The sequence below is a fragment of the Thiohalophilus thiocyanatoxydans genome (assembly GCF_004366735.1).
Classification (GTDB): Bacteria; Pseudomonadota; Gammaproteobacteria; order UBA6429; family Thiohalophilaceae; genus Thiohalophilus; species Thiohalophilus thiocyanatoxydans.
This window is the reverse complement of sequence record NZ_SOQX01000008.1, coordinates 56524-114194: the sequence shown is the minus strand read 5'-3', so window position 1 is coordinate 114194 and position 57671 is coordinate 56524. Positions and strand designations below refer to the sequence as shown.

The window sequence follows — 57671 nt, the reverse complement described above, 5'->3', positions numbered from 1 at the left end:
CGCCACCAGCGCCCCGACAAAGGCGCTGCCGGTCAGCAAGTTCCCGCTCACCCCGGCCAGCATGGCGAGCAGGGCGGCCACCGAGGCGCCGCCGGAGATGCCCAGTATATAAGGATCGGCCAGCGGATTGCGCACCAGCACCTGCATCAGGCAGCCGGCCACCGCCAGCAGGGCGCCGGTGGTCAGGGCGGCCAGGCTGCGCGGCAGGCGCAGCTCGCGCACCAGTTGCGTGGCCGTGCTCCCGTCCGGGGCCCATAACGCGGCCCAGACCTGCCCTACGTCCAGCGCCATGCTGCCGTGGGTCAGGGAGATGGCCAGACTGACCAGGCTCAACAGCAGCAGGGACAGCAGCAGGAATCCCGGGGTGCGCGTCATGATCCGGATGACTCGCGCAGGCTGATGATGGGCCAGCCGCGCGCGGCGGCATGGTCGGCCAGGGTCTCGTCGGGGTCCACCGCCACCGGGCGGGTCACCCGCTCCAGCAGCGGCAGATCGTTGCGCGAGTCGCTGTAAAACCAGCTGTCGGCCAGGTTCTGGCCGGTCTGTTTGAGCCACTGCTCCAGCCGCTCGACCTTGCCCTCGCGAAAACAGGGGATGCCGCTGACCCGGCCGGTGTAACGCCCGGCGATCTGCTCCGGATCGGTGGCCAGCAGGTCATCGACCCCCAACTCTTCGGCGATGGGGGCGGTGATAAACCGGTTGGTGGCGGTGATGATCAGCAGAAAATCACCCTCTGCCCGGTGTCGGGCGAGCAGCTCCCGCGCGGGCGCGGTGATACGCGGGCGGATCGCCTGTTCCATGAAGCGGCGGTGCAGCTCGGCCAGCTCCGGCGGCGGGATTTCGCTGAGCGGTTTGAGGCTGAAGGCGAGAAACTCCTGGATATCGAGCTGACCGCGGCGGTACTCCTCGTAGAAGCGGTGGTTCTCCCGCTCGTAGCTATCGCCGTCGACCCGGCCCTGTGCCACCAGAAACCGGCCCCACAGATAGTCGCTGTCGCCGTCGAGCAGGGTATTGTCCAGGTCAAAGATTGCCAGCGCCACGCGGGTTGCCTCCATGATTCGGGGTTGCACAAAAGGGGGCATGATAACCCAAACCGCCCCCGGCGCGACGAGCAACCGCGTGCCTCTGTTCGGGAAGCTGGCTGCCCCGGGCCTCTATGAGCCGTCACTGAATTACTCAATACCTTGAAAAATAGAGCATTTCAGGCCCGGTACGGCCGGGGTTTGCGGTTACCCGGGGGCTGTGAAAGAATCTTGAGTAGTGCCGCAAGAGGGAGCTGCAAGTGATTGATTCAGAAGGATACAGAGCCAACGTGGGTATCATTTTGTGTAATCCCGACGGGCAACTGTTCTGGGCCCGGCGTATTGGCCAGCAGGCCTGGCAGTTCCCTCAGGGCGGCATCCGTTCCCGCGAAAGCCCCGAACAGGCGCTGTATCGGGAGCTGGGCGAGGAGATCGGACTCGATTACGAGGATGTGGAACTCATCGGGGCGACCCGCGAGTGGTTGCGCTATCGGCTGCCGTCCCACCTGGTTCGTTACCACCGGGAGCCGGTCTGTATCGGCCAGAAACAGCGCTGGTTTTTGTTGCGCCTGCTGGGCGATGAAAGCAAGGTCAATCTGATGGCCAGCGGCACCCCCGAGTTCGACCGCTGGCGCTGGATCGCCCCGAATGAGCCGGTGCGCAAGGTGGTGCGGTTCAAGCGTCAGGTTTACCGCTGCGCGCTGGAGGAACTGGAGCCGTTATTGAAAAAAGTAACCGGCAAACTTGCCGCCGGGCGACTCGCCTGACACCGGAAATCGGTCGTCATGTGGTACCCTTCCTGAGACAGGTACAGACCTGATTCACTGTATGGAACCTTATGCTTGATACCTTACGTCGATTAATCGAAGAGGTGAACCTGGCGCGTAATCTCGAGCAGGCGCTGGGGATCATCGTGCGCCGGGTCAAACAGGCCATGCAGGTGGATGTCTGTTCGGTCTATCTGACCGATCAGGACACTGAATACTATGTTCTGAAAGCGACCGACGGCCTCAACCAGAGCAGTGTCGGCAAGGTGCGCCTCGGTCAGGAACGCGGCCTGGTCGGGCTGGTGGCCAAGCGCGCCGAACCGGTCAACCTGGATAATGCCCCCGAACATCACCGTTTCTGCTATTTCCCGGAATCCGGCGAGGAGCCTTATCACGCCTTTCTTGGCGTGCCGATCATTCATCATCGCAAGGTGGTCGGGGTGCTGGTGGTCCAGCAGCACGGCTCCGAGAAGTTCGACGAAGACAGTGTTACCTTTTTGATCACCATCGCCGCGCAACTGGCCGGCGCCATCGCCCATGCCGAGGCCAGTGGCGAGGTGGACATTGTCGGTCAGATCTCCACCCCGTCGCATGACAGCCGGCCGATCAGCGGTCAGCCGGGCGCGCCCGGGGTGGCCATTGGCACCGCCAAGGTGGTCTACACCCTGGCCGATATCAACGCGGTGCCGGATCGGCGGACCAGTAATCCCGATGCGGAGATCATGGCGTTCAACGCGGCGTTGAGTGCGGTGAAAAAAGATATCAAATCCCTGTCGAAGCAGTTTGTCGACCGGTTGCCGCCCGAGGATCATGCCCTGTTCGATGTCTATATGCTGATGCTCGACAGCGACAGTCTGGCGGGCCAGACCCGGGAGCGCATCGAGGCCGGCAACTGGGCGCAGGGGGCGCTGCGTCAGACCATACACGATCACGAACGCATCTTCCGCGAGATGGAAGACAGCTACATGCGCGAGCGGGTCGACGATGTGCGCGATCTGGGTCAACGCATTCTGTCGCACCTGCAACAGGATTCTCAGCGCCCGCTGGAGTATCCCGAGCAAACCGTCCTGGTGGGCGAGGAGATCAGCGCCGCCATGCTGGCGGAGGTCCCGCCGGAGAAACTGGCCGGGGTGATCTCGGTACGCGGCTCGCGCACGTCTCACGTGGCCATCCTCGCCCGCGCCCTGGGCGTGCCGGCGGTCATGGGCGCCACCGATCTGCCGGTGTCGCGCATGGACGGCGCCGAGGTGATCGCCGACGGCTACAGTGGCCGGGTCTATGTCACACCGGCCCAGCCCATTCTCGAGGAATACCGGCGGCTGATCGATCAGGAGGTGGAGCTTACCGAGGAGCTCAAGGCCCTGCGCGAGCTGCCGTCGGAGACCCTGGACGGCGAGCATATTCCCCTGTATGCCAACACCGGGTTGATCTCGGATTTGACCCCCACCCGGGAAAGTGGCGCCGAGGGGATCGGGCTGTACCGCACCGAGTTTCCCTTCATGATCCGCCAGCGCTTTCCCGGCGAGGATGAGCAGCGCGCCAACTACCGGCAGGTGCTGGAAGCCTTTGCGCCGCGGCCGGTGGTGTTGCGTACCCTGGATGTGGGGGGCGACAAGGCGTTGCCCTATTTCCCCATCGAGGAAGAGAACCCGTTTCTGGGCTGGCGCGGTATCCGGATCACCCTGGATCATCCGGAAATCTTTCTGGTGCAGATCCGCGCCATGCTGTTGGCCAGCGCCGGACTGGACAATCTGAATATCCTGTTGCCGATGATCAGCGATGTCAGCGAACTGATCGACAGCCTGAGTCTGATTCACCAGGCCTACGAAGAGTTGCTGGAAGAGGGGCAGGACATTCGCATGCCCAAGATCGGCGTGATGATCGAGGTCCCCTCGGCGGTGTACCAGGCGGGCAACCTGGCCAAGCGGGTCGATTTCCTCTCGATTGGCACCAACGACCTGACCCAGTACCTGCTGGCGGTGGATCGCAACAACTCCCGCGTCGCCGAGCTGTACGATTCGCTCCATCCGGCGGTGATCCGCGCCATTTTGCAGGTGGTGGACAGTGCGCGGGTTCACGACAAACCGGTCAGTGTTTGTGGTGAAATGGCCGGTGATCCGGCGGCAGCGATCCTGTTGCTGGGGATGGGCATCCACAGTCTCAGTATGAGCGTCTCCAGCCTGTTGCGGGTCAAATGGGTGATTCGCAATCTTAGCCGGGAACGGGCATTGGCGATTCTCAGTGAGGTGCTGGTGATGGAAGACGTGCGTGAAATTCGCCGCTACCTCAATACCCAGCTGGAAGAGGCCGGCATGGGCGGGCTGATCCGTGCGGGGAAATAATATTTATCTCTTGCAGAGGCATTTATGCCCGTTTTGTGGCTACCAGGCTCGCCAAGGATAAAATACCGTATTTTTCTCTGCGCCTCTGCGAGAGTTAATTAACACTTAACAGGCGATAAATAAGATGCAACAACAACCCCGAATTCTCGGCGGTGATCGTCATCTGAATCTGCACGAACTGATCCATGCGCTGGTGGAAGACGGCCGGCTGGATAAAAAGAACTCGGACGAGTTTCTGATCCCCGCCCGAACCGGCCGCCTGGAAATTCATCCGCTGGTGATCATCTCACAGCAGGAATGGGATGATCTGGCCCGGCCGGGCAAGAAGCTGACCCTCGAAGCATTGACCCAATGGCTGGCCGAACGCGCCGGTCTGCCCTATTTTCGCATCGATCCGCTCAAGGTGGATGTGACCGCGGTGACCGCCGTCACCTCTTCGGCCTACGCCGGCAAGCATCGCATCCTGCCGGTCAAGGTGGATCAACACAAAGTGGTGATCGCCACCGCCGAGCCGGATATCCGCAGCTGGGAGAAGGAGCTGGCGCACATCACCGGGCTGCAGATCGAACGGGTGATTGCCAATCCGCTGGATATCGCCCGCTATCTCAATGAATTCTACTCGGTCAGTCATTCGATCCGGCGCGCCACCTCCGACAAGGACGACGGGCAGATTCCCGGCATCACCAATCTCGAACAACTGGTGGAGCTGGGCAAGACCGGGAGTCTGGATGCCAATGACAAGGACGTGGTGCAGATCGTCGACTGGTTGCTGCAATACGCCTTCGATCAACGCGCCAGTGACATCCACATGGAGCCCCGGCGTGAGAAGGGCTATATCCGCTTTCGCATCGATGGGGTGATGCATCAGGTCTATGACATGCCGACCCCGGTGATGACCGCGCTCTCCAGCCGCATCAAGGTGCTGGGACGCATGGATGTAGTGGAAAAACGCCGCCCACAGGACGGACGTATCAAAACCCTGTTACCCGAAGGCGGCGAGATCGAATTGCGGTTGTCGACCATGCCGACCGCCTTTGGCGAAAAACTGGTGTTGCGTATCTTCAACCCCGACGTGCTGGTCAAGGATTTTACCGCGCTGGGTTTTTCCGCCAAAGACATCACCGGCTGGAACCAGATGGTCAACCAGCCCAACGGGATCATCCTGGTCACCGGGCCGACCGGTTCGGGGAAAACCACCACGCTTTACTCCACGCTCAAGCAACTGGCCCAGCCCGAGGTCAATGTCTGCACGGTGGAAGATCCCATCGAAATGGTCGAGCCGGCCTTCAACCAGATGCAGGTGCAGCATAACATCGGGCTCGATTTTGCCAGCGGGGTACGCACGCTGTTGCGTCAGGATCCGGACATCATCATGGTCGGCGAGATTCGTGACAAGGAAACCGCCGAGATGGCGATCCAGGCGGCGTTAACCGGCCATCTGGTACTCTCCACCCTGCACACCAATGACGCCTCCTCGGCGGTGACCCGACTGCGCGAGATCGGGGTGCCGGCCTATCTGATCAATGCCACCTTGCTGGGGGTACTGGCGCAACGGTTGGTGCGCACGCTCTGCCCCCATTGTAAACAACCCGCCGAGGTCGATCCGGATCTGTGGCAGGCCCTCACCCGGCCGTGGAAGCTGAGCGGTGAACCGACGTTTTACGCTCCGGTGGGTTGTGATGAATGCCGTAATACCGGCTATATGGGCCGGATCGGACTTTATGAAATGTTGCGCATGACACCGGCAATCCGCAGTCAGCTCGGCCCCGACAGCGACGCCGCCGAAATCCGGCGCATCGCTGTGAACGAGGGGATGGTCCAGCTGCGCATCTCCGGCGCACACAAAATCGCCCAGGGGCTGACGACCATGGAGGAGGTGCTCAACGTCGTGCCGCCGGACAGTGAAATCTGACAGAACAAAGGGCCCAGTGACGAGGTACATCAATTCTTGTGAATATGTGAATCGACAGGGTGTCTCTCCGTTGGCCAGTCTTAAACCGGCAAACGCATTTCCTCGGCCCTCGTTACTCGTCCCTCGTAACTCACGCCTGATACCGGGGCGAATTACGCCCCGGTATCAGGCGTGATGGAGTTTTAACGAATACCGTTTTATCTGCTTGAGCAGCTCGGCATGATGAAAAGGCTGGACGATATAATCATTGGCGCCGGCTTGCAGACCGTTGCTGACATCTTCCATGGTATAGTGTTCGGCCAGTAACAGTACCGGCGTATCACGCCAGGCGGGGATGTGCCGTAGTGTATCCATGAACCGGCATTGGCCGTCACTGCAAAAGGCGACATCGAGAAAGATCATGCTGGTCGGCGGGATCTTCGCCAGCAGCTGCGAGGCGATTTCACAATCGGTGGTGCTGATGACGCTATAGCCTTCACGGCTTAGCAGGTAGTCCAGAAGATAAGCGGTATGCTCGTCTTTTTCCAGGATAAGCAGTGTACCCTGATGATTGGTTTGTGCTCGACTCATTTTACAAATATCCCGCTGCCTGAACGCACAGTAGCTAACTTCGGATTAACCACGGGGTATACATCGGCAGTAGGCATAATGCACTTGAATTCGAAACCACATGAATGTGACCCATGCACGGTTACGACAAAACCGAATGCAAGTGATTGATTATAAAGTGGTAAAAAGATGGATACTCTGACACACGGCCTGAGCAGCGTCCTGCTGGCCCGGGCCACCGCACCCGAATCCCGGGATGCCCCGGACAGCCGGATCCTTTCCCTGCGCACCCGCCTGACGGCGGGGTTTCTCGCCGGCATTTTCCCGGACAGCGATTTCGTGCTGCGGTTAATCGACGGGCCGTTGGCCTACCTGAAATATCACCGCGGCGTGACTCACTCTGTATTGATGCTGCCGCTCTGGGCCTGGTTGTTGTCGCTGCTGTTCATGCTGTTATGGCGCGGCCGCTATCACTGGAAGGCCTTCTATGCCGTCTGTGTCATGAGCCTGGGGATTCATATCTTCGGTGATGTGATCACCTCTTTTGGGACCATGATCCTCTCGCCATTCAGTTATGCCAAATTTTCCCTGCCATCCACCTTTATTATCGACTTCTGGTTCACCGGCATCATTGGGCTGGCGTTGATCGCCGCCTGGATATGGCGCCGGCAAGGGCAACAGGTGGCGCTGGCCGGACTGGCCACCCTGGCACTCTATGTTGCGCTTCAACATTTACAGGCCTGGGAGGCGCGCGATCTCGGCCAGGAGTATGCCCGACACCAGGGCCTGGAGCAGGCCGAGGTGCACGCCTTGCCGCAACCGTTGTCACCGTTTAACTGGAAAATCGTCATCGAACAGGCACAGCAGTATCACGTCACCTATGTCAACCTGCAGCGTAAACAGGTGGTGCCCGAACCGGATGAACAGGCCGGCATGTTCGCCCGCATCAACGCGATTTACCGTCCGCAGGATAACCTCGCCTGGCAGACCTTACCCCGTTACGGCGAGGGAATCGGACAGGCGCTGGCGCGGGACGTCTGGCAGCAGGAGGTGCTGAAGGATATTCGTGATTTTATGCTGTTCCCGGCGCTGTATCGTATTGAGCAGCGCGAGCAGGGGCTGTGTGCCTGGTATGAGGATCACCGCTTTATTCTCGGTGACGCACGCAATGTGCCGTTTCGCTTCGGTGCCTGTCGCAACGGGGACAGTGATTGGCAACTGTATCGTTATCAAGGCGATCGCATAATTCCGCTATCGCCCTGATGATTTATTTGAATAAGGCGAGGATTTCGCTGGCGCTATTGCGCTTTTTCCCGTTACAGCTGATATAGCGCTGGACTTTGAAACGTTTGTTTTTATCGGCCTGCCGGTAGATTTTTCGGGTATAGGCGGTGTTGTGGTTGGAGATCAATACCGGAATGTCTTTTCGGGCACAGCTTTGGGCGAGATCGGCCAGGTGTTGCTGGTCGTCGAGACTGAAACCGCCGGCGCTGTAGGTGGTGAAGTTGGCGGAGGTCGATAGCGGCACGTAGGGGGGATCGCAATAGATGACGTCGCCGCGCCGGGCCTGCTGCATGGCCTGTTCGAAATCACTGACTCTGAAGGTTGCCCGCTGTGCCTTGTAATGAAATGCAAGCATCTCCTTTTCCGGAAAGTAGGGGCGCTTGTAACGGCCGAAAGGCACATTGAAGCCGCCGCCGGCGTTGTAGCGGCACAAGCCGTTGTAGCCGTGGCGATTCAGGTAGATAAACAGGGCGGCGCGTTGATGCGGATCGTCACACGCATTGAACTGTTCGCGTAACCGGTAGTAACGTTTTTCCTGGTTATTGCGCGTCACGAAGTATTGCGCGCAATAGTCGATGAACGCCGGCCCGTCCTGCTTGAGCAGGTTATACAGGCTGATCAGATCGGCATTGCGATCGCTGAGCAGATAGTGATCGTAATCGCTGTTGAGAAACAGCGCGGCCGAGCCGGCAAACGGCTCAATCAGGCGTTTGCCTTCGGGCAGCATGGGCAGGATATGTTCCAGAATCCGGTACTTGTTGCCGGCCCACTTGAGAAACGGCCGCTGCCGCGCCGGTTCCGGCCGGCGCGGGGGTTTTCTCAGGGGAGCCATGGCGGCGGAACTGACGGCCATCAGTCGAGATCCTTGATGAATACCTTGGACTGGCGCTGGTAGTTGTAGAGTTGCTGGCGCTTGACCGGCAGGCTCTTGAGTTCCCCCGGTTTGAAGCCCCGTTCACGGAACCAGTGGGCGGTGCGGGTGGTGAGCACCAGCATTTGCCGGATGCCGAGCTGGCGGCCGGTCTTTTCCAGGTATTGCAACAGCGCGTCACCGCGGCCCTGATCGCGGTAATCGGGATGCACCGCCAGACAGGCCAGTTCGCCCACCTGTTCATCGATGAACGGGTAGAGCGCGGCGCAGCCGATGATCGTGCCGTCGCGCTCGACCACGGTGAAGTGTTCGATCTCGGTCTCCAGCCGTTCCCGTGAGCGGCGCACCAGGATGTCGTCGGCTTCCAGCGGTTTGATCAGTTCGAGAATCCCCCCGATATCATCGATACTGGCGCGGCGCAGATCCTCGTACGGATCGTTACTGAGCAGGGTGCCGCAGCCGTCGCGGGTGAACAGCTCCAGCAGCAGCGCGCCGTCGATGTGCCGATTGATGATATGCGCGCGGTTGACGTCGTGGCGACAGGCATGGACGGCGCTGCGCAGCGCCTGCTGCTGTTCCGTATTCAGCTTGTTGTTGCTCTGCAGCAGTGCCTCGGCCTTGTCGGGCGTCAGTTCCCGTAGCAACCGTTTGCGGTTGTCGGTAATCCCCTTGTCGTCGATCAGCAGGATCAGTTTATCGGCCTGCAGCTGACTGGCAGCGGCGGTGGCCACATCCTCCGCGCTGAGGTTGAAGATTTCCCCGGTCGGGGAATAGCCGATGGGCGAGAGCAGGACCAGATCGCCGTTATCCAGGTGACCGGCAATGGCGTCCCGATCGATCCGGCGCACTTCACCGGTATGGCCATAATCCACGCCCTCACGCACACCCAGCGGCTGGGCGGTGACAAAATTGCCCGACACCAGCCGGATCCGCGCGCCGGCCATGGGTGAGTTGGCCAGGCCCATGGAGAGCAGCGCCTCGATATCGACCCGCACGCTGCCGGCCGCCTCCTTGACGCAGTCGAGCGCGCCGCTATCGGTGACCCGCAGGCCGTTGACATAGACCAGCTCGGCATCGCGGCCTGTCAGGCAGGTTTCGATCTGGGGGCGGGTGCCGTGCACCAGCACCAGCTTGACCCCGAGGCTGTTGAGCAGGGCCAGATCGTGCACCAGCGGCGCAAACTGCGCATCGGTCAGCATCTCGCCGCCGAAGGCGATGACAAACACCTTACCGCGAAAGGCATTGATATAGGGCGAGGAGTCGCGAAACCAGCGGACAAAGTCTGTGTCAGTGGGGGGTGCTTTGGGAGCCATCTGCCGTGTCGAGTCAGGAGTTATTATCTGACCCTAGTATGACATATCGAACCATAAGCAGGTACTGGGGCCTGGCACTTTGAAGGTCCGAGGGACGAGTGACGAGGTACGAGGAAGTTCAAAAACCGAAGGAGGGCAGAGGAGCGGCTGCGCAGCGAAGAGACTTGCGTTAGCGCAGGGACATGTCGCAGCGGAGGCACCCTGCAGCGGGGGGACGAGTGACAAGGTACCAGTTAACTCGAGACAGATATCGCCAGCGTGCCGGCGTTGTCCCTCGTCCCTCGGACCTGTTTTTACCAGGAGCTCTGTTTTTTCCAGCGAATGCGCGGGATGAGCAGGCCGAGCAGCAGGCCGCCGAGCAGGACGCCGGCGCCGGCGATGAACCATTCACGTTCGGCGCGATCCTTGAGTACCTGGTTTTCCTGGTTGAGGATCTGCAGCTCTTTTTCCAGGGCGATGTTCTGCTGTTGCAGCTCACGGTTTTCCTGGTCCAGCACGATCGGTTTTTCGGCGACTTCAGTGAGATGCGCCAGCCGCTCTTCGGCTTCTTCGGTCTTGCCGAGCAGTTCGTCCCGTTCGCTGGCCAGTTGGGCGCGTTCTTCCTGGACTTCACTGAGGGTGCTGCGCAGTTTCTCGTTTTCTTCCTGCAAATTCTCCAGTTTACGGGTGGCTTCCTCCAGCTGCATGGCCGCAGTGGGGTTATTGATCAGATACTGGCTGCGCACCCAGCCTTCGGTGCCGTCGCTGGTGCGTACCCGACTGTACCCCTCCTCGGTGCTCTCCAGCACCTCCAGTCGGGTGCCGGTCGGCAGGGTCTTGAGTACCTGATACGAGTTGCCCTGGCCGTTGCGCAGGGTAATGAGCAGTTCATCCGACACATACTGGTATTCGGCGGCCTGTACGGCGGAAGCGGAGATGGCGAACAGCGCCAGGGTGATGAACAGGTATCTCATGGTCAATTTCGGTCCTGCGGTGGTGTTTGTACACTATATATATTATACCGGCAAAATCCGGCCCGGATGGCGATTGTATAGTCTAGCGCGATTCACCCGGTGCGTGCCAAATCACATTTTGCTGACGGTGGGCGCTAATCCCGTTTTCTGGCATCCGCCGGGGCGTTGTCATATGGTTGTCATATTCTTCGGCTGTAATGCCGGCGTGAATGAGGCAGAGGCAAACCGTTATTATCATCCGGATGGCATAATCCCATGAGTCAGGCTATTACGCTCCTGGTGGTCGAGGACGAAGCGGCCATCCGTGAAATGCTCGAATTTACTCTGGTGCGGGCCGGTTTTCGGGTGATCGAGGCCGCTGATGCCCGCGAGGCGGGCGAGCGCCTGGCCGGGGAAAAGCCCGATCTGGTGCTGCTGGACTGGATGCTGCCCGGTATCAGCGGGGTCGAATTTGCCAAACGGTTGCGCCGGGATGAGGCGACCCGGGATCTGCCGGTGATTATGCTCACCGCCCGGGATGAAGAGGAGAGCAAACTGCGCGGGTACGAAGCAGGGATTGACGATTATGTGACCAAGCCGTTCTCCAATCAGGAGCTGATCGCCCGAATTCGCGCAGTGTTGCGTCGCAGCCGTGGCCCGGAGTCGTCGGAGATCATCGAGATCGCCGGATTGAGCCTGGATAGCGCGGGGCACCGGGTCAGTATCCAGGGCCAGCCGGTCAATCTGGGGCCGACCGAGTTCCGTCTGCTGCATTTTTTCATGACTCACGCAGAACGGGTCTACAGTCGGGATCAGTTGCTGGATCAGGTCTGGGGTGACCAGGTCTATATCGAGGATCGCACCGTGGATGTGCACATCCGGCGACTGCGCAAGGCACTTGCGCCCTATGGCTTCGATCGCCATGTGCAGACCGTACGTGGCGCCGGTTACCGGTTTTCCAAACAGGTCTGAGGCATGCCCTATAACTGGACCAATGAGTTGTGGCGGATTCTGGCCAGTCTGGTTCTGGCATTATTGATTGGCTGGATGGTCGGTCAGATTACTCTGGCGTTGTTGCTGGTCATAACAGTGTGGTTTGCCAGCTATTTCATTCGTCTGGTCAGGCTGGATCGCTGGTTGCGTTTCGATCGCAAACAGGAGCCTCCCCATTCAACCGGTTTGTGGGGCGAGACATTTACCGGTATTTATCGTCTTCAGCAACGGGCCCGCAAACGCAACAAACGGCTGATCAAGACCCTCAACCGGTTTCGTGAAACTACCGCCGCCTTGCCCGATGGCGTGGTGCTGCTACGCGAAGAGGGGGAGATCGAGTGGTGGAACGCCGAAGCCACACGGCTGCTGCAGCTCAAGTATCCCCAGGATGTCGGTTTGCGACTGGCGAATCTGCTGCGCCATCCGGCCATGGCGGCGTTCTGGCAAGACGACGCACAGGATGAGCCGATCACGATCAACTCCCCTTACAACGACGCGATCCGGATCAGCCTTCGCCGGGTGGAGTACGGAAATAACCAGACGCTGGTGATCATTCGCGATGTGACGCTGATCGAGCAGCTACAGCAGATGCGGCGGGACTTTGTCGCCAATATCTCCCATGAATTGCGCACCCCGCTGACCGTGTTGAGCGGCTACCTCGAAAGCCTGGTTGAGGACGAAACTGTCGACCAGCAATTGCACCACACCCTTGAAGTGATGCAACAGCAGACCCGGCGTATGCAACAGCTGACCGAGGACCTGATGTTGTTGTCCCGTTTTGAGCACAGTCGCGAGCCCGGTGAAAAGGTGGTTGTCAACGTGCCGCAAATGTTGAGCCGTCTCAAGGAGCAGGCCCGGATTCTCGGCGGTGAGCGGGAGCATACCATTTTGCTGGAAGCGGATCCGACACTGTACCTGTGGGGCGAACCGCGGGAACTGGACAGTATATTCACCAACCTGGTGGTCAATGCCGTGAATTATACCCCCGGTAGCGGCGCAATCCGGATTCGCTGGCATGAAGATGACACAGGTGCGCATTTCGAGGTCAATGACACCGGCATCGGCATCGCCCCGCGCCACATTCCACGGCTGACCGAGCGCTTCTATCGGGTCGATGTCGACCGTTCACGCCATAGCGGCGGCTCCGGACTGGGACTGGCGATCGTCAAACACGCCATGCAACGCAACAGGGGCAGCCTGCGCATCGACAGCGAAGTGGGGCAGGGCAGTACCTTTATCTGCGATTTCCCACCCGAACTTGTTCGTCATCCTGACGAACAGGGCCGAGGTACGAGGGACGAGGGACGAGGAGGGAAGACAGCCTCCTGATGAGCCATGGGATGGTTTTCCTCGTCACTCGTACCTCGTCACTCGTCCCTGTCCTCCGGGCGGAGCCCGGAGGACCTGTCATCTTCTGGTCACATTTAGTTCATAACCTTGTCACAACAGATTCATACAGTATCCCGAACAAAACACACTTCTCGTGAGGAGAGCATCCATGTTTCATAAAAAATCGCTTCTGACATCGCTATTGGCACTGAGTTTTGTCTCGGGTCAGGCATTTGCCGAAGCTAAAGTTGATCCCGCTTTGCAGGATTATCAGCGCGCCAGTGGCGTCTCCGGTAATCTGAGCAGCGTGGGTTCCGATACCCTGGCCAACCTGATGACCTTCTGGGCCGAAGAGTTCAAGCGTCAGTATCCGAATGTGAACATTCAGATTCAGGCCGCCGGCTCTTCCACCGCGCCGCCGGCGTTGACCGAAGGCACTTCCAACCTGGGGCCGATGAGCCGCAAGATGAAGTCCAAGGAGATCGAGTCGTTCGAAAAGCGACACGGTTACAAGCCGACCGCGATTCCGGTCGCCATCGACGCCCTGGCGGTTTTCGTCCACAAGGATAACCCGATCGAAGGGCTGACGATTCCGCAGGTGGATGCGATTTTCTCCTCCAACCGCAAGTGCGGCTATGATAAGGATATCACCACCTGGGGGGATCTGGGACTGAGCGGCGCCTGGGCCAACCGCAAGATCCAGATCTACGGGCGTAACTCGGTTTCCGGGACCTACGGCTACTTCAAGAAAAACGCCCTGTGCAAAGGCGACTTCAAGAGCTCCGTGAACGAACAGCCCGGTTCCGCTTCCGTGGTGCAGTCGGTCTCCACATCCCTGAACGGCATCGGTTATTCGGGTATCGGTTACAAGACTTCCGGTGTCAAGACGGTCGCTCTGGCCAAAAAAGAAGGTGATACCTTTATTGAGGCGGATACCGAAAATGCACTGAGTGGCAAGTTCCCGCTGGCCCGGTTCCTCTACGTCTATGTGAACAAGCATCCCAACAAGCCCCTGCCACCACTGGAGCGCGAGTTTATCCGGATGGTGATGTCCAAAATCGGTCAGGAAGTGGTGGTCAAGGACGGCTATATCCCGCTGCCGGCCAAAGTTGCGGAAAAGGAGCTGGCCAAACTGAAATAAGCTAAAGACGCACCGCTCGTGTCTAGCAAGCCCCGCCTCTGGCGGGGCTTTTTTATGTCGGCAACAGCCTGGCTGAGAATGTCTCTCGCAGAGCCGCCAGGCCGCCGGAAAATCAACGGGTTATCCCTTTGCGATCCGGCGGCCCTGCGAGGGGTATTTTGTGGATTGCTGAATAAAAAACAGCCATCGCCCCGCTCGTAGTGCAACAGCCGCAAACGCCGGTATTTTTGTCACATTTTTGTCATCTCGGATCTTTATGCTGTCGGCTTCCAGTAAACAGGGAACAAGCGAGCCTGTCATGACCCGGATCGACCACAGCAATCTGCTTATGCGCTGGCGTATGCTCAAGGACACCCTGGCCCGCCACGGCGTGGCGGTGGGCGGTCTGGGGGTGATTGTGGCGATTACCCTGATCCTGGTCTATCTGCTGTGGGTGGTGTTGCCGATGTTCCAGTCGGCCTCGATCGACAAGGTTACCGATTACAGCGTGCCCGGTAGCGACGAGCGAACGCTGCATCTGGCGATGGAGGAGCAGGCCCTGGTCGGTCTGCGCCTGACCGATGCGGGGCGGGTGATTTTCTTCAATACCTGGGACGGGTCGATTCGCAAGATCGTCCCGCTGCCGATTCCCGACGATGCGCAAATCACCAGCTGGGCGGCGGGTACCCCGGCGCGCCGGATCCTCGCCGTGGGCCTGTCCAACGGCCAGGTGCTGGTCTTTCAGCACGATTACCAGATCGATTTCGGCGAAGCGCGGGTCGAAGGCGGTAAACCGGTGCGTGAGATTACCCCCCAAATTAAGTATCCGCTGGGTGAATCCCTGTTGCAGCTGGATGAACAGCAGCGATCCGTTACCCGTCTGGCGGTCCAGTCCGGGGAAGAGGCGACGACCATCGTGGGACTGGCGGGGGAGCAGCAGATTCAACTGCTGAATATCCGTCGCGAGGAATCGTTTCTGGGGGACGATGTGACCCTGGAAGAGACCCGGGCCGAGATTCCCCGAACGTCCCGCGGGGCGATTTCGCATCTGTTGCTCGGCAAGGAGCAACGCAATCTTTATGTGCTCAGCGGCAGGGATGAACTGAGCCATTACGATCTGTTTGATAAAGAAACTCCCTCCTTGCAGCAACATCTGGCGTTGTTTGGCGGCGATCAGCGGGTGACCAGCCTGGAATTTCTGACCGGCGATATCTCGCTGCTGGCCGGCTCCGATCAGGGCCGGGTGGCACAGCTGTTCGCCGTGCCCGAACAACGCGACAGCAGCAAGCGGGAATTGCGCCAGATCCGCGCCTTCGATGATCTGAACGGCGCGGTTCAGGATATTGCCCCCGAATACAGTCGCAAGGGGTTTCTGGCCGTTGACGGGGAGGGACAGCTGGGGATTTTCCACACCACCGCCCATCGCACGCTGCTGACCGAGTCGATTGCCGATACCTTGCAGCAGGTGGCGATCTCGCCACGTGCCAGGGCGGCCTTGCTGCAGGCGGATGACCGGCTGTATTTCTACCATATTGAGAACGAACACCCGGAAATCTCCTGGTCCTCGCTGTGGGGCAAGGTCTGGTACGAAAGTTATGACGAGCCCGAGTATGTCTGGCAATCCTCCTCGTCCAGTAACGATCACGAGCCCAAACTCTCACTGGTACCGATCTCCTTTGGCACGCTCAAGGCGGCGTTTTACGCCATGCTGTTTGCGATTCCGCTGTCCATCATGGGTGCGATCTATACCGCTCATTTCATGGCCCCGCGCATGCGCCAGACGGTCAAACCCAGCATCGAGATCATGGAGGCCCTGCCGACGGTCATTATCGGTTTCCTGGCCGGCCTGTGGCTGGCGCCGTTTCTGGAGCGACATCTGCCGGGGATATTCTCGTTATTGATCATCATGCCCTTCGGGTTGCTGCTGGTCGCCTACGGGTTTCATCGCCTGCCGGATCGGATTCGCCATGCCCTTCCCGAAGGGTGGGAAGCCGCCTGGTTGATTCCGATCGTTCTGTTACTTGGCTATGCCTCTTTCAGCGCCAGTCCCTGGATGGAGGCTACTTTCTTCGGCGGGGATGTGCGTATCTGGATGAGCGAGGAACTGGGTATCAGTTATGACCAGCGCAACTCGCTGGTCATCGGCCTGGCCATGGGCTTCGCGGTCATTCCCACCATTTTTTCCATCGCCGAGGATGCGATCTTCGCCGTGCCCAAACACCTGGTCCAGGGCTCGCTGGCCATGGGCGCGACACCCTGGCAGACCATGATGCGGGTTGTCCTGTTGACCGCCAGCCCGGGGATTTTTTCGGGGGTGATGATCGGTCTGGGTCGCGCGGTGGGCGAGACCATGATCGTTCTGATGGCGACCGGGAATACGCCGGTGATGGACATGAATATCTTCGAGGGTATGCGCACCCTGTCGGCTAATATCGCCGTGGAAATGCCCGAGTCGGAAGTCGACAGTACGCACTACCGGGTACTGTTCCTGGCGGCGCTGGTGCTGTTTGCCTTTACCTTCCTGGTGAATACCGCCGCGGAAATTGTCCGACAACGTTTGCGCAAGCGTTACAGCAGTCTGTAACCCGAAGGGTAATCTGAGGAAATTCGATGAATAACTGGTTCAAATCGGGACAACCCTGGATCTGGCTCAATGCCGGTGCGGTGAGTATCAGTCTGATCATGGTGTTCGGACTGATATTGCTCATCGGCGTGCGGGGACTGAGTTACTTCTGGCCCAGCAATGTGATCGATGCCCGCTATGTACTGCCTTCGGGCGAGACCACGCGCCTGGTCGGCGAGATCGACTCGGTCGAAAGCATTCCGCGGGTTCAGGCCGAAAGCAGCGGCTATGAATTCGATTTCGAGAGCGAGAAACTCACCCGCTATCTGATCAAGACCGGTAATCGTGATGTGACCGGTGCGGATTTCCAGGTGGTCTTCGCCGATTTTGTCCAGGATATCAAGTATCCCGAAAACCTGCTGGTCATCGAACGTCATGAATGGGGAAATTTTTACGGTTTCCTGCGCCAGGTCAAAGAGAACGGCCAGGTTGTGGCAGAGGGTGAGAATGCCCGTCAGGAACTGGAAGCGCGTCTTGATCGGGCTACTGAACTGCACGATCGCATCATGGACATCCAGAAAGGCGAGATCGGTTCGATCAACTACCAGCTGGAGCGCCTGCGTCTGGAAGAGCGCGCGCTGGAACTCGACGATGAACTGACGCCGCAGAGGCAACAGGAACTTGCCAGCCAGCGTGAGGCACTGAATGCCGAGTACGAAACGTTGCGCGAAACAATGAATGAACTGTACGGCAAGATTCGTCGTGACAGTATAGTGGCCGAGACCATGAGTGGTCGCCAGATCGACATACCCATGGCAAAAATGGTACGGATCTATTACCCCAACAGCATGGGGGTCCCGGGCAAGATCGGTTTCTATTTCGCCAAGGTCTGGGAGTTCGTCAGCGGCGAGCCCCGTGAAGCCAATACCGAGGGCGGGATCTTCCCGGCCATCTTCGGCACCGTGATGATGGTGTTGATTATGTCGGTACTGGTCACCCCGTTTGGGGTGATTGCCGCCATCTATTTGCGCGAGTACGCGAAACAGGGACTGATCATCCGCACCATCCGTGTTGCGGTGAATAACCTCGCCGGGGTGCCGTCGATCGTTTACGGGGTGTTTGGTCTTGGCTTCTTTGTCTATTTTCTGGGCGGCAATATCGATCAGCTGTTTTTCCCCGAGGCCCTGCCGGCGCCCACCTTCGGGACACCGGGCATTCTCTGGTCGTCATTGACCCTGGCATTGCTGACCCTGCCGGTGGTGATCGTCTCCACCGAGGAAGGTCTGAGCCGGATTCCCCGCTCGATTCGCGAAGGCAGTCTGGCCCTGGGCGCGACCAAGGCGGAGACCTTGTGGCGCACCGTGATTCCGATGGCCTCGCCGGCGATGATGACCGGCCTGATTCTGGCCGTCGCGCGGGCCGCGGGTGAGGTCGCGCCGTTGATGCTGGTCGGGGTTGTCAAGCTGGCGCCTTCGCTGCCGCTGGACGGCAATTTCCCCTACCTGCACATGGAACGCAAGTTCATGCATCTGGGCTTCCACATCTATGATGTCGGTTTCCAGAGCCCCAACGTCGAGGCGGCACGGCCGCTGGTCTATGCCACGTCCTTATTGTTGATCGTGGTGATTATCGCACTGAATCTGAGTGCAATTTACATCCGTAACCGTCTGCGCGAGAAATACCAGGCCCTTGAAGGCGGTTAAAAACAGGTAGAAGATAAGTTTATGAACACGAAAAATATGACACACGGTATCAATCTGGAGAACCTGGATCGTTCACAGGAAGCTTCGCACATTGAAGACGAACGCCTGGCGATTCGTGTCGAGAACCTGAATCTCCATTATGGTCCAACCCAGGCACTGTTTAATATCAGCATGGGCATTCCCGAGCACAAGGTAACCGCCTTTATCGGACCCAGCGGTTGTGGTAAGTCGACGTTACTGCGTTGCTTCAACCGGATGAATGATCTGGTGGACAGCTGCCGGGTGAGCGGCAAGATTACGCTGGACGGCGAGAATATCTACAGCAAGAAGATCAATGTAGCCGAACTGCGCCGCAAGATCGGGATGGTCTTTCAGAAACCGAACCCGTTTCCCAAGAGCATCTATGAGAACGTGGCCTACGGATTACGTATCCAGGGTGTCAAGGACAAGCGGCGCCTGGACGAGAGCGTGGAGAAAGCTCTCAAGGGTGCCGCCCTGTGGGACGAGGTAAAAGACCGACTGCAGGAGAATGCCCTGGGACTGTCCGGCGGTCAGCAGCAACGTCTGGTGATCGCTCGGGCCATCGCCATCGAGCCGGAAGTACTGTTGCTGGACGAACCGGCCTCGGCGCTGGATCCGATCTCCACCCTCAAGATCGAAGAGCTGATTTATGAGCTGAAAAAACAGTATACGATTGTCATTGTCACCCATAATATGCAGCAGGCCGCGAGGGTGTCGGATTATACGGCATTTTTGTATCTTGGTGAGGTGGTGGAATTTCAGGATACCAATACCCTGTTTACCAATCCGGGCGAGAAGAAAACCGAGGACTATATTACCGGCCGTTATGGTTAACGAATCGAGATTGACAGATAGCTTGCAGAAACAAATGACTTTTTCAGGACAAATATCATGGATAAACTAGGCGATCACATTTCCCACCAGTTTGATGAGGAGCTGGAAGAGATACGCAATCGCGTTATGCAAATGGGCGGCATTGTCGAGCAGCAATTGAGTGACGCCATCAAGGCGCTGACCGATCGGGACGAGGCTCTGGCCGAGATCGTGGTGACCAGCGACTACAAGGTCAATGCCCTGGAAGTGCAAATCGACGAGGAGTGCACTCAGATTATCGCCAAGCGCCAGCCGGCGGCCAGTGACTTACGGCTGGTGATCGCGGTGATCAAAACCATTACCGACCTGGAAAGGATTGGTGACGAGGCCGAACGGATCGGTCGCATGGCCATGCATTTTGCCGAAGCGAAAAGCGATAACAAGATGATTACCGGGATTATTCACCTGGGTGAACGGGTACATCACATGTTGCACGATTCGCTGGATGCGTTTGCCCGCATGGATGTCGAGCGTGCGATTGAAGTGGCACACCAGGATCTGAAAATCGACAAGCAGTACGAGAGCATTTTGCGCGAGCTGATGACCTACATGATGGAGGATCCCCGCTCCATACCGGAAGTGGTTAATATGATGTGGTCAGCCCGGGCGCTGGAGCGTATCGGCGATCGCGCCCGCAATATCTGCGAGTATGTGATTTATCTGGTCAAGGGCAAGGACGTACGCCACATCAGCCTGGAACAGGTCGAGCGGGATACGAGAAAGGAATAAGTTAGCAGTTAGCAGATGGCAGGAGTAGGCCGGACAAAGCACCCTGCGGGCATAAACTCCGCGGTGTCCGGCGAACTGCGGGCAATGCCCGATACCGCTAGCGCTTTATCGGGCCTACGAGCTGAAGTAGGGTGCGTCCCACGCACTGCCTCGCCACTCGGCCCTCGTAACTCGTCCCTGTTTTTATAGCGGAAACACCACCATGTGATCCAGCGCCAGATCGACCGTGACATTATCCCCGACGGCAAAGTCATGGTGGCTGGGGAACAGCGAGAGCACCTCGGTTTCGTCTTCCAGCTTCAGGGTATAGAGAATCTCGGCGCCCTTGAAGGCCCGCTGCTGTACGCTGGCCTGTAATGGCCCGTCCGGATCGTAGACGATATCGTCGGGGCGCAGCAGCAACTCCACCTCCGATCCGGGCTCCCATTCATAGGCGCGGTCGCCGCTAATGGTTCCCAGCGGCGTTTTGACGGTGTCCGGGCTGAGCAGGGTGCCGCGCACGAAGACTCCCTGGCCGATAAAGTCGGCCACGAAACGGTTGGCCGGCGAGTGATACAGGTTATAGGCCGTGTCACGCTGCAGGATATGGCCCTCGCTCATGACCCCGATCTGATCGCCCATGGCAAAGGCTTCGTGCTGATCGTGGGTCACCAGAATGCCGGTGATGCCCTGTTGCTTGAGAATCCCGCGGACCTCGTTGCTCAGGCGCTCGCGCATTTCAATATCCAGGTTGGAAAACGGCTCATCCAGCAGAATGAGTTCAGGCCGGGGTGCCAGTGCCCGGGCCAGCGCCACCCGTTGCTGTTGTCCACCGGACAGCTCATGGATATAGCGATCGCCCATGCCGTTGAGGCCGACGATTTCCAGCATTTCATTGGCAATTCGTTTGCATTCGGCCTTGCCCAGATGGCGCAGTCCAAAGGTGATGTTGCCGCACACGTCCATATGCGGGAACAGGGCGTAATCCTGGAATACCATGCCGATACGGCGTTTTTCAGGCGACAGGGTGTAGCCCGGATAGGAAATCCGCTGATCGCGCAGGCGGATTTCCCCGGCGTTCACGGGCTGGAAACCGGCGATGGCGCGTAACACCGTGGTCTTGCCGCAGCCGCTGGGCCCCAGCAGACAGACCAGATCCCCCTGGTTGACGTGTAGATTCAGGTTTTCGACCGCGATAACACCGCGATGCCGGCATTCAATCTGTTTCAGTTCGAGCAGGGGATGTTCCACGTAACACCATGATATTCAATCAGTTCAGACCTGAATCATATCAGATTCGGCGCGAAGCGTAAGCCTCTGTCTGCGCATGTGGCGCCTCTGCCCGCCAATCGTCACAAAAACTTCACCGACTTTTAACATCACTGTAAGACACCACCCACAAACTTCTCCCCGTTCATTTGCACACAACAGGTGTTGTGTTGTCACCACAAACTATTTGGGGAAGAGATATGAAAAAGAAACTGATTGCGCTTGCAATAGCAGGCTCTCTGGCGACACCCATGTTGGCTCACGCCGCACCGACGGTTTACGGCAAACTGCATTTGTCTTATGGCAGCGTGGAAGAAGAGTCCGGCGGTGTGACCACTACGGACAACTGGCAGCTGCGTAGTCACGCCTCCCGCGTCGGGGTCAAAGGCGATCATGATATGGGTAACGATCTGCAAGCCATCTACAAGTTTGAATGGCAGGTGGATTACGAACAGGGGGTCGATGCCGGACTGGACCGCCGTAACATGTATGCCGGTCTGAAAGGTGACTGGGGCGAGGTGCGCTTCGGCCGTCATGATACACCGCTGAAAATGGCTCAGGGCAAGTTTGATCTGTTTGGTGATACCGACGCGGATCTGAAAAACGCCGGCGATCAGGACGGTGAAAACCGCCTGGATAACGTACTGGCCTATCTGGGCAAGTCAGGCAACATCCAATACGCCATTGCCCTGATTCCGGGAGAAGGTGACGGTAGCACGACAGGCGATGGTCCGGCCGATACTATCTCCGCTTCAATTGCCTATGAAGACGGTCCGTTGTATGTCGCGCTGGCTCAGGACTCGCATGATGATACAGCCGGTCAAAGTGAAAACAGCATGACCCGCCTGATCGGTACCTACAAGATGGGTGGCTCACAACTTGGTCTGATGTACCAGACCGGGGTTGAAGGGGCGACAACTGCCGGCCAGGAAGAAGACTGGCTGGGTGTCAGCTTCAAGACCCGTATGGGCGCCAGAAACAGCTTCAAGGCGCAGTACATCATGGTGGAAGACAATGAAACTTCTCAGCGCGAAGGCACCCTGATGGCTGTCGGTGTTGATCACAAGTTTAACAAGCAAGCCACTGGCTATCTGATGTACTCCAGCCTGGAAGAAGAACTGGCTGGCGCCACCGACGTGGAAAACAACTTCCTCGGTGCCGGGCTGGTCCTGAAATTCTAAAGCGGATTCAACAGAATAAAAGAGCAAGGACAATCGGCAACAGGGAGGCTGTCGTCGCACTGAGAGTTGTTATGTGTACCCAAGTACCCTGACGTGTGAGAGCGTCAGGGTTTTTTTATGTCATCCGCTAATACACGCGAATTAACACGAATTCAATTCTCGGTATTCGCGTTTATTGGCGAGTCCAGACCGTTTGGGGAACACTTATCGCAGCTGCGGTTCCAGTTCGGTCGGCACGGCCAGCAGATGTTCGAGCAGGGCCTTCTGGCTGTGCAGGCGGTTTTCCGCCTCTTCCCAGACCACGCTGTTCGGGGCGTCGATGATCTCGGTTGTGACTTCCTCGCCGCGGTGCGCGGGCAGGCAGTGCATGAAAAGCGCATCCTTGTTGGCCAGTGACATCAGTTCGGTATTGACCTGAAACGCGGCGAATTGTTGCATGCGCAGTTCCTGTTCCTCTTCCTGGCCCATGCTGGCCCACACATCGGTGGTGATCAGATCGGCGCCGCGCGCGGCGGTCTCGGGATCATTGCTCAGGGTGATTCGATCGCCCGCGGCGGCGACGATTTCCGGCTCCGGCTCGTAACCGGGCGGGGTGGCGATCTGCAGCTGAAAATCGAACTGGCGTGCGGCATTGATATAGGAGTGGCACATATTGTTGCCGTCCCCGATCCAGGCCACGGTCTTGCCTTTGATGGCGCCGCGATGCTCGCGGAAGGTCTGCATGTCCGCCAGCAACTGACAGGGGTGATAGAGATCGGTCAGGGCGTTGATCACCGGTACCCGCGAATACTCGGCGAAGCGTTGCACGGTGTCATGGGCAAAGGTGCGAATCAGGATGATATCCACCATGCGCGACAGCACCCGGGCGCTGTCCTGTACCGGCTCGCCACGGCCGAGCTGGGTATCCCGGGGCGACAAAAAGATCGCGTGTCCGCCAAACTGGACCATGCCGGTTTCAAAGGAGACACGGGTGCGGGTGGAGGATTTGTCAAAAATCATCCCCAGTACCTTGTTCTTCAGCGGTTCATAGATCGCGCCGCGCTGCTGCATCTGTTTGAGTTCGATGGCCCGGTCGATCAATTGATCGAGAACGTGGGCCTCGAAATCCAGCAGCGTCAGAAAATGTTTTACCATGTTCAAAATCCTCTTGGAGAACCTCAGGCAAGAAAGGTCTGAATCAGTTCGCTAACCCCGCTGACAACCTGGTCGGCCTGTTCATCGCTGAGAATCAACGGCGGTAGCAGGCGGACCGTGTTACCGGCGGTGACATTGATCAGCAGTCCCTTGTCGAGCGCCCGGGTCATCAGTTCGCCGCAGGGCCGATCCAGTTCTACTGCGAGCATCAGTCCCTTGCCCCGGCATTCGACCACCCCGTCGGTATTCGCCAGGTTGTGGTAGAGGCCGTTGAGCATGTGCTGGCCCAGCCAGCCGGCACGGGCGGCCAGTTGTTCCTGTTCCAGGGTGTCGATCACCGCCAGGGCGGCGGCGCAGACCAGCGGATTGCCGCCGTAGGTGCTGCCGTGCTGACCGGGCTGGAACAGCCCGGCCGCCTGGCCGCGCGCCAGGCAGGCGCCGATGGGCACGCCGTTGCCCAGCCCCTTGGCCAGGGTGACGATATCCGGCTGGATGTCGCTGTGCTCAAAGGCGAACCAGCGGCCGGTGCGGCCCATGCCGGTCTGGATCTCGTCGACGATCAGCAACCACTCCTGTTCGTCGCACAACCGGCGCAATTGTGGCAGGTAGTCGTCGGCGGGAATCCGGATGCCGCCTTCGCCGGTGATCGGCTCGACCATTACCGCAACGATGTCATCCCGCAGGGCGGCCAGCTGTTCGATCGCGTCCACATCGTCATAGGCGACATGCACAAAACCGGGCAGCAGCGGCTCGAAGCCGGCCTGGATTTTCGGGTTGCCGGTGGCGCTCAGGGTGGCCAGGGTGCGGCCGTGAAAGCTGCCGTCCATGACCACGATGGTCGGATTGGCGATCTGTTTTTGCCGCCCGTGCAGGCGCGCCAGCTTGATCGCCGTCTCGTTGGCCTCGGCGCCGGAATTGCAGAAAAAGGCGTTGTCCATCCCGGCCAGATCGGTCAGCCGCGCGGCCAGCTGCTCCTGTTTGGCGATGTGGTACCAGTTGGAGGTATGCACCAGGGTGCGCGCCTGCCCGGCGACGGCCTCGGCGACCGCCGGATGGGCGTGGCCCAGGCCGCAGACCGCCACCCCGCTCAGGGCGTCGAGATAGCGCTTGTCGTCGCTGTCCCACAGCCAGGGGCCCTCGCCGCGAACAAAGGTCACGGGCAGCGGCGCATAATTGTGCATCAGATGATCGGCCATTTTTCAGGTTCCGCTAATTTACCGGTTCAGGAAAATAAAACGGCAGCCCTGCTCGGACTGCCGGAAAACCGTCAATTTTAGCCCCCCACGGCCCGAAGTCAACAAAACCTGTTGACTTCGGGAGGGCCGAGGGACGAGGGACGAGTGACGAGGCGGGGTTGTCGGGGCCGGGATTAAATAAAAACGGCCCGATTGTCGGAGACAATCGGGCCGTTTTGTTTGGCTGACACGTTCTGTCAGGAAACAGGGGAAGAGTTGGCGGGGTCGCGGGGTTTGTTTTCCTCGTCCCTCGTAACTCGTCCCTCGTCCCTGTGTTTTTAGAACGGCATCCCGTGCATATGCCCTGTCATGCCGAGGATCATCGGAATGGAGAGCAGGGTGTTGGTGCGCGAGGCCATCAGGGCGATGGTCTTGGCCTTGGCTTTTTCGGCGTCGGAGGCTTCGACCAGACCGAGGACCTTCTTCTGGTTCGGCCAGATCAGGACCCAGACGTTGAACAGCATAATGGTGCCCAGCCAGGCGCCCATGCCGATAACCTGGTAACCCTGCTGGAAGGTAAACGCGGCAACAAAGCCGGAACCGTCTCCAGTATGCATGGCTTCCAGCGCCAGGGCACCGGTGATCCAGGTGGCCACGGCGGCCCAGCGGAACCAGAGCAGGGCACGGGGGGCAACGTACTTGCCGATGGCCGCCGGTCCGGGGCCGTCAGAGTCCGCGGTGGCAACAGCCTGGGCGGGAACCTGAACGAAGTTGAAGTAATAAAGCAGACCAATCCAGGTGATCCCCACGAGCACGTGGACCCAGACCCAGAATTCCAATGGATTGACGGCACCGCCGCGACCCATCACAAAGATGATGATGATCGACAGGATGATGCCCGAGACGATTGTTCCGGTAATCGACTTGAGTGGATTCATAGCGGTTTATTCCCCTCTGATATTGATGAGTTTGTTAGATTGTTCTGCGGAGCTTATTTTGAGTATTTTACTATAGTATTCTCCCGGCGGTCACCCCTGTTTCGCCGGCTTCGCTTCAGAAGCCGCGGCGGGTGCTACAATCGCCAACTGCAAAACAGATTAGTGTGTTTCATGGATGCTGTCGACCTGAGTATTTTTTCCAGCCGGCTGGATGCGGTGTGCGACGAAATGGGCGCCGTGCTGCAGCGTGCCGCTTTCTCGCCCAACATTCGCGATCGGCTCGATTTCTCCTGTGCCATTTTCGATGCGCAGGGTCGGCTCTGCGCCCAGGCCGCGCACATTCCGGTCCATCTGGGCAGCATGGCTTATGCCATGCGGGACATCGTTCGTCACATTGATTGGCAAGCGGGGGACATGGTGATCGTCAACGATCCCTATCTGGGCGGCACCCATCTGCCCGACGTGACGGTGATCGCGCCGTTGTTTGTGGCCGGCGAATGTCTCGGCTATGTGGCCAATCGCGCTCATCACGCGGATATCGGTGCCGAGTCCCCCGGGTCCATGCCCCTCTCCTCCACCCTGGAAGAGGAAGGGCTGGTGCTGCCGCCCACCAAACTGGTGGTAGCCGGGGAACTGGACAGCGCCCTGCTCGAGCAAATCGTCGGCCAGGTCCGCAGCGATGCCACCGGACGCGGAGACTTTGCCGCGCAGATGAGCGCCAATCGTGCCGGCCTCGGCCGCCTGGCGGAACTGATCGCGCCGCTGGGCAAGGCGGCCTTCGTCAGCGCGCTGGCACAACTCAATGACTATGCCGAGCGCCTCGCCCGCACCGCCCTGACAGCGATTCCCGACGGGGACTACGCTTTTGTCGATTACCTGGATGATGACGGCCTGGGCCATACCGATCTGGCGATCGCGGTGAAGCTGCGGGTGCGTGCGGGCGAGGTGAGCGTGGATTTTGAGGGCACCGCGCCGCAGACCCCCGGCAATGTGAACTGCCCGCTGTCGGTGGCGGCCGCCGCGGTCTATTACGTCTTCCGCTGTTTGATGCCGCCGCAGACCCCGGCCAGTGCCGGCAGTTTCCGGCCCCTTACCCTGCAGGCGCCCGAAGGCTGCCTGGTCAATGCCCAGCGCCCGGCGGCGGTGGCCGCCGGTAACGTGGAGACCAGCAGCCGCATCGTCGATGCGGTCATGGGTGCGCTGGCACAAGCCATTCCCGGGCGCATCCCCGCCGCCAGTCACGGCAGCATGAACAACCTGGCCATGGGCCATGCCGGGGGGGCCGGCGTTCCGGCATGGGACTATTACGAGACCATCGGTGGCGGCATGGGCGCCGGCCACGCTGGCGGCGGGCTCGATGGGGTGCAGACCCACATGACCAACACCCGCAACACCCCGCTGGAAGTGCTCGAAGCCAACTACCCGGTGCGCCTGCGCCGTTACGCCCTGCGCAGCGGCTCCGGCGGCGCGGGGCAACGGCGCGGCGGCGACGGCCTGATCCGCGAATTCGAATTCCTCGCCCCCGCCTCGGTCACCCTGTTAACCGAACGGCGCACCCACGCCCCCTGGGGACTCGAAGGCGGCGAAGCGGGGCAGCCGGGCATCAACCGCCTCAACGGCGAACCGTTACCCGGCAAGATCCGTCTCAATGTGAATGTCGGTGATGTGTTGAGCATCGAAACGCCGGGTGGAGGTGGTTTTGGCAACGGAGGGCCGAGGGACGAGTGACGAGGGACGAGGAAAAGCAGTAACGATAAAGACGGAAGAAACAATCAGACTGTTGTGGTATTTCTCCGAATATTTATGACAAAGTAATTTAATTCAAATTTTGAAGGATGAGTGATGGGTTTCCTCGTCACTCGTCCCTCGTAACTCGGACCTGTATTTTGAGGGACGAGGAAAAGCATTAACCACGAAGACGCGAAGACACGAAGGAAAACAAATCGTTTTCTACATCCACGAGCTTTGGATTTTCTGCTCATATATGAGCAGCAGAGACAGGCTGCTATTCTCGAAGATAGCATTTGCAAAGCGTCTTTGATAAAAAGATATTGATTTTAATTGAGGGTCGGGAATGTGGTGTTTCCTCGTCCCTCATCCCTCGTAACTGGGCCCTGTTTTTTTGAGTGACGAGGAAAACATTAACCACGAAGACTCGAAGGCACGAAGGAAAACAAATCGTTTTCTACATCCACGAGCTTTGGATTTTCTGCTCATATATGAGCAGCAGATACAGGCTGCTATTCTGGCAGATGGTCTTTGGAAGTTGTCTCTGATACAAAGATATTAAATTTAATAGGGACGGGAACGTGGTGTTTCCTCGTCACTCGTCCCTCGTAACTCGGACCTGTTTTTACATGTGTGGCATCTGCGGCGAATTAAGGCTCGACGGTAAACAAGCGGAACGGGATTCGGTCAAGCGGATGCTGCCGGCCCTGGCGCGGCGCGGGCCGGATTTTGAGGACAGCTGGTCGAAGGATCAAATCGCGCTGGGACACCGGCGGCTGGCGATCATCGATCTTTCCGAACGCGCCAATCAGCCGCTGGTGGATCGTGAGCTGGGTCTGGTGCTGGTGTTCAACGGCGCCATCTACAACTATCGCGAACTGCGCGCCGATTTTATCAAGCAAGGTTATTCATTTGTGTCCGAGGGCGACTCGGAAGTCATTCTCAAGGCGTATCACAAATGGGGCGAACGCTGTCCCGAGTATCTGCACGGCATGTTCGCCTTTGCTATATGGGATATGAATAACCAGTCGCTGTTCCTGGCCCGGGATCGGATGGGCATCAAGCCGCTCTATTATTCGCTGGACAACAACCGCCTGCTGTTTGCCTCCAATCTGCAGGCGGTGCTGGCGGCCGGCGGGGTGGATACCGACGTGGACCCGGTGGCCCTGCATCACCAGTTCACCCTGCACGGTGTGGTGCCGGCGCCGCATACTATTTTAAAGGGTGTGCGCAAGCTGGTGCCCGGCACCAGTCTGACTTTCACGGTCGATGGTCAGTGTCGCGAACGCCGTTACTGGCATTTAAAAGCTCAACGCCCGGCGCAGCCGAAAAGCGAAGCCGAATGGACCGAGGCGATTCACGATGCCCTGCGCGATGCCGTGCGTAAGCGCTTGGATGTGGCCGATGTGCCGGTGGGGGTGCTGCTCTCCGGCGGACTGGATTCCAGTTTGCTGGTGGCCTTACTGGATGAGGCGGGCGTCAGGGATCTGCGTACCTTCTCGATCGGCTTCGAGGATCAGCCCGAGGAGAAGGGCAGCGAGTTTGAATACTCGGATCAGGTGGTGGAACGCTACCGGACCCGGCACCAGAAATACCACATTCCCAACGAAGAGGTGCTGCCGCGCCTGCCCGAGGCGGTGGCGCAAATGGCCGAGCCGATGTTCGGTCAGGATGCGGTGGCCTTCTACCTGCTCGGCGAGCGGGTCTCGCAGGAGGTCAAGGTGGTGCAGAGCGGCCAGGGCGCCGACGAGGTGTTCGCCGGCTACTTCTGGTTTTCGCAGATGCAGCAGGATACCGAGGGCACGGACGTGGAACGCTTCGCCCGCTATTACTTCGATCGGCCGCACAGCGAGTTCAACGAGATGGTTACCGCCCCTTATCGCGGCGAGGATGTGACCCGCGAGGCCATCGCCGGCCTGCTGGGCGAGCCGGACGCCGACGAATTCATCGACCGGGTGCTGCGCATGGATGTCACCACCCTGATCGTCGACGATCCGGTCAAACGGGTGGACAACATGACCATGGCCTGGGGGCTGGAGGCGCGGGTGCCGTTTCTGGATCATCAGCTGGTGGAGCTGGCCGCGCAAATGCCGCCCGAGCTCAAGCTGGGCAACGGCTCCGGTGGCGAGGGGCCCAAGCACATCCTCAAGCGGGTCGCCCGCGGGCTGGTGCCGGACGCGGTGATCGACCGGCCCAAGGGCTATTTTCCGATGCCGGCGCTCAAATACGTGCGCGGCGAATTCCTTGATTTTATGCGGGATCTGGTCAATTCCGACGCCTGCCGGCAGCGGGGGATCTACGACCGCAACTATGTGGACAAGCTGCTGGCCGCGCCGGATCAGTACTTTACCGCCCTGCAGGGGAGCAAACTCTGGCACATGGCCCTGCTGGAACTGTGGTTTCAGACTCACGTAGACCCCTTGAAAAGTACCTGATCCGACAGCATCTGAGAATACACAGGCCGCCTTTTATACCAGAGTATTTTGCTATGGTATTTTTCCGGCAAAGCGGGTATATTAGGCCTTACTGATTTTAGTGGCGCGCTCCAGTGGCGTTGCCGACCACAAACACCATATATCGAGGTGCGAGTAATGGATGCATTGGAACGAATCGACGACATCGTCAAAAAGAACCCGGTTGTGATCTTTATGAAAGGCACACCCACCATGCCCCAGTGCGGCTTCTCCAGCCGGGCAGCGCAGGCGCTGATGGAATGCGGCAAGGAATTCGCCCACGTCAACGTGCTGACCGATCCGGAAATCATGGAAAACCTGCCCAAGTACCAGAACTGGCCGACCTTCCCGCAGATCTACATCAACGGCGAACTGGTCGGCGGCTGCGACATCACCCTGGAAATGTACCAGAAGGGTGACCTGCAGAAAGCGGTGGGTGAAGCCGTCCAGTAACGGCAAGCCTCTTTCGCACGACCCAAAACCCGGCCCAGGCCGGGTTTTTTGTTTCATTTTTCGATGCTCTGGGAAATAACGCGGAGGTCGCGGAGGCGCAGAGGCGCGGAGAAAAGAATTGAGTTAATTGTTTGGTAAAGATTTAGTAGAAGCCTTGAGCTATCCTGTTCTAATGGTCGGATGATGAATAATCATGATAAGTACTCTGCGTCTCCGCGCCTCCGCGTCCTCCGCGTTTATTTAGATAATCTATCTATTATTTTTCAGCCTGATTTCAGCTTGACCTCCTAGACTGTGTCCCCAGAGTCAGGAGGTGGTTATGATGAATACAGAGAAAGAAGTCCGTGTCTGGGACATTTTTGTACGGTTTTTTCACTGGGCGCTGGTGTTGAGCTTTATGCTCGCCTATCTCAGCAGCGAGGATGAATGGCTGGGGGTGCATTCCTTTGCCGGCTATACCGTCCTGCTACTGATCAGCTTGCGCCTGATCTGGGGCCTGATCGGCACGCGCCATGCCCGCTTCAGTGATTTTGTCAAACGCCCCGCCGAGATCAAGCAGTATCTTAAAGAGGTGTTGCTGTTGCGACCCAAACGTTATCTGGGCCACAACCCGGCCGGCGGCGCGATGATTGTGCTGATGCTGATCACCTTGCTGGTGACGACATTGAGCGGGATGGCAACCTATGCCGTGGAAGAGGGCGCCGGGCCGCTGGCCGGCTGGATCGCGCACGAATCCGAGAGCTGGGAAGTGGTTGAAGAGGTGCATGAGTTTTTTTCCAACTTTACCCTGTTGCTGGCGTTGATCCATGTTGCTGGCGTGCTGGTGGAAAGTCTGCTGCATCGGGAGAACCTGGTGCGGTCGATGTTTACCGGCAAAAAATCATTACATACCGATCAATAGAGAAGGAGAGAAATAATGCGTAATAAATCCGTACTGTTCAGTCTGTTGGCGGCCGGGGGTATCGGCATCCTCGCCAGTCAGGGCATCGATGTGATGGACTCCGCCCGGGCGGATGATAAACTGGATTACAAGGAGGCCCGGGAACTGCGTCAGCAGGGGAAAATCCTCTCCCTGCAGGAAATCCTGAAGCGGGTTGAAAAGGACTATCCCGGCCAGGTCATCGAAACCGAGCTGGAGCGTGAACACGGCAGCTATGTCTATGAGCTGGAGATTCTGAGTGACAATGACCGGGTCATTGAACTGGAAGTGGATGCTGCCAGCGGCGAGATTCTGAAAACCGAGGAAGAGGAGTGAGACTTGCGACTGCTACTGGTCGAGGACGAAACGGAACTGGCCGAGTCGCTCAAGGCGAAGCTGATCGATGCCGGTTATGTCGTCGACCTGGCCCATGACGGGATAGAGGGTGAGTACCTGGGAGGGGAATTTGATTACGATGTGGCGATTCTCGATCTGGGACTGCCGGAACGCGCCGGTCTCGAGGTGTTGAAAAACTGGCGCGAGACCGGCATCACCACACCGGTGTTGATCCTGACCGCACGGGACAGCTGGCAGGACAAAGTCACCGGTCTGCAGGCCGGCGGCGATGATTACCTGGCCAAGCCGTTTCATAGCGAAGAGTTACTGGCCCGGGTTCAGGCGCTGATTCGCCGGCGCTATCAACCGGCGGGCGCACGCCTGCAGGGCGGAGAGTGGGTGCTGGATGAAGAGACCCGGACCGTCAGTAATGGCGAGCAAAGCTTTCAGTTGACCGGCACCGAATACCGGTTGCTGCGTTACTTTATGTTGAACCCGGGCAAGGTGCTGTCCAAGACCCGGCTTACCGAACACGTGTATGAAATGGACGCCGATCGGGACAGCAACGTCATCGAGGTCTATGTCCGGCGCCTGCGTGAACGATTGGGCAAGGAGATTATTCGCACGCAGCGCGGACAGGGCTATATCTTCGAGCCATGATATTTCGTTCCCTGCGTGCCAATCTCAACCTGGGGCTGCTGTTGACGGTGGCGATACTGGCGATCGCCCTGTGGGGCCTGATCGGTATTGCCGTCAAAGAAATCATCAGCGACTACATCGAAACCCGTCTGGAACATGATGCCGAGACGGTGCTGGTGGCGGCTCACATCGACGGCGACGGTCAGGTCAGCCTGGACCAGCAGAAAATCCAGAATATCTATCATCGGCCCTTTTCCGGCCATTACTTTGTGATTCATAACGGTGAACAGACACTCGCGTCCCGCTCCCTGTGGGATGAAACGCTGAGCGTTTCAGACACACCCGAAGCGGGCGACGTTACGCTGAGTCATCAGCCCGGCCCGCGCCGGCAGTTGCTGCTGGTTCGCCAGCAACATTATGAGAAACAGGGGCGGCAACTCTTGATCATTACCGCCGAGGACGTGTCGTCGATCAATGCCCAGATCACCCGGTTTCACTGGCAGTTCGGTTTACTGGTACTGGCGGTACTGGTGATTCTGCTGCTGTCGCAGACAGCTATTATTCATCTGGCCATGCGGCCGGTACGCCAGGCGCAACAGGCGATCAAAAAGCTGGAATCCGGCGAGGCCAGTGAACTGCCGGAAAACGTCCCGGCAGAGGTGCTGCCCCTGGTCAAAGAGATCAATCGCTTGTTACGCCAGCAGCAACAGCGCCTGTTGCGTTCCCGCCATGCCATGGGGGATGTGGCGCATGCCATCAAGACGCCGCTGGCCCTGATCCTCCAGTGGTACGAATCCCTCGACGAGGCGGAACAACAGCATCATGCCCCGGTTTTGCATCAGATCCGCAAGATCCAGCAACGGATTGATGACGAGCTGAAACGTGCCCGCCTCTCCGGCGATCGGCGCAGTCAGCGGCGCTTTGATCTGGATGACGATCTGCCCCCTCTGCTGGACACCCTCAAACGGCTCTATCAGGACAAAACGCTGCAAGTCGATGTGCACAGCACCATCGAGCCCCGCTTGCCGCTGGAACAGGAAGACGGCACCGAACTGCTGGGCAACCTGCTGGATAACGCATGGAAATGGGCCGCTAGCCGTATCCATCTCGGTTTTGACAGACAGGACGCGATGTTGTGCATCACCCTTGAAGACGACGGCCCCGGCATCGAACCGCAACACGCCACCACCCTGCTGCAACGCGGGCAACGCCAGGACGAATCCATCAGCGGCCACGGCATCGGCCTGTCCATCGTCAAACAGATCGTCGAAAGCTACCACGGCACGCTGCAACTGGATCGCAGCCCGGCACTCGGTGGGTTGCGGGTTGCGATCAACCTGCCTCTTTTCGGGGCCTCTGATTAATAACGCGGAGGACGCGGAGGCGCGGAGCCGCAGAGGAATACAATTTTAATATGCCGGATCATTTATGGAATTTGTCTTGATGATTTGCGTTTGAAAGCGATAAATATATAAAAAAGAACTGGTAAAATCGATATTTAGTCGTTAACCGGGTTCTTGATAAAATCCGTTTAAGTTAATAACACAATGATCTTTCTCCGCGTCTCTGCGTCTCTGCGACTCCGCGTCCTCCGCGTTATTTTCCCAGTGAATCCAAAAAGTGACTATTCCTGGTTAAGCCAGTCCCAGCGGTTGACGATGTGGCAGAACAGTTCGGCGGTGCGTTCGGCATCGTAGACGGCGGAGTGGGCTTCGTTGTTGTCCCATTCGATACCTGCTGCTTTGGCGGCGCGGGCGAGGACGGTCTGGCCGAAGGCGAGACCGCCCAGGGTGGCGGTGTCGAAGGTGCTGAACTGGTGAAAAGGCGTTTTCTTGAAGCCCTGACGTTTGGCCGCGGCCTTGATAAAGCCGAGATCGAAAAACGGGTTGTGCCCGACCAGAATCGCCCGGCTGCATTGTTGAACCCGGATTATCTCGGCGATCGGTTCAAAAATCAGCTCCAGGGCTTCGGCTTCCGGCTTGGCCATGCGAAACGGGTGATAGGGATCGATGCCGGTGAATTCCAGTGCCTTGGGATCCAGTTGCGCGCCCTCAAAAGGTTCGACATGGCAGGCAATGGTCTCGGTCGGTTTGACCTTGCCCTCGCCATTCATGGTGATGGGGACGGCGGCGATTTCGAGCAGGGCATGGCTGTGACAGTCAAACCCGGCGGTTTCCACATCAACCACGACGGGCAGGAAACCGCGAAACCGTTTGGAAATATGCGACATGGTACAGCCTTGAAGATTGCATGGTATTAGCGGGAATGCTTATTATCACAGTTCTGCTTCATACAGGAAAGAGAGAGGACGGGATTTCCATGAAACATTTGTATTCCAGTGTTCTGCGTATTGCCGTGGTTGGTCTGACGCTGTTGTCGCTGTCTGTTGCACAGGCACAACAGGGGCTGTTGTGGGAGATTAAACCCGAGTCAGGCAGTGCGAGTTATCTGCTCGGCACCATTCACAGCGAGGATCCCCGGGTCACTCAATTACCCCCGCCGATACAGAAGACCTTTGACCAGTCGGAGATCTTTTGTGCCGAAATGAAAATGGATGCGACCACGCAGATGCAGATGAGTCAGGGGATGATGTATCTTGATGGCCAGAAACTGGATGAGAAGATCGATCCTGAACTGTATGAAAAAACCCGATCATTGATCGCGCATTACGGTATTCCGGGACAGATGGTGCCCATGCTCAAACCCTGGGCCGCCGGGTTGCTGCTCAGTGTTCCCAAACCCGAATCCGGCAGGTTTCTCGATTATGTGTTGTATCAAACCGCGCAGGAACAGGGTAAGGAACTGTGCGGTCTGGAAACTCCCGAAGAAGTCGTTGAGCTGTTCGACAACACCCCGATGAAGACCCAGGTCAACCTGTTACAGGTTGCCGTCCGGGAATACAGTAATCTTGAACAGATGGTCGAGGAGATGCTGGATCTTTACCTGGCGCGCGATCTGGACAGGCTGCTCGAATACAGCGAAAAGGAACTGGAAAAATCGGGCAAGGATGTCAGCGCGCTGGTCAATGACCGTCTGATTGAACAGCGTAACCGCAACATGCTGGAAACCATGCAGGCGCAACTGGAAAAGGGCAATGCCTTTATCGCCGTCGGCGCCCTCCATCTGCCCGGCGACGTCGGCCTGTTACACATGCTGGAAGAACAGGGCTGTCGGGTTAAAGCCATCTATTAAAAATAGTTCTCAGTACTGAGAACTCAGAACTTAGAAGTAGGCCGGACAAAGCACAGCGGTGTCCGGCATCCCGGGAGTTGCCCGATACCGCTTCGCTTTATCGGGCCTACGACTCAGTGGGTAGGCCGGACAAAGCGCGAGCGGTGTCCGGCATCCGGGCCCTCCGGGCAGGTACCAGGGACGAGGTACGAGTAACGAGGTACAGAAGTAGGCCGGACAAAGCGCAGCGGTGTCCGGCATCCCGGGAGTTGCCCGATACCGCTTCGCTTTATCGGGCCTACGACTCAGCACTCAGAACTTAGAAGTAGGCCGGACAAAGCGCGAGCGGTGTCCGGCACCTCGAAGATTGCCCGATACCGCGTTGCTTTATCGGGCCTACGACTCAGAACTCAGAACTCATAAGTAGGCCGGGCAAAGCACCCTGCGTGCATAAACTCCGCGGTGTCCGGCATCCCGGGAGTTGCCCGATACCGCTTCGCTTTATCGGGCCTACGACTCAGCACTCAGCACTCAGAACTTAGAAGTAGGCCGGACAAAGCACAGCGGTGTCCGGCATCTTGGGAGTTGCCCGATACCGCGTTGCTTTATCGGGCCTACACTAAGAACTAAGAACTAAGAACTCAGTATTAATCTTTAATCCGCCAGTGAACGGTTTGGCCGGCGCGCAACGGAATAAGCTCTTCTTCGCCAAACTTCATGCTGTCGGCCACGGTCCAGTCTTCGCGGTTCAGGGTCACGCGATCGGTATTGCGCGCCAAGCCGTAAAAATCGGCGCCGTAGTGGCTGGCAAAGCCTTCCAGTTTGTCCAGCGCGTCGGCCTCTTCAAATGCCTCCGCGTATAACTCCAGCGCGGCATGGGCCGAATAGATCCCGGCACAACCGCAGCCCGATTCCTTGGCGTGGCGTGGATGCGGTGCGCTGTCGGTGCCGAGGAAGAATTTGCCGCTGTCGCTGATCGCCGCCCTGAGCAGCGCCTGGCGATGTTGTTCCCGTTTGAGGATTGGCAGGCAAAAGTGATGCGGATTCATGCCGCCGCGGAACATGGCGTTGCGGTTCATCAGCAGATGATGCGGGGTGATCGTGGCGGCCAGGTTGTCCGGACCGCCGCTCACGAACTCGGCGGCCTGTTGGGTGGTGATGTGTTCCAGCACCACTTTCAAGGTCGGAAATCGTTCGAGCAAGGGGCGCAGGGTGCGGTCGATATACACCGCTTCGCGATCGAAGATATCAATGTCCGGTTCGGTGGCTTCACCGTGAATCAGCAACGGCAGGCCGCTTTCGGCCATCGCCTCGATGGCGTCATAGGTCTTCTCGATCGCCGTGACTCCCGCCGCCGAGTTGGTGGTGGCGCCGGCGGGATAGAGTTTTACCGCATGCACGTCCGGATGCCCGGCGGCTTTATGGATTTCCTCCGCCGTGGTGTCATCGGTGAGATACAGGGTCATCAGTGGATTGAATGACGTTCCCTCCGGCAGTGCGTCCAGAATCCGTTGCCGGTAGGCCAGGGCCTGATCCAGCGTGGTCACCGGCGGTTTGAGGTTGGGCATGATGATCGCCCGGGCAAAGCGCCGGGCGGTGTCGCCAAGCACGTCCTGTAAAACCGCGCCATCGCGCACATGCAGGTGCCAGTCGTCCGGGCGGGTAAGGGTGAGTTGGTCCATGGAGGATATTATGCCGGTTATAAGGGGCAGGTGCCAGATTGGCGGTATGAAGAACAGCGGATTAGTGTTTGCTCCCCGCTCGCCCTTATAAGGGCGAGCGGGTCAGGGAGAAAGGGAACCGCTTTTGAAGGTCCCTGCTGGCCATCGCTTCCGTTTTGTCAGGGTGCCGGTTCGGATTCGATGGTCCCGCCGGGACGAACCCAGTCGTCGCCCTGCTGCTCGACTTCGAAGCGTGCCCACACGGCAAACTCTTCGCGGGTACAGGTGCCGGTGTTATAACGGCCCTGACCAGCGACGATCTTGTAGATGACCTTGTCGCGAGCGGGATCCTCGTGGGGCGACTCATCGATAATGTGACGTATCTGCCATTGGTTGCCGTGCTGACTATTGCTGTAATAGTGATCGAGCTTGATGTCTTCCGGTCGCAGGCACTTGCTTTCGGAGTATTTCGAAGCCAGTGAATAAAGCCGCTTCAGGTCGTCGGCGGTAATGTCCACCAGCAGATCCATCTTGCGCATGGCGTAATCCAGGTCATCCTGCGAGAGACTGGACTCATGTTCTTCCTCTTTTGTTTGTGCCGGGCGGCTTTGTCTAACAGATTTCATCAGACTGGCCGGGTAACGCCGCCAGGGGAACAGATAGTTGAATCCGATGGCGACCAGGAAGATGATAAACGAGTTCAGCAGCACAGGGGTCAGGACATACTGGTAACCGAGTGCATGAATGGCGTCACCGCCGATCACGGCGGCCAGAGCGGAGGCGCCGCCGGGCGGATGAATACATGAGAGATAATGCATCAGGGTGATCGCAATACCGACTGCCAGGGCGGCGGCGAGAAATGCATCGGGAACATACAGGTAACAGGTCATTCCGACCAGGGCGGAAACGCCGTTACCCCCCAGTACGTTCCAGGGCTGTGACAGCTTGCCGTGTGGTACGGCGAAGACCAGCACCGCCGAGGCGCCCATGGATGGCACGATCACGGCAGCGCCCTCGAAGCCGGTAAAGTAGTAGCTGATGACCGCGATCAGAAAGATACCGACAAAGCCGCCGGCACCGGAGGCAAGTCGCTCGGCATGACTGATCTGTTCGAAATCAAAACCGAAAAACGCTCTGACACTCATATTGATTTCCCCAAATTTAAAACTTCATTGTGCCGATAGCAGGAAGTGATATGGTCGTTGACCATGCCGACAGCCTGCATGTAGGCGTAACAGATGGTCGGTCCGACAAAACGAAAGCCGCGTTGCTTGAGATCGCGGCTCATGGCTTCGGAAATTCCGGTCGAAGCCGGTACGTGGCTATCGTCTTGCCAGTGATTTTGTATCGGTTGGCCGTCAACAAACTGCCAGAGGTAATCACTAAAGCGCCCCTGTTGTTCACGCAGTTCGAGAAAAGCCCACGCGTTGCTGATGGTTGATTCGATTTTTAATCGGTTGCGAATGATAGCGGAATTTTTCAGCAGTTGCTCTATTTGGGTGCGTGAGAAACGCGCGATCTTTTCCGCGTCAAAATTGTGGAAAGCCGCCCGATAGGCCTCGCGTTTTTTCAACACGGTGATCCAGCTCAGTCCCGCCTGGGCGCCTTCGAGGATCAAAAACTCGAACAGCAAGCGGTCATCGTAAACCGGCACGCCCCATTCGTGGTCGTGGTAGTCGAGGTAGATTTGATCGGGCCCGGCCCAGCCGCAGCGTTTTACCATGAAGCGCTCTTGTCTTTAGAAATGGTTGGCCACGCAGATTAATCAATCAGGCACGGCGTGTCCTGATCAATTTTTATGATGCATCAGATATTGCGATGGTTAATATCGAAATTTGTGAATTATAAGAGAGGCGACAGGATGACCGTTGTTCAGGTCAGTCATGGATACCGCCTTTGGTCAGGGCGGCGGGATCCAGTAGCTTCTTCAGTTCCGCTTCGGACAGATCGGTCATCTCCATGGCCACCTCGATCACCGGACGGTTCTCGGCATAGGCGCGCTTGGCGATGGCCGCGCCTTTTTCGTAACCGATGACGGGGTTCAGGGCGGTGACCAGGATCGGATTGCGTTCCAGGGCGGCCTTGATCGCTGCCTCGTTGACCTTGAAACCGGCAATGGCGCGATCGGCCAGCAGGCGGGCGCTGTTGCCCAGCAGCTGGATGCTTTGCAGCAGGTTGTAGGCGATCACCGGCAGCATGACATTGAGCTGGAAGTTACCGGACTGGCCGGCGACGGTAATGGTCGTGTCGTTGCCAATCACCTGCGCCCCGACCATGGCGGCGGACTCGGGAATCACCGGGTTGATCTTGCCCGGCATGATCGAGCTGCCCGGTTGCAGGGCGGGCAGTTCGATCTCGCCGAGGCCCGCCAGCGGTCCGCTGTTCATCCAGCGCAGATCGTTGGCGATTTTCATAATCGTGACCGCGACGGTCTTGAGCTGGCCGCTGACCTCCACCGCCGTGTCCTGGCTGGCCAGCCCGACGAACGGATTGGCCTGGGCGCTGAAGTCGATGGTGGTCTGGTTTGTCAACTCGCTGGCGACCGCCGCGCCGAAATCGGTGTGGGCGTTAATCCCGGTGCCCACGGCGGTGCCGCCCTGCGGCAGGGCCTGTAGGCGGGGCAGGCTGTTTTGCAGTCGCGCGATGCCGTCGCGAAGCTGATCCCGCCAGGTGTTGAGCTCCTGTTGTAAAGTGATGGGCATGGCATCCATCAGATGGGTGCGCCCGGTCTTGACCACGTCTTTGAGTTCATGGCCCTTGTGATCGATCGTCCCGGCCAGATGCTGTAAGGCCGGCAACAGTTGTTCGTGCATTTCCAGCGCGGCACTGACCTGCAGGGCGGTGGGAATCACATCGTTGGAGCTCTGGCTCATGTTGACGTGATCGTTGGGATGCACGGTCAGCGCGCTGTCGCTGGCCAGATGCGCGATCACCTCGTTGGCGTTCATGTTGGTGCTGGTGCCCGACCCGGTCTGAAAGACATCGATGGGGAAGTGAGCGTCGAACTCGCCGGCGGCAACCCGCCCGGCCGCCTGTTGAATGGCGTCGGCCCGCGCGCTGTCCAGCAGGGCGAGTTGCCGGTTGGCCCCGGCGCAGGCGTGTTTGACCAGGCCCAGGGCGCGGATAAAGGCGCGCGGCAGGGGCAGGCCACTGACGGGGAAGTTATCCACCGCGCGCTGGGTTTGCGCGCCGTACAGGGCCTCGGCCGGGACCTGCAGTTCGCCCAGGCTGTCTTTTTCGGTTCGGTATTCCTGGCTCATAACGTTTCCTGTGCGGCTGATTCGATAACTTCCCAGTCGCGGATTTTTTCTTCCACGACGCGCCATTGTTCGTCCGGCTCCAGTTCCAGCATGATGTCCTTGTTCAACACCACCGCTTTGCCGTTGCGGGCAGAGAGGGTCTCTTCCACCTCGAAGGCGGCCCGGCGCAGGGCCTGGGTCTTGATTCTAACCACTTTATAGCTAAGGCGGGCGAGCAGGTCGTGTTCGAATTCGTTTTTGCGCCGCTGGCGCCAGCCGTCATAGTCGATCGTCTCATGGCCGGGCACCCCGTAGACCCGGACATGGGGCGAGACCAGCGCCATATGCTTTTCCAGATCCTGGGTGGCCACGGACTGGCTCATGTTGTCGAGCCACTGATAGATCGCTTCTTCCTGAGACATGCTAAAACCCGATTTGTCTGACTGTGTGAGTGTCTGTCCGGGTTGGCCCAGGCCCGTTGCGGGTGCCAACCGGTCCACAGTTTTTAATTTTAGTTGCTGATTTTAAAGGATAATTATGCCTTTGTAATCCGCCGACGGGCGGGATTTTTCTTGACCTTGTGGGTTAAAACGTCGATCATACGCGGCTTTGATTTAGGGGATGGGGTAAAATACCCGTAACATCTTCATTTGGTTGCAAAAACAGACAAGGATCCCTAATGAATGACGCGGACAAAAAACGCCTGTTGCGGGAAATGATGTTTTTCCGTCGCTTCGAGGATCGCACGTTCGAAGCCTATATGGAACGCAAGGTCGGTGGCTTTTTGCATCTCTACTCCGGCCAGGAAGCGGTGGCCACCGGAGTTCTGGAGATGGCCAATGTCGGCAAGGGCCAGGAAAACGATTACGTCATCACCGGCTATCGCGATCATATTCACGCCATCAAGACCGGCGCGCAGCCGCGCGAGGTCATGGCGGAACTCTATGGCAAGGAGACCGGCTCCTCCAAGGGACGCGGCGGCTCCATGCATATTTTCGATGCCAGTCAGAATTTCATGGGCGGTTACGCCCTGGTGGGTCAGCCGTTTCCGCTGGCCGCCGGTCTGGCGATGGCCGCCAAGCACAAGGGCAGCGATCAGATTGCCATCTGTTTCCTGGGTGACGGCGCCAATAACCAGGGCACCTTCCACGAGACCATGAACATGGCCTCGGTCTGGGAACTGCCGGTGCTGTTCGTGTGCGAGAACAACCTGTACGCCATCGGCACCCACATCGATCGTTCCACGGCAGTCCGCGACCAGTACAAGCGCGTTTGCAGCTACGATATGAAGGCCAGTCAGCACGACGGCATGGACATCGACACCGTGATGGAAGCGGCCAAAGAAGCCGTTGATTACGTGCGTAACGAACAGAAACCCTATTTCATTGAATTTATGACCTACCGCTATCGCGGCCACTCCATGTCCGATGCCAAGGGCTATCGCACCAAGGACGAGGAAGAAGTGTGGATGAAGCGCGATCCCATTCGTCTTTACAGTGAGCGGCTGATCGAGGCCGGTCTTGTCACCGATGACGAGATCAAATCGATGGAAAAGGAAATCCTGGATGAAATCGAAAACGATGTCGTCAAGTTCGCCGAAGAGAGTCCGGAACCGAAGGTCGAGGATCTGAACAAATACGTACTGGACGATAACCCGGATCCGCGCTGGATCGGGCCACTGCAGAAATAAAGAGGAATTACAACAATGGCAGAAACGGCATATTGGGAAGCGATCCGCCGGGCCCACGATGAAGAGATGGCGAACGATTCGATGGTCATCGCCATGGGCGAGGATATCGGCGTCGTTGGCGGGACCTACAAGGCCACCTCCGGGCTGTACGACAAGTACGGGCCGCAACGCATCATCGACACCCCCATTTCCGAGAACTCCTACACCGGGATCGGCATCGGCGCCTCCATGGCCGGCATGCGCCCGGTGATCGAGATCATGTCGATCAACTTCGCGCTGCTGGCGCTGGACACCCTGATCAACGCGGCGGCGAAAATCCGCTACATGTCCGGCGGCCAGTTACAGTGCCCGATCGTGATGCGTACCCCGGGCGGGACCGCGCATCAGCTGGCGGCCCAGCACTCAGCGCGCCTGGCACGCATGTTCATGTCCACCTCCGGCCTGCGCGTGGTCACCCCGCGCAGCCCGATGGATGCCTACGGCATGCTCAAGTCGGCCATCCGCTCCAACGATCCGGTGATCATCATCGAACACGAGCAGATGTATAACCTCAAGGAAGACATTCCCGACGAGGAGTTCTTCCGCCCGCTGGAAGGCGCCGAGATCGTGCGCGAGGGCACCGACATCACCCTGATCGGTTACAACTTCAGCGTGCACCTCTGCCTGGAAGCGGCCAAGCGCCTGGAAGCCGACGGCATCAGCGCCGAGGTGGTGGATCTGCGTGTGCTCAAGCCGATCGATCGCGAAACCATTCGCACCTCGGTGGAGAAGACCCACCGCGTGGTCGTGGCCGAGGAAGACGAGGCTCCGGTCGGCGTCGGTTCGGAGATCATCACCGGCATCATCGAGGACTGCTTCTTCGCCCTCGACTCCCAGCCCGTGCGTATCCACGCTGCCGACGTGCCGGTGCCGTACAACGCCAAGCTGGAAAAAGCCGCGATCCCCAGCGCCGACGACGTCTACCACGGCGCCCTCAAGGCGCTCGGCAAGATCTAAAAATGTAGGCCGGGTCGCGACCCGGCGGTCGGCCGGCCCGGTGGGCCGGCCCACAGCTTAAAGAATACGGAAAATCATGGCTGAACCTTATATTATAAAAATGCCCCAGCTCTCCGACACCATGACCGAAGGCGTGGTGGTCAGCTGGGAGAAGAACATCGGCGACAAGATCGAGCGCGGCGATATCGTCGCCACGGTCGAGACCGACAAGGCGATCATGGACGTGGAAGTGTTCCGCGAGGGGTATCTCTCCGGGCCGCTGCAGCCGGTGGATGCCACCATTCCGGTGGGCGAGGCGATGGGCTACCTGGTCGCCAGCGCCGACGAAGTCCAGTCCGAGGGCGAGGCCCCGGTCGCGGCCGCCGGCAGTGACAGCGGTGAACCGGCCCCGGCCGCCGAAGCTGCCGCCGAATCCGAACCGGCCCAACCCGCCGCGCCCGCCGAGCAGGCCCCGGCCGAGGACGCCTATACCATTAAAATGCCCCAGCTCTCCGACACCATGACCGAGGGCGTCATGGTCAGCTGGGAGAAGGCCATCGGCGACAAGATCGCCCGCGGCGACGTGGTCGCCCAGGTCGAGACCGACAAGGCGATCATGGACGTGGAAGTGTTCCGCGACGGCTATCTCTCCGGCCCCATGGCCGAGACCGATGCCACCATCCCGGTGGGCGAGGCGATCGCCTACCTGGTGAGCGAACCGGACCAGGTGATCGACAGCAAGAAATCCGCCAGCACGGCCGCCCCGGCGGCCGCCACTGCCGGCAAGCCCAAGTCGGAGCCGGCCGGTACCGCCAAGGCCAAGACCCGCATTGCGGCCCAGCCGCACGGCGCCACCCCGGCGCCGCGGCCGAGCAACAAGAACGCCACCCCGTACGCCCGCCAGCTGGCCGGCGCCCACGGCATCGATCTCAACAGCGTGCCGGGCAGTGGCCCGGGCGGCGCCATCGTCGCCGCCGACGTGCTCAACAGCAACATCCAGAAGTCCACCACCCAGCGCATCTACCAGGTGCCGGGCGAAGGGCGGCCGATGACGGCGATGGAAAAGGCCGTGGCGCACAACATGGAGTACTCGCTCTCCATGCCCCTGTTCCGCGTCACCAGTCACATCGATCCCGCGGCGCTCAAGACCGCCTCCAAGACCAAGGGCTTCTCGCTGACCGTGACCCTGGCCAAGGCCGCCGCGCTGGCCATCGAAAAACACCCGGTGGTCAACGCCGTCTACCAGCATGAAGATCGCATCGTCGAGCGCGAGCAGATCGACGTCGGCCTGGCGGTGGAAACCGACGGCATGGGCCTGGTGGTCCCGGTGCTGCGCGATGCCGGCAACCGCGAGGTGGCCGATCTGGCCGCCGGCTGGAAGGACCTGGTGGACCGCGCCCGCGCCCGCCGCCTCAAGCCGGATGAATACTCCAACCCGACCTTCACCATCTCCAACATGGGGATGCTGGGGGTCAGCCAGTTCGACGCGATTCCCTCGCCGGGCACCTCGGCGATCTTTGCGATTGCCACCGTCGGCCCGCAGGGCATGCCGGTCACTATCACCGCCGATCACCGCATCGTCAACGGCGCCGACGCCGCCAAGTTCCTCGCCACCTTCAAGGAGCTGGTCGAGAACCCGACCTGGCTGGATGCCGCCGCCGCGCCGGCGCCCGGTATGTCACAGACGACCTCGGCCATGGGCATGGCTGCCCCCAAAAGTGATCAGGCCAGCGAGCCGAGTTTCAAGCTGCCCGAAGGCGACTGGGACTACGACGTGGTCGTCATCGGCGGCGGCCCCGGCGGCGAGGACTGCGCCCGGGATCTCAAAGAACACGGCTACAAGGTCGCCATGATCAACGACTCGCCGTTCCCCGGCGGCGAATGCCTGTGGCGCGGCTGCATCCCCTCCAAGGCGTGGCGCGCCGCCGCCGATCGCATGCGGGATCGCGCGCATGACAAGCTGCTCGGCATCAAGGGCACTACCGATGCCAAACTGGAATGGAAGGATCTGGAAAAACACCGTCGCGGCGTGCTCGAAGAGCGCGGCAAGATGGCGCTCAACACCGACAAGGGCGTGAAGATCGACGTCATCCAGGGCTTCGCCCGCTTCGAAGACGATCACACCGTCAGTGTCGACACCGGCGGCAACCACAAAGATCCGCACACCCGCGCCGAGCCGGGTGACGGCAAGAAGACCAAAACGATCACCTTCGGTGCCGCGGTCATCGCCGCCGGGGCTCCGCCGTTCGTCCCGCCGATCCCCGGCGCCGACACCGGCGTGGACAACGGTGGCGTGCTCACCTCCGACACCGTCTGGGGCCTCAAGGACGCGCCCAAACGCCTGGGCGTGATCGGCGGCGGCGCCATCGGCGTCGAGATGGCGCAGATCTTCCAGGACTTCGGCGCCAAGGTGCTGCTGCTCGAAGGGCAGGAGCGCATCCTGGCCGAGGTCGAGCCGGAAGTGGCCAAGAACCTCACCGAGGTGCTGAACGACGACCCGCGCCTCACCATCGAGACCTCGGCCAAGGTCAAGGAGCTCAAGGGCGAGCCGGGCAAGATGAAGATCGTCTACGAAGGCTCAGACGGCAAGGACCACACCTACAGCTGCGACTACGTGATCATGGCCACCGGCAAGCGCCCGGTGCTGGATCCGCTGCAGCTGGACAAGGCCGGCATCGAAACTGATAAAGGCGTGATCACCGCCGACGCCCAGTGCCGCACCAACGTGCCGCACATCTTCGCGGTCGGGGATGTCATCGGTGGGTTAATGCTCGCTCACACCGCAGGCCAGCAGGGCCGCGTCGCCGCCATGACCATCGCCGGAGAAGCGGCAGCGTATGATCAGGCCAAGGACTCGGGCGTCATCTTCACCCGCCCGCAGGCCGCGTTCGTCGGGCTCTCCGCCGATCAGGCCAAAGAGCAGGGCATCGACGCCGCCGAGATCAAGGTGCCGATGAGCGTCGACGCCAAGGCCATGATCACCGGCGAGACCCAGGGGCTGATCAAGATCGTCGCCGAGAAAGCCAGCCACCGGGTGATCGGGGTTCACTTCCTCGCCGATCATGCCGATACCTTAATTGGTGAAGGCGTGATGATGGTTGCCGGCGAGCTGACCCTGGAACAGGTCGGCCAGGCCATCCACCCCCACCCGACCCAGACCGAGCTGTTCGGGGATCTGGCGCGGCGGCTGTCTTCACGGCTCAAGCGGAGTGAGAAGCGGGCGGCGAAGAAGAAGTAGTCCTCTCCTGTGATTCCCTCCCCTTCAAGGGGAGGGTTAGGGAGGGGTGATCAGAACACCAACCCCCCACACCTGTAGTACGAAGGGACGCTTATGCGTCCCTTTTTGTTTTCTCACTCCCGTCATTCCGGCGGAGGCCGGAATCCAGTCTCAATATCCCTCGAAATCCCACAAATTATGTCTAGAATTAGGGAGTACCCTGATTTAAATCGTGGTTTGGGTGGGGTAGGGTTTGAACTCTACTAAATTGTTTTTGATTGTGGCGCACCTAGATTAATCAACGAAAGCGAGATGTCAGATGTGTATTTGTATCTAGATGATTATTGAGTTTGGCACAAAAAAATAAACGTAAATTTTAGTATTTGGAAAATATTTTGACCGAGAATAATTCAGAACCTAATTGGAAACAACTAGAGCTACTCATTGCTGAGATACAAAAGCAGTTAGCGCCAGATGCAGTTGTAAGCCACAATGTAAGATTGCCAGGTAACCTAAGTGAGACTGAAAGACAAATAGATGTCTTAGTAGAGCAAAATATTGGTCAATACACTATGCGAATAGTTGTTGACTGTAAAGACTATGGTAAACCTGTGGACGTAAAAGGGATAGAAGAATTTCATGGTTTGGTAAAGGATGTGGGAGCTCAGAAAGGAGCTCTTGTATGCCCCAGAGGTTTTTCTGAGGCGGCCAAAACTCGTGCTAAAAAACTTGAAATTGAATTGTATAGTCCAGTCGATACAGAGCCGCATAAATGGACAGCCAAAGTTTCGGCTCCTGTATTATGTGATGTTAGAACTACTTACATGTCATTTGGGATAAGTATTTCAGTCCCAAAGCCATTTGCTATGCAGATGGATTTTTGTAATTTGCCAATTTTTGATTCAAATAAAGAAAAGATAGGAATAATCGCAGAATTAGCGCAGCAAAATTGGGATCTGGAAAGATATCCGACAGATCCTGGTTTGCATGAAAACTTACCTGTTGTTTTCAATGGTATGACTTTGATGGATAACGGTTATGGTGAGCTAATAGAAGTAACATTAACTGTTAACCTTAAAGTAGAAGGCAAGTATTATTATGGGCATCTTCCCATTGAAAATATTAGAGGACTCAAAGACGAGAAAACTGGTGAGGTGGTTACTAATGCGTTTACAACTGGCGAACTAGATTTCGAAACAGTCCAATGCGAATGGGATGAAGTTGAGGATGGACAGGATTTGCCAGTAAAACCATTATTGATGGTTATTGGCTTAGATTGCTATGGATACGGTACCTAAATAATTATTTGTATATACGGAAAACGGGTCAAAGAAAAACTATTTATAATATTATAGAAGCCGTTCTCTTATCCCAATTTTATAAAAAGGCATGGCTAGTATGGATTTGTCAAATGCATGGATAAACGGTAGAGCTCTGAATGAATCACTTAAGGCGACAAAAGTTGATTATAATTTACGAAAGTTTAGTTTGACTGATCGGGTTAAATTGTATTTTCCGCGAGATAATATTGCATTAGGTGTTGAGCTAGAAAATGCAACTCCGTTCATTGTTGAGAGTAATTTCTTTATAACTGTGCATGACTTGGATTCACCATCCAAAACCATTGATTTTAGTAATATTCGTTTCACAAAAGATGCACTAAATAGCGCAATTGCAATAATGAGTTATGATGAAAAAACTAAACATGTCGAAAACCTAGGTAAGAGTTCTAACTTTAAAGATTTGTCGAAAACCTTATATTTCTCGGAGTGTGTTTGCGATTGGGGGAGAGGCCAGAGAGTATGGGCTAATCTAAACAGGCATCATTCATCTTCAGTGTTAGGCCAATTGCTAAGCAAATGGTTGTTGTCTGTTAAAGCTAGATATGGAGATCTCTATGCAATAACGTTAGGTACAAATATCAAAGGACTGGGTGTCTCATTTGCCAGCAAACACTTGCGACACCTGAAACCCGAGAAATTCCCTGTTCTTGATAGTGTGTTGCACCAAGGACTGGGATATGCTCTAAATTCAGCCGGCTATAATCTGTTGATTAGCGATCTTAGCAGGCTAAAAAATGAGAATAGCCTTCCCTATCGTATCGCCGATATTGAATCTGGTATCTTCTATCTTACAAGACAGTTAGTTCGGTCGAAGGAAAAGGGGACGTAGGGATTAAATTTTGACCAATACAGTAAAGACGAGGAGACTGGTTAAAAAATAATCCCTACGTCCCCTTTTACCAGTTTTTCTCACTCCCGTCATTCCGGCGGAGGCCGGAATCCAGTCTCAATTTCCCTCGAAATTCCGCCAATTATGTCTAGGATTAGGGAATACCCTGATTTTCATCGTGGATTGGGTGGGGTAGGGTTGGTAGGAATAAACTAATAAGTTAGTTAATAAAATGGAGGGGTTATGGGGTTTGAGTCAGTTAGAAGAAGAGGTCGCGTTTGGGAAGATGCTAAGAAATTAGATTCGGTTATTAAAAAATTTCCTTTTGCTACATCCGGGTCGAATGAGAGTGCCTTCGAGAGAGGTTTTGCAACATCATTGATGGCTAACCAAGATATGTATGACTGCAAGGTTATTACCCAAATTGGTAGAGATTCATCTGTTGAGAGCGTCTACTGTTTTGGTAAGAAACACAGACCAGATATGACATTGGATACTAATGGTATAGCTATTGAGTTGAAATTTATCACTTATTCTGGCCTGAAAGACGCAATTGGGCAAGGTCATTTGTATAGGCTGAAATATAAGTTTGTATTTTTAGTTTTGATAATAAGTGAAGAAAGGAAAGCAGTTTATGAAGAAATTGAGAACGGGCAGGAGAAAGACCTTGATGATACGTTAAGTTATTTGGCAGACAATATGAATATATTTACATACATCGTACCATCATTTTCAATTAAGCATCCTGGAGTGAGAAAAGTTATTTCATTCTTTCCTGAGGAGAAAAAAGAAAAGTCTCACCCTGCTGATCAAGATGCAGAAGAACCGAGGTCAGAGCACAATTAATTGAAGTTTTAGAGGAAACTGTATTCTTACCCAATTATTTTTCTCCTGTCGAAAGCAAAAGGCAAGGCTTTCCCTGTTAGTATTCTATTGGTAGAGTTTTGCGATCAATAAGATAGATACAAGGATTAACGTTGAAAATAACAAAAATATCGATAGAACGATTTAAAAAAATAAATGAAGCTGCAATAGACCTATCACCAATTAATATCCTAGTTGGGGGGGAATAATGCTGGGAAAAGTAGCATATTAGAAGGGATCCACTTTTCAGTGGTGGCATCGGTAATATCGAGATTATCGGATACAAAAACATTCACTCAAGATAGTCTGCCATTTTGCCCGACAAGAGAATTTGTAAACCTCCGTCATGGCGGTCCTTATAAAAACCAGTCTAATTTTGGCTACCTAAGAGTTTCCGCTGAGGATGGTGGCAACGAACTTCATAGTGATATAAAAATATATCGAGGTAGGAACGAAGGTAATGTTGGGTGTGAAGTATCTGGGTCAGTAGCTTTGAGACAGATAATTGCTGGGGATAAAAAGCCTTTTTCTGTCTATGTTCCTGGTTTATCTGGAATACCCCAGGTCGAAGAGTATAGGACGGAAAGCATTGTACGTAGAGGTGTTGCAAGTGGCGAAGCCAACCTTTACTTAAGAAACGTTATGTTTCTTATAAAAGAGAAAAACCGATTAAATGAGCTAATAAAGTTAGTTAGAAATATATTTCCAGCGATTTCGTTGTTTGTGTCTTTTGATCCTGTCAAAGATTTGCATATAGATGTAAGGGTTTCCGTGACAGGGATGAGCGGAAAGCGTATACCTCTCGAGTTGGTTGGAACGGGTGTTCAGCAAGCATTGCAGATTTTGTCATATGTCGTTTTGTTTAGGCCTTTCGTTTTATTGCTGGATGAGCCTGACTCACACCTGCATCCAGATAATCAAGGGCTGCTTGCCAAGATAATGTTGGCAATTGCCTCGGAAACGGAAACTAACATAATTGCGACCACTCACAAATTAAAGGGGTCAAAGCCCTTTACAGAACAACCTGGACTGGCTAATTTCCATTTATGACAATCAAGGAGGCAAGGATGCCCCGCAAACCCCGCTTTTTTCTCCCGGATGTTCCCGTTCATGTCGTTCAGCGTGGCCACAGTCGTGAGCCGGTGTTTTTCGAGGACGGCGATTATCTGGCTTACCGTCACTGGTTGCTCGAGGCAGTCCGACGATATAGTTGTGAAATCAAAGGGGTCAAAGCCCTTTACAAATCAAAGGGGTCAAAGCCCTTTACAGAACGACCTGGACTGGCTAATTTCTATTTATAACAATTCAAGGAGGCAAGGATGCCCCGCAAACCCCGCTTTTTTCTCCCGGATGTTCCCGTTCATGTTGTCCAGCGCGGCCACAGTCGTGAGCCGGTGTTTTTCGAGGACGGCGATTATCTGGCTTACCGTCACTGGTTGCTCGAGGCAGTCCGACGATATAGTTGTGCGGTCCATGCCTATGTGCTGATGACCAATCATGTGCATATTCTCGTTACGCCCCAGGACAAGTTCGGAGTAAGTCGGATGATGCAGTACGTCGGACGGCGTTATGTGCCCTATATCAACTACTCGTATGGCACCAGTGGCAGTATCTGGGAAGGCCGGTTCAAGGCTTCGATGGTCCACGACGAAGAATACTTGTTGACCTGTATGCGCTATATCGAGCTTAACCCGGTTCGAGCCAACATGGTCACTACACCGGGACAGTATCGCTGGAGTAGCTATCGGGTAAATGCCCAGGGCAAGGTTGACCAGTTGATTACGCCTCATTCTTTGTATTTAAGAATGGGTAAGACAGAGGCCAGCCGTCTATCTGCCTACAAGTCTCTATTTCAGGCGCATATTGATGACGATGCGCTTAAGGATATCCGAGCCGCCTGGCAGACCGGGACACCGCTGGGAAATGACTATTTCAAGGAAAAGATCGAGCGTAAGTTGAAGACCAAGGTCGGGCAGGCACGACGCGGACGTCCGAAAAGGGCTTTGACCCCTTAAGAATCAGTCGCCCGCTTAAAACGGAAACTGGAGCGGGTCACGGACGAACGCGACATTCTAAAAAAGCCGCGCGGTACTTTGCCAGGGAAACCGCAACCCCTTTAGGGTCAGTGTAAAACTCTGTGTCAGTCAGTCGCTATTTATTGTTACACTGACCCTGAATATCCGTAAGACGAAGGATGGGTGGGGTATGGGGACCCGGCAGGAATACAATAAACTCAGGTTCATCGGACTTTTCATCGGCACCGCTATTATCGGCCTGGTGCTGATTCTGATTGCTGTCTACAACGCTTCCCGTGAACTGGTGATCGTGAAAGAGATAAACACACTGCACGATATATTGAGCGAGAGGCGGGACGCGAATGCGTTCCCGAACATCAAGGCTCTCGCGGCAGATGAATATACAGTAGGGCATCTGTCCGGCAAGGACACCATAGCGGTGCCCGGTGTTCCGAGTGAAGTTAGCCGGACGCAGTTGGAAGCATCGCGCCTCAATGAGCAAGGGGGCTATCTCGAGATTGATGGTACTATCATCACCTGGGCATCGTCGGCGATTATGTCTGGCGGTGACGGGCTGCTTGTTGCCCATCGACACCGCCCACCGGATATCTCTACTCTGTTCGGGGTCTACCGGAACCGGTTGATTATTCCCGCCGTGTTTTATATCTGGGCGACCGTATGGACCTCGTTTATCCTGAATAATCTTGTGAGCCGTCTCCGCGCCCAGAAGGCGAAACTGGAGCGTATGGCCTGGTATGACACGCTGACCGGGCTACCCAACCGCAATCTTATGTTCCAGCGCCTGGATGAGTTGATCCATCGCGAGAAAAAGGAGAACACCACGCTGACTCTGGCTGTGGTCGACCTGGATGGCTTTAAACAGGTGAACGATAACTTCGGTCACCACGCCGGTGACGAACTGCTGCGTGAGGTCGCCAACCGCTTTACCCATTTAGTACGACATGACGATCTGGTGGCCCGGACCGGGGGCGACGAATTCGTCCTGTTGCTTACCGATCAGGATCCCCGTGTCTGCGAGGCAATTTGCGAACGTATTCTCGAAGCCCTCTCCGAACCCTACACTCTCACAACGCAAACCACCCGAATCGGAGCGAGCCTGGGGCTCGCCTGCTACCCCCGTGACGGGCGCGATATCACCGAGCTCACTCGCAAGGCCGACGAGGCCATGTACCAGGCGAAGCGCTCCGGCGGTGGCATTGTCTGTTATAGTGGCGATGATCCAATCCCGGCAGGAGTGTAAGAAGCAATGAAGATTAACAAAAATATGGGCGTGGCCGACCGCTGGTTCCGCAGCGCGATGGGCGTTGGCCTTATCTACCTGGGCCCGCTCTCTGATGTGTTGACATCCGATCCCATGTCCGGTGCGTTGTTGGCTGTGGTGGGTGTGTTGACGGTAGGTTCGGCAGCCATAGGCTACTGCCCGCTGTATCACATCGCCGGTTTCTGTACCTACCGTTCCCCCGAAATGAAAGCGAACTCACCGGGTGAAGAGGACTGAGCTGCCATGGACCGTCTACACGGGTGGCGTAAACTGCCTGAGTTCGGTGCATGAAAAGGCAGAAATCGGGGGCATAGCACAGCAGGTGCTAATATTAGAGAAATCTGTTCTCTGACCCCGTTATACTAAATTTATTTTCATCACGGCAGGACGCCGTGACCACAATGCAAAAGGAGTTTGCTGTGCCCCGAATACCCCGTATGTATCTGTCCGGAATGCCCTGTCAGGTCATCCAGCGCGGGAACAACCGCGACATCTGATTCTATGCCGAACAGGACTATCAGTTTTACCTTGAATGCTTGCAGGACGCCTGCCGGCGCTACCGTGTGGCTGTCCATGCCTATGTCCTGATGACCCACCCTGTGCATCTGCTCATGACGCCCGATGATACCGAAGGCATCTCCCGGGTCATGCAATCGGTGGGGCACCGGTACGTTCAATACATCAATTTCGAATACCAGCGCAGCGGGACTTTCTGGCAAAGACGACACAAGGCCGGTCTGGTCGATTGTGAAGGCTGGCTGTTCACCTGTATGCGCTATATTGAGTTCAATCCGGTGTGAGTCAATAGGGTTACACATCCTGATCACTATCGATGGTCCCTTATCAGGTCAATGGCCAGGGTGAACCCGGCGCGCTGATTATTCCCGCACGCGCTGTACCTGGGGACGGGGCCGGGTGGCCGAGAGCGGAAATGGGTTTGTCGCGATCTGTTCGAAGATCTACAGGCTGCTGTCGATATTCTTGCAATTCTGGATTCGGCCCAATTCTCTTTAGCGTTGGCAATGATCGAGTCAAATAAAAAATTGAAACGGCTTTGCTCCGTTCGACAAGATATACGAAGAAAAACCGGCTGGCGTCAGGGAAGAGGGTAATCTATCTTTCATTATTAGTATGAGATAGACATGTTAATGACGCTTTTATCGTATTGAATTGAGTCAGGGGGCAATGCTGGTATGGTGAAAAATATCTTCGTTGTCGGTGCCGACGAGTTCAACTGCAAGTTGCTTGAAAAAATTCATGGGAAAAATAGCTATGAATTTCATAACCTCCTCACTTTTGATGAGGTCAAGGGGGTTGATAAGTATCCTTCTTTCGATGGTCTCATCGAGCAAGCCGAATTTTTGCTTGGCCAGTTTGAAGGTACTATTGACGCTATAGTCGGATACTGGGATTTTCCGGTCAACTCCATGGTGTCTATCCTGTCGGCGAGACATAACCTGCTATCACCTTCGCTGGAGAGCGAGCTCAAATGTGATCACAAATATTGGAGTCGTTGCGAGCAAAAAAAGGTCATCCCCAGGCATACGCCGGATTTTGAGCCGGTCGATCCCTTTGATCAAGATGCGGCAGAAAATATCCAGATGGCCTTTCCATTCTGGATTAAACCCGTTAAATCAACGGATTCATTTCTGGCATTCCGTGTTGACGATCGCCAGGAACTGGATGAGGCGCTGGGGAAGATCAGGGACAAGATCGCCTATATAGGCGTTCCTTTCAATGAATTGCTGGCCCATGTGACCCTGCCTGACTATGTCAGGGAAGTAGAAGGGCACCACTGCATTATCGAGAAGGTGATCTCAGGCCACCAATGTACGGTTGAGGGTAATGCGTACGAGGGTGAGATAAATTCTCATGGCATAATCGATTCGTTCAACTATCCGGGAAGTTTCTCTTTTTTTCGCTATGAATATCCCTCGCAGATCCCGGATGAGATTAAAGATGCCATGGTTGAGACATCCCGGACGATCATGTCACATATCGGCTTTGACAACGGCGCTTTCAATATCGAATATTTTTACGATATGAATACAGGCCAATATGCATTGCTTGAGATAAATCCCCGGATTTCGCAGTCTCACAGTGAAATGTTTCAATTCGTCGATGGCACCTCAAATCATCAGATTATGGTGGATCTGGCCCTCGGGAATAAGCCGGATTTCAGGTCTGGTGCCGGCCAGTTTGATTGTGCTGCCAAGTTTTATTTACGTCGCTTCGCGGATGGAAAGGTAAGCCGGGTTCCCTATGCCGAGGAACTTGACCAAATACGCGCATCTATCCCCGGGATTGATATTGAGGTCAATGTTGAAAAAGGTACGCAATTGTCCAGAATGATTGAGCAGGATAGCTACAGCTTTGACCTGGCAAACATCTATGTTGGTGCCGGTGAAACCCGGGAATTGCTGGAAAAGTTCCGCAAGGTGGTCGAGGTTATACCGATTGAGATCGAAGGTGAAGACAGTCGCGATTGGAAGCAGGCCGCGCTAAGGGCAAGCCGAGAAATAGTTTTTATCAGCGATCTCTTCGCCAGTAAAGCGGGACGGTGAGAAACAATTCTTATTTGTAATTAGCCAATGGTCGTGCTGAATTTAAAGCCATTCCTTCGGGACACATTGACTGCAATGTAAAAGGCGCTTGTCATGCCCCGAAACCCCCGCATGTGTCGGGCAGGGTGCCCTTCCATGTCAGCCGCCGCGATAGCACTCACGACGCCTGTTTCTGCGCCGAACAGGACTCTCAGTTCTATCTTGTGTATTTTCCGGATGCCTGCCATCGGCACCGTGTGGTCGTTCACGCCTATCGCCTGGTAGCAACTATCCTCGCTTTCTTATCACTTCCCCTGCATTACTTTTTTTTATTAGGCGAATAGCTGGGAATACCCTGACTTAGAAAATATCTTTTCTCTGTCCGACAGACGAAGTAAGATTTTCATTAAGTCCGCAATATGATGATGGACCAAATAATAGCCATGCAAATAAATGGCTGAGGTGAGACTGCCGAACGACGGACAGATAAACCGGGAAGGATACCTGGCTCTGTCTGATCGGCTTCTTGATAAAAGGAGAGTGGATATGGATCATCGGCATGGTGAACGTGTTCGGGCTTTGGCCCTGGTTCGTGTTTGTCATAGTGATCGTTCAGGCGAATATTGGGCCGGGTTGTTATATAATGTCAGTCAGGATGGCATGTTCGTGCTAAGTAATATGCGTCCGGCGCTCAATGCAAGCCTCGATGTATATATTCAGTTCGCCGATAATCGTATTAATGTCTGCCTGCCGGGGCAGGTCGTACATGCCTGTGACCATGGGTTTGGTTTGATATTTCGTCAGGTAAACAAGAAAAACCGGTGGTTGATAAGAGTCTTACAGGAGAATCAGCGAACAAAGGGAATCGGGTGGTCGATTGAGGATCGCCATGAATCCCGGGGATTGAGCAAGGCCAGCGCATAGTCTTTTAACAAGAAAAGGATTGGCCACAAATATAATCATCTTCACTTGTCAGGCTGTTACGCTGGACTTTATACAGCATCGCAGGATTCGGTTAAGACAAAGCAAAAAAGACTTTGCCATGCCCTGAAAACCCGTGTGTATCTGGCAGGGTAGCCTGCCTCGTCACCAGCACGGTTATATCCCGAAGTCTGTTTCTGCGCTGAACAGAACTATCTTGCGTACTTGCAGGATGTCTGCCGACGATATGTGGAAAAGTCGGAATCTGAGAGCAATTGTTGCTAATATTAGAGAAAGCTGTGCTTTGACCCGCTTTTGCCGGTTTTTTATGCGGTGCTTTTCGGCTACTCTCGGAACAGGTGGGACGCCTGTCAGGAAACGGAGTGAGCATGTTGCGAAGTCTTGTTGAAACCTACCCGGAGCTGGCGGCTGTTCTGGTGCTCGTGCTGGGTGTGATTGTCGGCAAGCTGGCCGAGGTGGCTGTGCGGCGATTGTTCCTTGTCGGCGACAGGCTAATCAGCCGCTTTTCCGGTCGCAGCAACTATGTGGTTTCCCCGCTCTTTCAGCAGGCTTTAGCCTTGCTGGTCTTTGCCACGGTCCTGGTGCTGGCGGCGGTGATCGCCGTGCGTTTGCTGAACATTCCCCAGCTGACTGCCTGGCTGGACATGTTGTTTGATTATCTGCCGCGTTTTGTACTGGGTCTGGTGATCATCGGTATGGGGAATGTCGTCGGTGCCCTGTTGCGCAACATTACCGCCGGGATGATTGCCCAGGGTGACGGCAATGCCCTGCTGCCCCGGCTGGTGCATGCCGCGGTTGTGGCGGTGGCGGTGATTACCGGCCTGCAGCAACTGGGTATTGATATCTCGTTTATTACCCAGCTTTCTTTGATCATCCTGGCCTCGCTGCTGGGCGGCCTTTCAATTGCCTTTGCGCTCGGAGCCCGGCAATACGTTGCGAACCTGGTGGCCCAGCCGGAACTGACCCGTTATGCCATCGGTGACCGCCTGCGCATCGACGCTGACGAGGGCGTGATTGTGGAGGTTTACCGGACCGGGCTGACACTGGAGACGGATGAAGGCCTGGTCTCCATTCCCGCTGCCCGCCTGGCCCGCGGCCGGGTTGTCCGGATCACCCCCGGACCGGTGTCGGAAAGCTGAGATCATGGCCGCTATCCACCCATTGAAACTGGCCTATGCCCGCGAGTACCCGGGCGAACTGGCCAGCTTTCTCGCTACCCGGGGCAGCGGGGCCGTATTGCAGGCAGTGGCCGATCTGCCACCGGAAACGGCCGCGCCGCTGGTGGCCAGGCTGCCCCATCACCACGCTCTGGCGGTGCTGGGGGAACAGGATGATGAGACCCTGATCCACTGGCTAAGTGTGGCGGGCGTCGA

The 57671-nt window shown here is 56.8% G+C and carries 52 protein-coding genes (2 of these 52 only partly in view); 35 read left to right on the top strand and 17 right to left on the bottom strand.

Annotated elements, in window-relative coordinates; translation table 11 throughout:
- On the bottom strand, positions 1-375 hold the beginning of the coding sequence (locus tag EDC23_RS12705; protein ID WP_134085115.1) for a FecCD family ABC transporter permease. 603 nt of this gene lie to the left of the window's left edge; 375 of the gene's 978 nt are visible here — the first part of the coding sequence; its start codon is at positions 373-375; its stop codon lies beyond the left edge, outside the window.
- Complete coding sequence (locus EDC23_RS12700; protein WP_134085139.1) at positions 372-1040, bottom strand: histidinol-phosphatase; 669 nt, start codon at positions 1038-1040, stop codon at positions 372-374. The genes EDC23_RS12705 and EDC23_RS12700 overlap by 4 nt, the downstream gene beginning before the upstream one ends.
- A 236-nt stretch (positions 1041-1276) precedes the next feature.
- Between EDC23_RS12700 and EDC23_RS12695 the strand changes: the two genes are divergently transcribed.
- The 3 genes from EDC23_RS12695 (at position 1277) to EDC23_RS12685 (ending at position 6043) form a co-directional block, all read left to right on the top strand.
- Positions 1277-1789 (top strand): RNA pyrophosphohydrolase, encoded by a 513-nt coding sequence (locus tag EDC23_RS12695; RefSeq protein WP_134085113.1) that lies wholly within the window; start codon positions 1277-1279, stop codon positions 1787-1789.
- Positions 1790-1860: 71 nt separating this feature from the next.
- Entirely contained in the window at positions 1861-4131 is a 2271-nt protein-coding gene (gene ptsP, locus EDC23_RS12690; protein ID WP_134085112.1) for a phosphoenolpyruvate--protein phosphotransferase, read from the top strand.
- Positions 4132-4255: 124 nt separating this feature from the next.
- Positions 4256-6043, top strand: a complete 1788-nt coding sequence (locus tag EDC23_RS12685; RefSeq protein ID WP_134085111.1) for a GspE/PulE family protein — start codon at positions 4256-4258, stop codon at positions 6041-6043.
- Between the two features lie 165 nt (positions 6044-6208).
- Here EDC23_RS12685 and EDC23_RS12680 read toward each other — a convergent pair whose 3' ends face one another.
- Positions 6209-6613: a response regulator transcription factor gene (locus EDC23_RS12680; protein ID WP_134085109.1), complete on the bottom strand. Its 405-nt coding sequence runs from the start codon at positions 6611-6613 to the stop codon at positions 6209-6211.
- Positions 6614-6781: 168 nt separating this feature from the next.
- On the opposite strand from EDC23_RS12680, the gene EDC23_RS12675 reads away from it, so the two are divergent.
- Positions 6782-7855 carry a metal-dependent hydrolase gene (locus EDC23_RS12675; protein ID WP_134085108.1) on the top strand — a complete coding sequence of 358 codons (1074 nt, stop codon included), beginning with the start codon at positions 6782-6784 and terminating at the stop codon, positions 7853-7855.
- Between the two features lie 4 nt (positions 7856-7859).
- Here the strand turns inward: EDC23_RS12675 and EDC23_RS12670 are convergent, their stop codons facing one another.
- From EDC23_RS12670 to EDC23_RS12660, 3 genes are all read right to left on the bottom strand, one after another.
- A complete protein-coding gene (locus EDC23_RS12670; RefSeq protein WP_134085138.1) occupies positions 7860-8708 on the bottom strand; it encodes a Dam family site-specific DNA-(adenine-N6)-methyltransferase in 849 nt (282 codons plus the stop codon).
- Between the two features lie 20 nt (positions 8709-8728).
- Positions 8729-10060 carry an amino-acid N-acetyltransferase gene (gene argA, locus EDC23_RS12665; protein ID WP_134085107.1) on the bottom strand — a complete coding sequence of 444 codons (1332 nt, stop codon included), beginning with the start codon at positions 10058-10060 and terminating at the stop codon, positions 8729-8731.
- A 293-nt stretch (positions 10061-10353) separates the two neighbouring features.
- A complete protein-coding gene (locus EDC23_RS12660) occupies positions 10354-11013 on the bottom strand; it encodes a TIGR04211 family SH3 domain-containing protein (RefSeq protein ID WP_134085106.1) in 660 nt (219 codons plus the stop codon).
- 255 nt (positions 11014-11268) lie between these two features.
- Between EDC23_RS12660 and phoB the strand changes: the two genes are divergently transcribed.
- From phoB to phoU, 7 genes are all read left to right on the top strand, one after another.
- Positions 11269-11964: a phosphate regulon transcriptional regulator PhoB gene (phoB, locus tag EDC23_RS12655; RefSeq protein WP_134085104.1), complete on the top strand. Its 696-nt coding sequence runs from the start codon at positions 11269-11271 to the stop codon at positions 11962-11964.
- 3 nt (positions 11965-11967) lie between these two features.
- Complete coding sequence (gene phoR, locus EDC23_RS12650) at positions 11968-13314, top strand: phosphate regulon sensor histidine kinase PhoR (protein ID WP_134085103.1); 1347 nt, start codon at positions 11968-11970, stop codon at positions 13312-13314.
- Between the two features lie 169 nt (positions 13315-13483).
- Positions 13484-14455 carry a PstS family phosphate ABC transporter substrate-binding protein gene (locus EDC23_RS12645; protein ID WP_134085102.1) on the top strand — a complete coding sequence of 324 codons (972 nt, stop codon included), beginning with the start codon at positions 13484-13486 and terminating at the stop codon, positions 14453-14455.
- Positions 14456-14753: 298 nt separating this feature from the next.
- Positions 14754-17018 carry an ABC transporter permease subunit gene (locus tag EDC23_RS12640; RefSeq protein ID WP_243830789.1) on the top strand — a complete coding sequence of 755 codons (2265 nt, stop codon included), beginning with the start codon at positions 14754-14756 and terminating at the stop codon, positions 17016-17018.
- 26 nt (positions 17019-17044) lie between these two features.
- Positions 17045-18700, top strand: coding sequence for a phosphate ABC transporter permease PstA (gene pstA / locus EDC23_RS12635; protein WP_134085100.1), 1656 nt, complete (start codon positions 17045-17047; stop codon positions 18698-18700).
- Between the two features lie 21 nt (positions 18701-18721).
- Positions 18722-19555 carry a phosphate ABC transporter ATP-binding protein PstB gene (gene pstB / locus EDC23_RS12630; protein ID WP_134085098.1) on the top strand — a complete coding sequence of 278 codons (834 nt, stop codon included), beginning with the start codon at positions 18722-18724 and terminating at the stop codon, positions 19553-19555.
- Between the two features lie 57 nt (positions 19556-19612).
- A complete protein-coding gene (phoU, locus tag EDC23_RS12625) occupies positions 19613-20323 on the top strand; it encodes a phosphate signaling complex protein PhoU (protein ID WP_134085097.1) in 711 nt (236 codons plus the stop codon).
- Between the two features lie 183 nt (positions 20324-20506).
- On the opposite strand, the gene EDC23_RS12620 is transcribed toward phoU, so the two are convergent.
- The gene (locus EDC23_RS12620) at positions 20507-21553 is read right to left on the bottom strand and encodes an ABC transporter ATP-binding protein (protein ID WP_134085096.1); all 1047 of its coding nucleotides are present in this window, start codon (positions 21551-21553) and stop codon (positions 20507-20509) included.
- Between the two features lie 218 nt (positions 21554-21771).
- Between EDC23_RS12620 and EDC23_RS12615 the strand changes: the two genes are divergently transcribed.
- Complete coding sequence (locus EDC23_RS12615; protein WP_134085095.1) at positions 21772-22752, top strand: porin; 981 nt, start codon at positions 21772-21774, stop codon at positions 22750-22752.
- Positions 22753-22956: 204 nt separating this feature from the next.
- Here EDC23_RS12615 and argF read toward each other — a convergent pair whose 3' ends face one another.
- From argF to EDC23_RS12600, 3 genes are all read right to left on the bottom strand, one after another.
- Complete coding sequence (argF, locus tag EDC23_RS12610; RefSeq protein WP_134085094.1) at positions 22957-23886, bottom strand: ornithine carbamoyltransferase; 930 nt, start codon at positions 23884-23886, stop codon at positions 22957-22959.
- A 23-nt stretch (positions 23887-23909) separates the two neighbouring features.
- Positions 23910-25082: an acetylornithine transaminase gene (locus EDC23_RS12605; RefSeq protein ID WP_134085092.1), complete on the bottom strand. Its 1173-nt coding sequence runs from the start codon at positions 25080-25082 to the stop codon at positions 23910-23912.
- A gap of 317 nt (positions 25083-25399) precedes the next feature.
- A complete protein-coding gene (locus EDC23_RS12600; RefSeq protein ID WP_134085091.1) occupies positions 25400-25999 on the bottom strand; it encodes a urate hydroxylase PuuD in 600 nt (199 codons plus the stop codon).
- Between the two features lie 171 nt (positions 26000-26170).
- On the opposite strand from EDC23_RS12600, the gene EDC23_RS12595 reads away from it, so the two are divergent.
- From EDC23_RS12595 to EDC23_RS12565, 7 genes are all read left to right on the top strand, one after another.
- Positions 26171-27727, top strand: coding sequence for a hydantoinase B/oxoprolinase family protein (locus EDC23_RS12595; protein WP_134085090.1), 1557 nt, complete (start codon positions 26171-26173; stop codon positions 27725-27727).
- Between the two features lie 629 nt (positions 27728-28356).
- The gene (locus EDC23_RS12590; RefSeq protein WP_134085089.1) at positions 28357-30162 is read left to right on the top strand and encodes an N-acetylglutaminylglutamine amidotransferase; all 1806 of its coding nucleotides are present in this window, start codon (positions 28357-28359) and stop codon (positions 30160-30162) included.
- A 156-nt stretch (positions 30163-30318) separates the two neighbouring features.
- Positions 30319-30633 carry a Grx4 family monothiol glutaredoxin gene (gene grxD, locus EDC23_RS12585; protein ID WP_134085088.1) on the top strand — a complete coding sequence of 105 codons (315 nt, stop codon included), beginning with the start codon at positions 30319-30321 and terminating at the stop codon, positions 30631-30633.
- A gap of 319 nt (positions 30634-30952) precedes the next feature.
- A complete protein-coding gene (locus tag EDC23_RS12580) occupies positions 30953-31534 on the top strand; it encodes a cytochrome b/b6 domain-containing protein (protein ID WP_243830788.1) in 582 nt (193 codons plus the stop codon).
- Positions 31535-31549: 15 nt separating this feature from the next.
- A complete protein-coding gene (locus tag EDC23_RS12575) occupies positions 31550-31888 on the top strand; it encodes a PepSY domain-containing protein (protein WP_208321377.1) in 339 nt (112 codons plus the stop codon).
- 3 nt (positions 31889-31891) lie between these two features.
- The gene (locus EDC23_RS12570; protein ID WP_134085086.1) at positions 31892-32548 is read left to right on the top strand and encodes a response regulator transcription factor; all 657 of its coding nucleotides are present in this window, start codon (positions 31892-31894) and stop codon (positions 32546-32548) included.
- Positions 32545-33891, top strand: a complete 1347-nt coding sequence (locus EDC23_RS12565) for an ATP-binding protein (protein WP_134085085.1) — start codon at positions 32545-32547, stop codon at positions 33889-33891. The genes EDC23_RS12570 and EDC23_RS12565 overlap by 4 nt, the downstream gene beginning before the upstream one ends.
- A gap of 260 nt (positions 33892-34151) precedes the next feature.
- Here EDC23_RS12565 and rnt read toward each other — a convergent pair whose 3' ends face one another.
- Positions 34152-34757 (bottom strand): ribonuclease T, encoded by a 606-nt coding sequence (gene rnt, locus EDC23_RS12560; protein WP_134085084.1) that lies wholly within the window; start codon positions 34755-34757, stop codon positions 34152-34154.
- Positions 34758-34846: 89 nt separating this feature from the next.
- On the opposite strand from rnt, the gene EDC23_RS12555 reads away from it, so the two are divergent.
- Positions 34847-35719 (top strand): TraB/GumN family protein, encoded by an 873-nt coding sequence (locus EDC23_RS12555; protein WP_166668873.1) that lies wholly within the window; start codon positions 34847-34849, stop codon positions 35717-35719.
- Positions 35720-36345: 626 nt separating this feature from the next.
- Here EDC23_RS12555 and pyrC read toward each other — a convergent pair.
- The 5 genes from pyrC to EDC23_RS12530 form a co-directional block, all read right to left on the bottom strand.
- Positions 36346-37380 carry a dihydroorotase gene (pyrC, locus tag EDC23_RS12550; RefSeq protein WP_134085081.1) on the bottom strand — a complete coding sequence of 345 codons (1035 nt, stop codon included), beginning with the start codon at positions 37378-37380 and terminating at the stop codon, positions 36346-36348.
- A 158-nt stretch (positions 37381-37538) separates the two neighbouring features.
- Entirely contained in the window at positions 37539-38504 is a 966-nt protein-coding gene (locus EDC23_RS12545; RefSeq protein WP_134085080.1) for an HPP family protein, read from the bottom strand.
- A complete protein-coding gene (locus EDC23_RS12540; RefSeq protein WP_134085079.1) occupies positions 38501-39082 on the bottom strand; it encodes a DNA-3-methyladenine glycosylase I in 582 nt (193 codons plus the stop codon). The genes EDC23_RS12545 and EDC23_RS12540 overlap by 4 nt, the downstream gene beginning before the upstream one ends.
- A 154-nt stretch (positions 39083-39236) precedes the next feature.
- Complete coding sequence (locus EDC23_RS12535) at positions 39237-40619, bottom strand: class II fumarate hydratase (RefSeq protein ID WP_134085078.1); 1383 nt, start codon at positions 40617-40619, stop codon at positions 39237-39239.
- Positions 40616-41020 (bottom strand): hypothetical protein, encoded by a 405-nt coding sequence (locus tag EDC23_RS12530; RefSeq protein WP_134085077.1) that lies wholly within the window; start codon positions 41018-41020, stop codon positions 40616-40618. The genes EDC23_RS12535 and EDC23_RS12530 overlap by 4 nt, the downstream gene beginning before the upstream one ends.
- Positions 41021-41277: 257 nt before the next feature.
- Here EDC23_RS12530 and pdhA point away from each other — a divergent pair, with 257 nt between their 5' ends.
- The 10 genes from pdhA (at position 41278) to EDC23_RS12475 (ending at position 53050) form a co-directional block, all read left to right on the top strand.
- The gene (pdhA, locus tag EDC23_RS12525) at positions 41278-42288 is read left to right on the top strand and encodes a pyruvate dehydrogenase (acetyl-transferring) E1 component subunit alpha (RefSeq protein WP_134085076.1); all 1011 of its coding nucleotides are present in this window, start codon (positions 41278-41280) and stop codon (positions 42286-42288) included.
- A 15-nt stretch (positions 42289-42303) separates the two neighbouring features.
- Entirely contained in the window at positions 42304-43284 is a 981-nt protein-coding gene (locus tag EDC23_RS12520; protein WP_134085074.1) for an alpha-ketoacid dehydrogenase subunit beta, read from the top strand.
- A 76-nt stretch (positions 43285-43360) separates the two neighbouring features.
- Positions 43361-46501: an FAD-dependent oxidoreductase gene (locus EDC23_RS12515; protein WP_134085073.1), complete on the top strand. Its 3141-nt coding sequence runs from the start codon at positions 43361-43363 to the stop codon at positions 46499-46501.
- Positions 46502-46875: 374 nt separating this feature from the next.
- Positions 46876-47778 carry a restriction endonuclease gene (locus EDC23_RS12510; RefSeq protein WP_166668872.1) on the top strand — a complete coding sequence of 301 codons (903 nt, stop codon included), beginning with the start codon at positions 46876-46878 and terminating at the stop codon, positions 47776-47778.
- A gap of 100 nt (positions 47779-47878) precedes the next feature.
- Entirely contained in the window at positions 47879-48652 is a 774-nt protein-coding gene (locus EDC23_RS12505) for a hypothetical protein (RefSeq protein WP_134085071.1), read from the top strand.
- A gap of 243 nt (positions 48653-48895) precedes the next feature.
- Positions 48896-49498, top strand: a complete 603-nt coding sequence (locus tag EDC23_RS12500) for a hypothetical protein (RefSeq protein WP_134085070.1) — start codon at positions 48896-48898, stop codon at positions 49496-49498.
- A gap of 267 nt (positions 49499-49765) precedes the next feature.
- Positions 49766-50566, top strand: coding sequence for an AAA family ATPase (locus EDC23_RS12495; RefSeq protein WP_134085069.1), 801 nt, complete (start codon positions 49766-49768; stop codon positions 50564-50566).
- Between the two features lie 269 nt (positions 50567-50835).
- Complete coding sequence (locus EDC23_RS12485) at positions 50836-51531, top strand: transposase (RefSeq protein WP_134085067.1); 696 nt, start codon at positions 50836-50838, stop codon at positions 51529-51531.
- A gap of 190 nt (positions 51532-51721) precedes the next feature.
- The gene (locus EDC23_RS12480) at positions 51722-52792 is read left to right on the top strand and encodes a GGDEF domain-containing protein (RefSeq protein ID WP_134085066.1); all 1071 of its coding nucleotides are present in this window, start codon (positions 51722-51724) and stop codon (positions 52790-52792) included.
- Positions 52793-52798: 6 nt separating this feature from the next.
- Complete coding sequence (locus tag EDC23_RS12475) at positions 52799-53050, top strand: YgaP family membrane protein (RefSeq protein WP_134085065.1); 252 nt, start codon at positions 52799-52801, stop codon at positions 53048-53050.
- Positions 53051-53190: 140 nt separating this feature from the next.
- On the opposite strand, the gene EDC23_RS14175 is transcribed toward EDC23_RS12475, so the two are convergent.
- Entirely contained in the window at positions 53191-53388 is a 198-nt protein-coding gene (locus EDC23_RS14175; RefSeq protein ID WP_166668866.1) for a hypothetical protein, read from the bottom strand.
- Here EDC23_RS14175 and EDC23_RS12470 point away from each other — a divergent pair.
- The 5 genes from EDC23_RS12470 to EDC23_RS12450 form a co-directional block, all read left to right on the top strand.
- Complete coding sequence (locus EDC23_RS12470) at positions 53377-53613, top strand: transposase (RefSeq protein ID WP_243830787.1); 237 nt, start codon at positions 53377-53379, stop codon at positions 53611-53613. The two genes, EDC23_RS14175 and EDC23_RS12470, sit on opposite strands and share 12 nt — an antisense overlap.
- Before the next feature lie 393 nt (positions 53614-54006).
- The gene (locus EDC23_RS12465) at positions 54007-55377 is read left to right on the top strand and encodes an ATP-grasp domain-containing protein (RefSeq protein ID WP_134085063.1); all 1371 of its coding nucleotides are present in this window, start codon (positions 54007-54009) and stop codon (positions 55375-55377) included.
- 525 nt (positions 55378-55902) lie between these two features.
- Positions 55903-56280, top strand: coding sequence for a PilZ domain-containing protein (locus tag EDC23_RS12460; RefSeq protein ID WP_166668871.1), 378 nt, complete (start codon positions 55903-55905; stop codon positions 56278-56280).
- Positions 56281-56666: 386 nt separating this feature from the next.
- Positions 56667-57437, top strand: coding sequence for a mechanosensitive ion channel (locus EDC23_RS12455; RefSeq protein WP_134085060.1), 771 nt, complete (start codon positions 56667-56669; stop codon positions 57435-57437).
- A 4-nt stretch (positions 57438-57441) separates the two neighbouring features.
- Positions 57442-57671, top strand: partial view of a magnesium transporter gene (locus EDC23_RS12450; RefSeq protein ID WP_134085059.1) — the beginning only. It continues 589 nt past the right edge of the window; 230 of the gene's 819 nt are visible here — the first part of the coding sequence; it begins with the start codon at positions 57442-57444; its stop codon lies off the right edge, out of view.

Bases quoted from the DNA above. Each gene is read 5' to 3' on its own strand.
- pstA (WP_134085100.1), top strand. From the start codon at position 17,045: ATGAATAACTGGTTCAAATCGGGACAACCCTGGATCTGGCTCAATGCC.
- EDC23_RS12515 (WP_134085073.1), top strand. From the start codon at position 43,361: ATGGCTGAACCTTATATTATAAAAATGCCCCAGCTCTCCGACACCATG.
- EDC23_RS12505 (WP_134085071.1), top strand. From the start codon at position 47,879: ATGGATTTGTCAAATGCATGGATAAACGGTAGAGCTCTGAATGAATCA.
- pyrC (WP_134085081.1), bottom strand. From the start codon at position 37,380: ATGGACCAACTCACCCTTACCCGCCCGGACGACTGGCACCTGCATGTG.
- EDC23_RS12670 (WP_134085138.1), bottom strand. From the start codon at position 8,708: ATGGCTCCCCTGAGAAAACCCCCGCGCCGGCCGGAACCGGCGCGGCAG.
- EDC23_RS12465 (WP_134085063.1), top strand. From the start codon at position 54,007: ATGGTGAAAAATATCTTCGTTGTCGGTGCCGACGAGTTCAACTGCAAG.
- phoR (WP_134085103.1), top strand. From the start codon at position 11,968: ATGCCCTATAACTGGACCAATGAGTTGTGGCGGATTCTGGCCAGTCTG.
- EDC23_RS12540 (WP_134085079.1), bottom strand. From the start codon at position 39,082: ATGGTAAAACGCTGCGGCTGGGCCGGGCCCGATCAAATCTACCTCGAC.
- EDC23_RS12455 (WP_134085060.1), top strand. From the start codon at position 56,667: ATGTTGCGAAGTCTTGTTGAAACCTACCCGGAGCTGGCGGCTGTTCTG.
- EDC23_RS12480 (WP_134085066.1), top strand. From the start codon at position 51,722: ATGGGGACCCGGCAGGAATACAATAAACTCAGGTTCATCGGACTTTTC.
- EDC23_RS12500 (WP_134085070.1), top strand. From the start codon at position 48,896: ATGGGGTTTGAGTCAGTTAGAAGAAGAGGTCGCGTTTGGGAAGATGCT.
- EDC23_RS12535 (WP_134085078.1), bottom strand. From the start codon at position 40,619: ATGAGCCAGGAATACCGAACCGAAAAAGACAGCCTGGGCGAACTGCAG.
- EDC23_RS12460 (WP_166668871.1), top strand. From the start codon at position 55,903: ATGGATCATCGGCATGGTGAACGTGTTCGGGCTTTGGCCCTGGTTCGT.
- argA (WP_134085107.1), bottom strand. From the start codon at position 10,060: ATGGCTCCCAAAGCACCCCCCACTGACACAGACTTTGTCCGCTGGTTT.
- grxD (WP_134085088.1), top strand. From the start codon at position 30,319: ATGGATGCATTGGAACGAATCGACGACATCGTCAAAAAGAACCCGGTT.
- pdhA (WP_134085076.1), top strand. From the start codon at position 41,278: ATGAATGACGCGGACAAAAAACGCCTGTTGCGGGAAATGATGTTTTTC.
- EDC23_RS12680 (WP_134085109.1), bottom strand. From the start codon at position 6,613: ATGAGTCGAGCACAAACCAATCATCAGGGTACACTGCTTATCCTGGAA.
- EDC23_RS12575 (WP_208321377.1), top strand. From the start codon at position 31,550: ATGCGTAATAAATCCGTACTGTTCAGTCTGTTGGCGGCCGGGGGTATC.
- EDC23_RS12545 (WP_134085080.1), bottom strand. From the start codon at position 38,504: ATGAGTGTCAGAGCGTTTTTCGGTTTTGATTTCGAACAGATCAGTCAT.
- phoU (WP_134085097.1), top strand. From the start codon at position 19,613: ATGGATAAACTAGGCGATCACATTTCCCACCAGTTTGATGAGGAGCTG.
- EDC23_RS12605 (WP_134085092.1), bottom strand. From the start codon at position 25,082: ATGGCCGATCATCTGATGCACAATTATGCGCCGCTGCCCGTGACCTTT.
- EDC23_RS12555 (WP_166668873.1), top strand. From the start codon at position 34,847: ATGAAACATTTGTATTCCAGTGTTCTGCGTATTGCCGTGGTTGGTCTG.
- EDC23_RS14175 (WP_166668866.1), bottom strand. From the start codon at position 53,388: ATGGACAGCCACACGGTAGCGCCGGCAGGCGTCCTGCAAGCATTCAAG.
- EDC23_RS12520 (WP_134085074.1), top strand. From the start codon at position 42,304: ATGGCAGAAACGGCATATTGGGAAGCGATCCGCCGGGCCCACGATGAA.
- EDC23_RS12615 (WP_134085095.1), top strand. From the start codon at position 21,772: ATGAAAAAGAAACTGATTGCGCTTGCAATAGCAGGCTCTCTGGCGACA.
- phoB (WP_134085104.1), top strand. From the start codon at position 11,269: ATGAGTCAGGCTATTACGCTCCTGGTGGTCGAGGACGAAGCGGCCATC.
- EDC23_RS12645 (WP_134085102.1), top strand. From the start codon at position 13,484: ATGTTTCATAAAAAATCGCTTCTGACATCGCTATTGGCACTGAGTTTT.
- EDC23_RS12595 (WP_134085090.1), top strand. From the start codon at position 26,171: ATGGATGCTGTCGACCTGAGTATTTTTTCCAGCCGGCTGGATGCGGTG.
- EDC23_RS12640 (WP_243830789.1), top strand. From the start codon at position 14,754: ATGACCCGGATCGACCACAGCAATCTGCTTATGCGCTGGCGTATGCTC.
- EDC23_RS12675 (WP_134085108.1), top strand. From the start codon at position 6,782: ATGGATACTCTGACACACGGCCTGAGCAGCGTCCTGCTGGCCCGGGCC.
- pstB (WP_134085098.1), top strand. From the start codon at position 18,722: ATGAACACGAAAAATATGACACACGGTATCAATCTGGAGAACCTGGAT.
- rnt (WP_134085084.1), bottom strand. From the start codon at position 34,757: ATGTCGCATATTTCCAAACGGTTTCGCGGTTTCCTGCCCGTCGTGGTT.
- argF (WP_134085094.1), bottom strand. From the start codon at position 23,886: ATGGTAAAACATTTTCTGACGCTGCTGGATTTCGAGGCCCACGTTCTC.
- EDC23_RS12475 (WP_134085065.1), top strand. From the start codon at position 52,799: ATGAAGATTAACAAAAATATGGGCGTGGCCGACCGCTGGTTCCGCAGC.
- EDC23_RS12530 (WP_134085077.1), bottom strand. From the start codon at position 41,020: ATGTCTCAGGAAGAAGCGATCTATCAGTGGCTCGACAACATGAGCCAG.
- ptsP (WP_134085112.1), top strand. From the start codon at position 1,861: ATGCTTGATACCTTACGTCGATTAATCGAAGAGGTGAACCTGGCGCGT.
- EDC23_RS12685 (WP_134085111.1), top strand. From the start codon at position 4,256: ATGCAACAACAACCCCGAATTCTCGGCGGTGATCGTCATCTGAATCTG.
- EDC23_RS12580 (WP_243830788.1), top strand. From the start codon at position 30,953: ATGATGAATACAGAGAAAGAAGTCCGTGTCTGGGACATTTTTGTACGG.
- EDC23_RS12565 (WP_134085085.1), top strand. From the start codon at position 32,545: ATGATATTTCGTTCCCTGCGTGCCAATCTCAACCTGGGGCTGCTGTTG.
- EDC23_RS12600 (WP_134085091.1), bottom strand. From the start codon at position 25,999: ATGAATCCACTCAAGTCGATTACCGGAACAATCGTCTCGGGCATCATC.
- EDC23_RS12590 (WP_134085089.1), top strand. From the start codon at position 28,357: ATGTGTGGCATCTGCGGCGAATTAAGGCTCGACGGTAAACAAGCGGAA.
- EDC23_RS12485 (WP_134085067.1), top strand. From the start codon at position 50,836: ATGCCCCGCAAACCCCGCTTTTTTCTCCCGGATGTTCCCGTTCATGTT.
- EDC23_RS12660 (WP_134085106.1), bottom strand. From the start codon at position 11,013: ATGAGATACCTGTTCATCACCCTGGCGCTGTTCGCCATCTCCGCTTCC.